The sequence below is a fragment of the Streptomyces longispororuber genome (assembly GCF_014656095.1).
GTDB lineage: Bacteria > Actinomycetota > Actinomycetes > Streptomycetales > Streptomycetaceae > Streptomyces > Streptomyces longispororuber.
Map to the genome: position 1 here is coordinate 1 of NZ_BNBT01000027.1, position 57,671 is coordinate 57,671.

At 70.9% G+C, this 57,671-nt stretch carries 38 protein-coding genes and 1 pseudogene (1 of these 39 running past the window's edge); 20 read left to right on the forward strand and 19 right to left on the reverse strand.

Going from position 1 to position 57,671, the window contains the following annotated elements; all coding sequences use genetic code 11:
• Positions 1-176: 176 nt before the first annotated feature.
• The gene (locus tag IE330_RS11830) at positions 177-665 is read left to right on the forward strand and encodes an ATP-binding protein (RefSeq protein ID WP_190135891.1); all 489 of its coding nucleotides are present in this window, start codon (positions 177-179) and stop codon (positions 663-665) included.
• Here the strand turns inward: IE330_RS11830 and argF are convergent.
• The 4 genes from argF to IE330_RS11850 all read right to left on the reverse strand — a co-directional run bounded on the left by argF (position 662) and on the right by IE330_RS11850 (position 7,306).
• Positions 662-1,687 carry an ornithine carbamoyltransferase gene (argF, locus tag IE330_RS11835; RefSeq protein ID WP_229925576.1) on the reverse strand — a complete coding sequence of 342 codons (1,026 nt, stop codon included), beginning with the start codon at positions 1,685-1,687 and terminating at the stop codon, positions 662-664. The genes IE330_RS11830 and argF overlap by 4 nt on opposite strands.
• A gap of 107 nt (positions 1,688-1,794) precedes the next feature.
• Positions 1,795-3,024, reverse strand: coding sequence for an arginine deiminase (locus tag IE330_RS11840; protein WP_190135892.1), 1,230 nt, complete (start codon positions 3,022-3,024; stop codon positions 1,795-1,797).
• Positions 3,025-3,167: 143 nt separating this feature from the next.
• The gene (locus IE330_RS11845; RefSeq protein WP_190135893.1) at positions 3,168-5,711 is read right to left on the reverse strand and encodes a polynucleotide kinase-phosphatase; all 2,544 of its coding nucleotides are present in this window, start codon (positions 5,709-5,711) and stop codon (positions 3,168-3,170) included.
• Positions 5,708-7,306 carry a 3' terminal RNA ribose 2'-O-methyltransferase Hen1 gene (locus tag IE330_RS11850; RefSeq protein ID WP_190135894.1) on the reverse strand — a complete coding sequence of 533 codons (1,599 nt, stop codon included), beginning with the start codon at positions 7,304-7,306 and terminating at the stop codon, positions 5,708-5,710. Before IE330_RS11850 ends, IE330_RS11845 begins: the two co-directional genes overlap by 4 nt.
• 577 nt (positions 7,307-7,883) lie before the next feature.
• Here IE330_RS11850 and IE330_RS11855 point away from each other — a divergent pair.
• Both IE330_RS11855 and IE330_RS11860 read left to right on the forward strand, forming a co-directional pair.
• Positions 7,884-9,419 carry a PqqD family protein gene (locus IE330_RS11855; protein WP_229925577.1) on the forward strand — a complete coding sequence of 512 codons (1,536 nt, stop codon included), beginning with the start codon at positions 7,884-7,886 and terminating at the stop codon, positions 9,417-9,419.
• 3 nt (positions 9,420-9,422) lie between these two features.
• Positions 9,423-10,829, forward strand: a complete 1,407-nt coding sequence (locus tag IE330_RS11860) for an ATP-grasp domain-containing protein (protein WP_190135895.1) — start codon at positions 9,423-9,425, stop codon at positions 10,827-10,829.
• Here IE330_RS11860 and IE330_RS11865 read toward each other — a convergent pair.
• Positions 10,790-11,752 (reverse strand): nitrilase-related carbon-nitrogen hydrolase, encoded by a 963-nt coding sequence (locus IE330_RS11865; RefSeq protein WP_229925578.1) that lies wholly within the window; start codon positions 11,750-11,752, stop codon positions 10,790-10,792. The two genes, IE330_RS11860 and IE330_RS11865, sit on opposite strands and share 40 nt — an antisense overlap.
• 75 nt (positions 11,753-11,827) lie before the next feature.
• Between IE330_RS11865 and IE330_RS11870 the strand changes: the two genes are divergently transcribed.
• A complete protein-coding gene (locus IE330_RS11870; protein ID WP_190135896.1) occupies positions 11,828-12,424 on the forward strand; it encodes a YbaK/EbsC family protein in 597 nt (198 codons plus the stop codon).
• Positions 12,425-12,463: 39 nt separating this feature from the next.
• Here IE330_RS11870 and IE330_RS11875 read toward each other — a convergent pair whose 3' ends face one another.
• Positions 12,464-13,387, reverse strand: coding sequence for an LLM class F420-dependent oxidoreductase (locus tag IE330_RS11875; protein WP_190135897.1), 924 nt, complete (start codon positions 13,385-13,387; stop codon positions 12,464-12,466).
• Positions 13,388-13,650: 263 nt separating this feature from the next.
• Here IE330_RS11875 and IE330_RS11880 point away from each other — a divergent pair, with 263 nt between their 5' ends.
• Positions 13,651-13,848 carry a hypothetical protein gene (locus IE330_RS11880; protein WP_190135898.1) on the forward strand — a complete coding sequence of 66 codons (198 nt, stop codon included), beginning with the start codon at positions 13,651-13,653 and terminating at the stop codon, positions 13,846-13,848.
• 420 nt (positions 13,849-14,268) lie between these two features.
• On the opposite strand, the gene IE330_RS11885 is transcribed toward IE330_RS11880, so the two are convergent.
• From IE330_RS11885 to IE330_RS11900, 4 genes are all read right to left on the reverse strand, one after another.
• Positions 14,269-14,757, reverse strand: a complete 489-nt coding sequence (locus tag IE330_RS11885) for a DUF6099 family protein (protein ID WP_190135899.1) — start codon at positions 14,755-14,757, stop codon at positions 14,269-14,271.
• Between the two features lie 571 nt (positions 14,758-15,328).
• The gene (locus IE330_RS11890; protein WP_190135900.1) at positions 15,329-15,652 is read right to left on the reverse strand and encodes a nucleotide pyrophosphohydrolase; all 324 of its coding nucleotides are present in this window, start codon (positions 15,650-15,652) and stop codon (positions 15,329-15,331) included.
• Positions 15,653-15,664: 12 nt separating this feature from the next.
• The gene (locus tag IE330_RS11895) at positions 15,665-16,864 is read right to left on the reverse strand and encodes an AAA family ATPase (protein WP_190135901.1); all 1,200 of its coding nucleotides are present in this window, start codon (positions 16,862-16,864) and stop codon (positions 15,665-15,667) included.
• Between the two features lie 201 nt (positions 16,865-17,065).
• Positions 17,066-17,446, reverse strand: coding sequence for a cell division protein SepF (locus tag IE330_RS11900; protein ID WP_030682464.1), 381 nt, complete (start codon positions 17,444-17,446; stop codon positions 17,066-17,068).
• Between the two features lie 592 nt (positions 17,447-18,038).
• Here IE330_RS11900 and IE330_RS40030 point away from each other — a divergent pair.
• From IE330_RS40030 to IE330_RS11940, 8 genes are all read left to right on the forward strand, one after another.
• Positions 18,039-19,079: a hypothetical protein gene (locus IE330_RS40030; protein ID WP_190135902.1), complete on the forward strand. Its 1,041-nt coding sequence runs from the start codon at positions 18,039-18,041 to the stop codon at positions 19,077-19,079.
• Positions 19,080-19,484: 405 nt separating this feature from the next.
• Positions 19,485-20,261 carry a sigma-70 family RNA polymerase sigma factor gene (locus tag IE330_RS11910; RefSeq protein ID WP_229925579.1) on the forward strand — a complete coding sequence of 259 codons (777 nt, stop codon included), beginning with the start codon at positions 19,485-19,487 and terminating at the stop codon, positions 20,259-20,261.
• Between the two features lie 290 nt (positions 20,262-20,551).
• Positions 20,552-21,832 (forward strand): sensor histidine kinase, encoded by a 1,281-nt coding sequence (locus tag IE330_RS11915; protein WP_190135903.1) that lies wholly within the window; start codon positions 20,552-20,554, stop codon positions 21,830-21,832.
• Positions 21,820-22,500 carry a response regulator gene (locus tag IE330_RS11920; RefSeq protein WP_190135904.1) on the forward strand — a complete coding sequence of 227 codons (681 nt, stop codon included), beginning with the start codon at positions 21,820-21,822 and terminating at the stop codon, positions 22,498-22,500. The genes IE330_RS11915 and IE330_RS11920 overlap by 13 nt, the downstream gene beginning before the upstream one ends.
• Before the next feature lie 721 nt (positions 22,501-23,221).
• Positions 23,222-23,596 carry a nuclear transport factor 2 family protein gene (locus IE330_RS11925; protein ID WP_190135905.1) on the forward strand — a complete coding sequence of 125 codons (375 nt, stop codon included), beginning with the start codon at positions 23,222-23,224 and terminating at the stop codon, positions 23,594-23,596.
• Positions 23,597-23,767: 171 nt separating this feature from the next.
• A complete protein-coding gene (locus tag IE330_RS11930; RefSeq protein ID WP_190135906.1) occupies positions 23,768-24,115 on the forward strand; it encodes a hypothetical protein in 348 nt (115 codons plus the stop codon).
• A 37-nt stretch (positions 24,116-24,152) separates the two neighbouring features.
• The gene (locus tag IE330_RS11935) at positions 24,153-24,431 is read left to right on the forward strand and encodes a DUF3253 domain-containing protein (protein WP_268257284.1); all 279 of its coding nucleotides are present in this window, start codon (positions 24,153-24,155) and stop codon (positions 24,429-24,431) included.
• Between the two features lie 137 nt (positions 24,432-24,568).
• Entirely contained in the window at positions 24,569-24,724 is a 156-nt protein-coding gene (locus IE330_RS11940) for a hypothetical protein (protein ID WP_190135934.1), read from the forward strand.
• Positions 24,725-25,049: 325 nt separating this feature from the next.
• Here the strand turns inward: IE330_RS11940 and IE330_RS11945 are convergent, their stop codons facing one another.
• From IE330_RS11945 to IE330_RS11970, 6 genes are all read right to left on the reverse strand, one after another.
• Positions 25,050-27,230, reverse strand: coding sequence for a protein kinase family protein (locus tag IE330_RS11945; RefSeq protein ID WP_229925580.1), 2,181 nt, complete (start codon positions 27,228-27,230; stop codon positions 25,050-25,052).
• A 2-nt stretch (positions 27,231-27,232) separates the two neighbouring features.
• Entirely contained in the window at positions 27,233-28,060 is an 828-nt protein-coding gene (locus IE330_RS11950) for a hypothetical protein (protein WP_229925581.1), read from the reverse strand.
• Between the two features lie 17 nt (positions 28,061-28,077).
• A complete protein-coding gene (locus IE330_RS11955; RefSeq protein WP_190135909.1) occupies positions 28,078-28,914 on the reverse strand; it encodes a vWA domain-containing protein in 837 nt (278 codons plus the stop codon).
• A gap of 201 nt (positions 28,915-29,115) precedes the next feature.
• Positions 29,116-32,805, reverse strand: a complete 3,690-nt coding sequence (locus tag IE330_RS11960) for a caspase, EACC1-associated type (RefSeq protein ID WP_268257285.1) — start codon at positions 32,803-32,805, stop codon at positions 29,116-29,118.
• Positions 32,802-33,200 carry an effector-associated constant component EACC1 gene (locus tag IE330_RS11965; protein WP_190135911.1) on the reverse strand — a complete coding sequence of 133 codons (399 nt, stop codon included), beginning with the start codon at positions 33,198-33,200 and terminating at the stop codon, positions 32,802-32,804. Before IE330_RS11965 ends, IE330_RS11960 begins: the two co-directional genes overlap by 4 nt.
• A 63-nt stretch (positions 33,201-33,263) precedes the next feature.
• The gene (locus IE330_RS11970; RefSeq protein ID WP_190135912.1) at positions 33,264-33,884 is read right to left on the reverse strand and encodes a restriction endonuclease; all 621 of its coding nucleotides are present in this window, start codon (positions 33,882-33,884) and stop codon (positions 33,264-33,266) included.
• A gap of 567 nt (positions 33,885-34,451) precedes the next feature.
• Between IE330_RS11970 and pglW the strand changes: the two genes are divergently transcribed.
• Together pglW and pglX are read left to right on the forward strand one after the other, a co-directional pair.
• Entirely contained in the window at positions 34,452-39,113 is a 4,662-nt protein-coding gene (gene pglW / locus IE330_RS11975) for a BREX system serine/threonine kinase PglW (RefSeq protein ID WP_190135913.1), read from the forward strand.
• Positions 39,114-39,196: 83 nt separating this feature from the next.
• Positions 39,197-42,859: a BREX-2 system adenine-specific DNA-methyltransferase PglX gene (pglX, locus tag IE330_RS11980; protein WP_190135914.1), complete on the forward strand. Its 3,663-nt coding sequence runs from the start codon at positions 39,197-39,199 to the stop codon at positions 42,857-42,859.
• Between the two features lie 46 nt (positions 42,860-42,905).
• Here the strand turns inward: pglX and IE330_RS11985 are convergent, their stop codons facing one another.
• Positions 42,906-43,094: a DUF397 domain-containing protein gene (locus IE330_RS11985; protein WP_190135915.1), complete on the reverse strand. Its 189-nt coding sequence runs from the start codon at positions 43,092-43,094 to the stop codon at positions 42,906-42,908.
• Positions 43,091-43,252 (reverse strand): annotated as a pseudogene (locus tag IE330_RS38835) (transcriptional regulator); the annotation flags it as partial. The gene IE330_RS11985 and the pseudogene IE330_RS38835, both read right to left, overlap by 4 nt.
• A gap of 97 nt (positions 43,253-43,349) precedes the next feature.
• On the opposite strand from IE330_RS38835, the gene IE330_RS11990 reads away from it, so the two are divergent.
• The 5 genes from IE330_RS11990 (at position 43,350) to IE330_RS12010 (ending at position 54,426) form a co-directional block, all read left to right on the forward strand.
• Positions 43,350-43,886, forward strand: coding sequence for an ATP-binding protein (locus IE330_RS11990; RefSeq protein ID WP_190135916.1), 537 nt, complete (start codon positions 43,350-43,352; stop codon positions 43,884-43,886).
• A gap of 71 nt (positions 43,887-43,957) precedes the next feature.
• The gene (gene pglY / locus IE330_RS11995) at positions 43,958-47,854 is read left to right on the forward strand and encodes a BREX-2 system ATPase PglY (protein WP_190135917.1); all 3,897 of its coding nucleotides are present in this window, start codon (positions 43,958-43,960) and stop codon (positions 47,852-47,854) included.
• Positions 47,854-50,793, forward strand: a complete 2,940-nt coding sequence (gene pglZ / locus IE330_RS12000; RefSeq protein WP_190135918.1) for a BREX-2 system phosphatase PglZ — start codon at positions 47,854-47,856, stop codon at positions 50,791-50,793. Before pglY ends, pglZ begins: the two co-directional genes overlap by 1 nt.
• Positions 50,794-50,863: 70 nt before the next feature.
• A complete protein-coding gene (gene brxD, locus IE330_RS12005; protein WP_190135919.1) occupies positions 50,864-52,225 on the forward strand; it encodes a BREX system ATP-binding protein BrxD in 1,362 nt (453 codons plus the stop codon).
• Between the two features lie 53 nt (positions 52,226-52,278).
• On the forward strand, positions 52,279-54,426 hold the full coding sequence (locus tag IE330_RS12010; RefSeq protein WP_190135920.1) for a DEAD/DEAH box helicase: 2,148 nt from the start codon (positions 52,279-52,281) through the stop codon (positions 54,424-54,426).
• 1,159 nt (positions 54,427-55,585) lie between these two features.
• On the opposite strand, the gene IE330_RS12015 is transcribed toward IE330_RS12010, so the two are convergent.
• Positions 55,586-57,671 carry the 3' portion of an AbiJ-related protein gene (locus tag IE330_RS12015; RefSeq protein ID WP_190135921.1) on the reverse strand. It continues 257 nt past the right edge of the window, so only the last 2,086 of its 2,343 coding nucleotides appear in the window; the start codon falls outside the window, past its right edge — the gene reads right to left on this strand; it ends in the stop codon at positions 55,586-55,588.

A 57,671-nucleotide genomic window follows, 5' to 3' on the forward strand; every position in this document is an offset into this window, starting at 1 on the left:
GGGCGCGGGCGCCGGGCGCGGGCGGCGGGATCGGGCGCCGGGCGCGGGCACCGAGTGCGCGCACCCCGAGGTCCCGGGCACGGCCCGACGAAGGGCCCTGTCGCCGTTCCGCTTAGGATTCGTACGGTTGAAAGCAGGACCGCCCCGGACCACCTGCTCGCCGAACGGACCCGCACGTGCCCGAACCGCACTCCCCCGCAAGCTGGCGCATCGCGCTGCCGCACACGGTGGCAGCCGTGCCGATCGCGCGCGCCCTGGTGCGGACCGCGCTCACCGACATCGGCTCCACGGCGGACACGGACACGGCCGAGCTGCTCACCGCCGAGCTGGTCGCCAACGCGGTGGAGCACGCGCCCGGGCACGCCCCGATAGAGCTGCTCATCGAGTTGCTGCCGACGCAGTGCCAGGTCGAGGTGCGGGACTCCAACCCGGCGCCGCCCGGCGACCTGACCGACCCGGAGCCGGGGGACGCGCCGGACCCGTGGCAGGAGCACGGCCGGGGGCTGCTGCTGATCCGCACGCTCAGCTCGGCGTGCGGGCACCGGCCCACGCCGACCGGCAAGGCGGTGTGGTTCCGCCTCTCGGCCCCGGCCCGGCCCGAAGGGCCCGCCGAGCCCGAGGGGCCCGAGGAACCCGCCGAACCCGAGGGGCCCGCGGAACCTTAGGTCCGGGCGGCCGCGAGGGTCGCGACCAGGACCGCCTTGATGGTGTGCAGCCGGTTCTCCGCCTCGTCGAAGACGACGGAGTGCTCCGACTCGAAGACCTCGTCGCTGACCTCGAGCCAGCTCCGCCCATGGCGCTCGCCGAGCGCCCGCCCCAGCGTCGTGTCCAGGTCGTGGAACGCGGGCAGGCAGTGCAGGAACTTCACGTCGGCGTTGCCGGTCGCGCGCAGCACCTCGGTCGTGACGGCGTACGGCGACAGGGCGCGGATGCGCTCGTCCCAGACCTCGGCGGGCTCCCCCATGGACAGCCAGACGTCGGTGGCGACGAAGTCGGCGCCCGCGACCCCCTCGGCGACCTCCTCGGTGAGCGTGAGCCGGGCACCGCTGGCCGCGGCGAGCTCCCGCGCCCGGGCGACCACGTGGTCGGCGGGCCAGTACTCCTTGGGCGCCACGATCCGGACATCCATGCCGAGCAGGGCGCCGGTCACGAGGTAGGAGTTGCCCATGTTGTAGCGGGCGTCGCCGAGGTAGGCGTAGGCGGTCTCCGCCAGGGGCCTGGCGCAGTGCTCGGTCATGGTCAGGACGTCGGCCAGCATCTGCGTGGGGTGCCAGGAGTCGGTCAGGCCGTTGTAGACGGGCACGCCGGCGTGGGCGGCGAGCGCCTCGGCCGTGCCGTGGGCGTCGCCCCGGTACTGGATCGCGTCGAACATCCGGCCGAGCACGCGGGCGGTGTCCTTCGCGGACTCCTTCTGCCCGATGTGCGTGGCCGCGGCGTCCATGTACATCGTGGTGGCGCCCTGGTCGGCGGCGGCCACCTCGAAGGCGCAGCGCGTGCGGGTCGAGGGCTTCTCGAAGACCAGGGCGATGTTCCTGCCGGTCAGCCGCCGCTGCTCGCGCCCCTCCCGCTTGGCGGCCTTGAGCTCCGCGGCGAGGGCGAGCAGACCTCGGAACTCCTCGGCGGTGAAGTCCACCTCCTTGAGGAAGTGGCGGCCGGTGAGGTCGGGGCTGATCGGGCCGTTCGCCATGGGGGCGCTCCTGGGGTGCGAATGCGTGATTCTGGAACTATATACGATCACCCACAAATCTATGCACCCCGTACCCCGGGAGGGCCCCGACAGCCCCCGCCCCCGCGTCAGCCCCCGACCGGGTCCCGCTCCACCGGGCAGCTCATGCAGCGCGGCCCGCCCCGGCCGCGCCCCAGCTCGCTGCCGGGGATCTCTATCACCTCGATGCCCTGCTTGCGCAGGTAGGTGTTGGTCGTCGCGTTCCGCTCGTACGCGACCACGACGCCCGGCTCGACCGCGAGGACGTTGCAGCCGTCGTCCCACTGCTCGCGCTCGGCGGCGTGCACGTCCTGGGTGGCGGTCAGGACGCGGACGCGGTCCAGGCCGAGCGCCGCGGCGATGGCCCGGTGCATGTGCTCCGGCGGGTGGTCGGTGACCTTCAGCTCCCGCTCGTCGACGCCGGGCTCGATCGTGTACGAGCGCAGCATGCCGAGGCCCGCGTACTGCGTGAACGTGTCCCCGTCGACCATCGTCATGACCGTGTCCAGGTGCATGAACGCGCGCCGCTTGGGCATGTCGAGCGCCACGATCGTGCGCGCCGAACCGGCGGCGAACAGCTTGTGCGCGAGCATCTCGACGGCCTGCGGCTTGGTGCGCTCGCTCATGCCGATGAGCACGGCGCCGTTGCCGATGACCAGGACGTCGCCGCCCTCGATGGTGGACGGGTAGTCGGCCTGCCCCTGGGACCAGACGTGCGAGACCTGGCCGTGGAAGAGCGGGTGGTGCTGGTAGATCGCCTCGAAGTGCACGGTCTCGCGCTGCCGGGCCGGCCAGCGCATCGCGTTGATGGACACGCCGTCGTAGATCCACGCGGAGGTGTCGCGCGTGAACAGGTGGTTGGGCAGCGGGCCGAGCAGGAAGTCGTCGAGCTCCATGCAGTGGAACCGCACCGACGTGGGCTCCGGGTGCCGCTCCAGGTACTCCCGCTTGGTCATGCCGCCGACCAGCGCCTCGGCGAGCTCGGCGGAGGGCAGCGCCTCGAACGCGGCGCGCAGGTGGTCGGTGGCGAGCGGCCCGTACTCCTTCTCGTCGAAGACGCGGTCCAGGACGAGCTTGCGCGCGGCCGGCACCTCCAGCGTCTCGGTGAGCAGGTCACCGAAGAGGTGGACCGTCACCCCCCGGTCGCGCAGCACGTCGGCGAAGCCGTCGTGCTCCTGTCTCGCCCGCCGCACCCACAGGACGTCGTCGAAGAGCAGCGCGTCCTTGTTGGTGGGCGTCAGCCGTTTCAGCTCCAGGTCCGGTCGGTGCAGTATGACGCGGCGCAGCCGCCCGGCCTCGGAGTCGACGTGGAATCCCATGCCCCCATCCTCACCTCTCGGGGGCCGCCTGACGCGTACAAGGCGCGCGGAATCACGTCGTACGGCGGCACGCGGGCGCCGCCGCCGGTGTCCCGCCGGGCAGGACGCCCGGCGGGACACCGGCGGCGCGGCCGTCCTGCGGGTCACAGACGCGGATCGACCGGTTCCGATTCCAGCGCGAGCACCGCGAACACCGCCTCGTGGACCCGCCACAGCGGCTCGCCGTCCGCCAGCCGGTCGAGGGCTTCGAGGCCGAGCGCGTACTCCCGGATCGCGAGCGAGCGCTTGTGGCCGAGGAAGCGCCCGCGCAGCTTCTCCAGGTTCTCCGGGCGCGTGTACTCCGGTCCGTAGATGATCCGCAGGTACTCCCGGCCGCGGCACTTGATGCCCGGCTGCACCAGGCGCCCCTTGCCGTCGCGGACCAGCGCGCCGACCGGCTTGACGACCATGCCCTCGCCGCCGCGCCCGGTCATCTCCAGCCACCAGTCGATGCCCGCGCGCACCGACTCCGCGTCGCCCGTGTCCACGTACAGGCGGCGCGTGGTGCGCAGCAGGCCCGAGCCGTCGTGCTCCACCATGCGGTCGATCAGGGCCAGTTGCTCGTCGTGCGGCAGCGCGGCGAGGCTGCGGCCCTGGACGGCGAGGAGCTGGAACGGCGCGAGGTGCACGCCGTCGAGCCCGTCCGTCGGCCAGCAGTAGCGGCGGTAGGCGTCGGTGAACGCGGCGGCGTCCGCGGCCCGTTCCCGCTGGGTGTCGAGCAGGTCGCCCACGTCGACGCCGCGCGCGGCGGCCGCCTCCAGGGCGTTCAGGGCGTCCGGGAAGACCGCGCCGGACGCGGCGCCCACGGCGGCGTACTGGGTGCGCAGCAGGCCGGTCGCCTTGAGGGACCACGGCATCAGCTCGGCGTCGAGGAGCAGCCAGTCGGTGTCCAGCTCCGCCCAGAGACCGGCGGCGGCGACGGCGTCCCGCAGCCGGTCGAGGACCTGCTCGGTGAGCACCGCGTCGTCCAGGAACGGGCGGCCGGTGCGGGTGTACAGCGAGCCCGTGGGGCCGTCCACGCCGAACCGCTCGCGGGCCGCGTCCGCGTCCTTGCAGACCAGGGCGACCGCGCGCGAGCCCATGTGCTTCTCCTCGCACACGACGCGCGCCACGCCGTCCTTCGCGTACTGCGCGAACGCCTCGGCGGGGTGCTCCAGGTAGCCGTCCCGGCCGGACGTGGCCGTGGGCGCCATCGTCGGCGGCAGGTACGGCACCAGGCGCGGGTCGGTGGCGAAGCGGCTCATGACCTCCAGGGCCGCCGCCGCGTTCTCCTCGCGCACGGTGACCCGCCCGGCGTGCCGGGTCTCCACCACCCGGCGGCCGTGCACGTCGCCGAGGTCGAGGGGCCGGCCGTCGTGGCCGCCGGGCGCGTCGGTGCGCAGCGGCTTCGCCGGTTCGTACCAGACCTTCTCGGCCGGTACGTCGACGAGTTCGCGCTCCGGCCAGCGCAGCGCGGTGAGCTTGCCGCCGAAGACGGCGCCGGTGTCCAGGCAGATGGTGTTGTTCAGCCAGGTCGCCGTGGGCACGGGCGTGTGGCCGTACACGACGGCCGCCCTGCCGCGGTACTCCTCGGCCCACGGGTAGCGCACGGGCAGCCCGAACTCGTCGGTCTCGCCGGTCGTGTCGCCGTACAGCGCGTGCGAGCGGACCCGGCCCGAGGTGCGGCCGTGGTACTTCTCCGGCAGCCCGGCGTGGCAGACGACGAGCTTGCCGCCGTCGAGGACGTAGTGGCTGACGAGGCCGTCGACGAACTCCCGCACCCGGGCGCGGAACTCCTCGCTCTCGCCCTCCAGTTGCTCGACGGTCTCGGCGAGGCCGTGCGTGTGCTGGACCTTGCGGCCCTTGAGGTGGCGGCCGAGCTTGTTCTCGTGGTTGCCGGGCACGCACAGGGCGGTGCCGTCCGCGACCATGGACATCACGCGGCGCAGCACGCCCGGGGTGTCGGGGCCGCGGTCGACGAGGTCGCCGACGAAGACGGCCGTCCGGCCCTCGGGGTGCGCCCCGTCGACGTACCCGAGCTTCGAGAGCAGCGTCTCCAGCTCGCGCGCGCAGCCGTGGACGTCGCCGATGATGTCGAAGGGGCCGGTGAGGTGGGTCAGGTCGTTGTAGCGCTTCTCGGTGACGACCGTGGCCGCCTCGACCTCCTCGACGCCCCTGAGGACGTGCACCTTGCGGAAGCCCTCGCGCTCCAGGTGGCGCAGGGAGCGCTTGAGCTCGCGTATGTGCCGCTGGACGACGCGGCGCGGCATGTCGGCCCGGTCGGTGCGGGCCGCGTTGCGCGCGGCGCACACCTCCTCGGGCACGTCGAGGACGATGGCGACGGGCAGCACGTCGTGCTTCCTGGCCAGCTCGACGAGTTGCCGGCGGCTGTCCTGCTGCACGCTGGTGGCGTCGACGACGGTGCGGCGGCCCGCCGCGAGCCGCTTGCCCGCGATGTAGTGCAGCACGTCGAAGGCGTCGCGGCTGGCGCTCTGGTCGTTCTCGTCGTCGGCGACCAGGCCGCGGCAGAAGTCCGAGGAGAGCACCTCGGTCGGCGCGAAGTGCCTGCGCGCGAACGTCGACTTGCCCGAGCCGGACGCGCCGATCAGGACGACGAGGGACAGGTCGGTGACGGGCAGGGCACGCGCCCTGGTCTCGGTCCCGGTCATGCGGCCTCCGCCCCCTCGTCGCTCGTGCTGCTCCCGCTGTGCCTGCTGTTCTCGTTCATGCCGTGGTCCGTGGGCGTGGTGGCCGTGCGCTGGGTGAACGCGGCCATCTGCGTGGGCGGCCCCACCTCGGGGTCGTCGGGTCCCACGGGCGCGTACGTGACGTCGTAGCCGTACCGGGCGGCGACGCCGTCGGCCCACCGGCGGAACTCGGCGCGCGTCCACTCGAAGCGGTGGTCGCTGTGGCGGGAGCGCCCGGCGGGCAGGGACTCCCAGCGGACGTTGTACTCGACGTTCGGCGTGGTCACGAGGACGGTACGGGGCCGGGCCGCGCCGAACACCGCGTACTCCAGGGCGGGCAGCCGCTCCGGGTCGACGTGCTCGACGACCTCGCAGAGCACCGCCGCGTCGTACCCCTTGAGCCGCTTGTCGGTGTACGCGAGGGAGCCCTGGAACAGCTCCACGCGCTCGGCCTGCCGCTCGCCCATGCGCTCCAGGCGCAGCCGCCGCGCGGCGACGGTGAGCGCGCGCATCGACACGTCCACGCCCACCACCTTGGTGAACCGGGTGTCCTTGAGCAGCTCCTGCACCAACTGGCCCTGGCCGCAGCCGAGGTCGAGCACCCGGGCGGCGTCGGCGGCGCGGAGCGCGGCGACGACGGCCTCGCGGCGCAGCACGGCGAGCGGGGCCGTCCGCTCGGCGGCACCGGTCGCGGCGGGGCCGGTACCGGCGGCCTCGGAACCGGCCTCGGTCTCGGCCTCGGTCTCGGGCCCGTCCGCCACCGCGTTGTCGATCTCCTCGACGTCCGTGTCGTCGGCGTCGGCGAGCCGGACCAGTTCGAGGCGCTCCATGGCCTGGCGCGTGAGCGACCAGCGGCGCGACAGGTAGCGGCTCGTGATCAGCTTCTGCTCCGGGTGCGCCGCGAGCCACCCGTCCCCGGCGCGCAGCAGCTTCTCGACCTCGTCGTCCGAGACCCAGTAGTGCTTGGCGTCGTCCAGGACCGGGAGCAGCACGTACAGGTGGCGCAGCGCCTCGCTCAGGGTGAGGGTGCCCTCCGGCGCCCGGAGGACCAGGCGTACGTAGCGCGAGGCGCCCCAGTCGGGGAAGCGCTCGTCCAGCGGCACCGGCTCGGCGGCGACCGTCCAGCCCAGCGGCGCGAACAGCGCGCGCACCAGGTCGGGGCCGCCGCGCGCGGGCAGCGCGGGCACCTCCACGCGCAGCGGCAGCGGCTCCCCGGCCCGCTCGGGCAGGGCCTTGCAGACGCCGCGCAGCGCGCTGGAGAACACGGCGCTGAGGGCGACGGCGAGCAGCGAGGAGGCCGCGTAGGGGCGGTCGTTCACGTACTGCGCGAGCGCCGCGTCCGGGGCGCCGCCGCCCTTGCCCTTGCCGCCCTTGGCCCGCCGTACCAGCGCCAAGGGGTCCACCTCCAGGAGCAGCGCCGCCGTGCAGCGCTCGGCGGACGCCTCCGGGTAGAAGACGTGGGCGCGCCCGTAGGAGGTGGAGAACGCCTGCGCCTTCCCTGGATGCTTGTGCAACAGGAAGCCGAGGTCGGTCGCGGGACGCTCCGGGGTGCCGGTCGTGCTGATCGTCAGGAACACGGTGGGTCTGCCTTGGTGTATGCCTCGAAAGCTGCGGATGGTGGACGGTTCGTGCCGGGTGCGCGCGCGTCGCCCGGTCCGCGGGAGCCGGACGCCGACGGCTGTCGGCGGCTGTCGGCGGCCTGCGGTGGCGGGACGGGACACGGCGACGGGACGGACACGCTGCGGGGAGTGCGGCTCCGGGCCCTCCCTCGCCCCTCGCCCGCACGCGTGCGCGCCGCCCGCGACCGGTTCGCCGGCGCGGGGCGCTCCCCCCTGGCGTGCCCGCACAAACGTACATCGAAGCGGGTGAGCGCACTCAGGCATTTCGGCCCCCGTCCGCCGACCGCCGGACGGGGCGGCACTCCTCGCCGTCGAGCGGGCCGCACCCGAGTCGCATCACCCGTTCGGCGTAACGCGGACGCACGGCCGCCCTTCCGTCACGACACCGTCGAACACATGTTTCGAATTCGTGGCCCGGCAAGGCCGCCGGGCGGCGGAGCCTCCCTCCGCATGCACCGTGAGGCGCGCCTGCCGAGACTGAGGAAGGCCGCGTCGAGAGGTCGTACGACGCGTCATCTCACGGACGGAGGACCCCGTGAAGCCCTCAGCCAGCGTGACATCACCGGCGGCCGGCACGGGGGTGGCGACCCTACGGGCCCGGGCCCTGGACGGACTCCTCGCCCACCTCACGCCGCACGACCGCGAAGCGATCCGCGGCTCCGCGCACGAACTGCACCGCCTGCTGCGCGACCCGGACGCCCGCGACGACGGGACGGTCCTGGTCGCCTACGGGGGCGGGAAGGACAGCAGTTACACGGTGGCGTTCGTCCGCGGCATGCAACTGCTCATCGACCAGTGGCACGGCAGGACGTTCGTCCTGCGGGCGGCCACCAACTGGCACGCGGGCATGCCGCGGGCCGTGATGGAGAACATCGACCGGGTCTACACCGCGCTGGGCATGCCCGCGGACCCCGCGTGCGAGCTGCTGCTCGTCGAGGGCGGCGACGTGCGGGCCTTCGACGTCGACGTCCCGCGCTCGCCGGAGGTGACGGCGCGCAACCGCGCCGACATCCTGATGACCGGCCACCGCACCCGCGCCGACGCCCGGCCCACCTTCTGCAACGCCTGCAACCTGAGCATGGCCAACGCCTTCGGGGTCGCCGCCTCGTACGGCCGGGGCGCCGACGTCATCATCACCGGCGACTCGGCCGAGGAGCAGCGGGCCTACACGGCGTGGATCAACCAGCTCGCCCGCAAGGTGCCCCGCCGCGCCCGGCCGCGGGCACCGGGCGGGTTCGGCCAGGTGCTCGGCGCGCTCGACGACGTGGCGCGCGCCTACTTCGAGGACATCCACGGGCCGGACGGGGCCGGGGACACCGGCCACGGCGTGCGCTGCGACGTCCCCGCCCACCTGCGGTTCTTCTCCATCTACGGAGGCACGGCGTACGACGCGGGCAGCCACTGGGACCTGCTCACGCGCCACCTCGGCTTCGTCTTCGACGACCTCGCCTTCAGCTTCACCGAGTCCGACTGCGCCAACCCGGCGCTGATGGCTCATCTGCGGGGCCTGAAGGCCCAGTTCCTCTTCCACCGCGACTACCGCGAGGGCCTGGACGAGTACGCGGCCTTCGCGCTGCGCCTGATGCGGCGCAAGGAGTTCCCGCAGCCGCTGATCGACACGATGGCGGCGCGGTACGCGGACCCGGAGGCGCACGAGGGTCTGCGCCGGCGCGTCAACGCCTTCGCACAGGAGGCCTACGGGCTCGGGGAGCGGCAACTGGTGTGCATGGTCCACTCGCCGTTCACCGCGGCCGGCGCCGGTCTGCGCCCCTACCTGGGGAGCCAGGCGCCCCGTCTCGCCGGCCAGGAGGCGGCCGTCCGCGCCCTGCTCTCCGGCGGGGCCGGGGACGCCGGGGACACGGGCACCGTCGCGGGCGGCGATGCCGGGCTGGCGGCCGACCTGGAGGAGCTGAGCGGCCTGGGGCTCGGGCAGTTGCGGACCCTGTACGGCAGCGAGCTCAACCCCGCTCTCGTGCAGAGCATCCTGCGCGGGGACCCCCACAAGGAGCGGATCCGCACCCGGCACGCCCCCGACGGGCCGGAAGTCGGCGAGACCCTCTCCGGGCGGTGAGCCGTGGCGCACGCCCGCGGCGCGTTCGTGCAGATCGGAGCCACGCGCGACGGCCTGGACCCGTATCTGCGCTGTGCGCGTGCGCGGGGCATGACCGCCGTCCTCGTGGAGACGCCCGCCTATCTGCGGTGGCGCCGCCACCTGCGCCGCCGCCCCTTCGACCTGGAGCTGCCGGTGCCGGAGCCCGAGGACTGCGGGCAGGTCGGCGACGCCTTGCGCGCCGCCGGGGTCACGCCCGCCCTGGTGCTCGCGGGGTTCGACCGGTACGTGGTGAGCGCCTTCCGCCTCGCGGCCGCCGCGCGCGTCGCGCCCTGGCCGCGCGCCGGACGGCACTTCGTCCCCCCGGACAAGGCGGCGCAGCGCACGGCGCTGCGCCGGCACGCCCCCGCGGTGCTGCAGCCCCGGTACGCGCGGGTGGACCCGGGCACCGTCGGCACCGGCACCACGGCGGGGGACGGCCGCGGCCCCGAGCGGCACGGCCCCCTCTTCGCGCTCGCGTTCCCGCAGGTCGTCAAGCCGGTCGACGGCGCGGGCGGGCTCGGCGTCTTCCTCGTACGGGACGAGGCGGAACGCGCGCGGGCCCTGCGGGACGCCGCCGCGTCCGCCAACTACGGCGGCGCGGCCTTCAGCGGCCTCCTCGTCGAGGAACACGTCTCCGGTACGGAGTACTCTGTGCAGTGCCTGGCCCACGACGGCCGGGCCCACCTGCTGACCTTCTGCGAGAAGCTCGTCCTGCCCGAGCCGAACGGAGAGCTCCGGGGGTTCCGGGAGGCGGGCCACCTCGCGGCACCGGGCCGGTCCGCCCCGCAGGCGCTCACGGCGCTGGCGCAGGCCTGCGTGACGGCCACCGGCTACGCCGAGGGCCCGTTCCACATCGACGTGATCCAGAACGGCGAGGGCCCGCACTTCATCGAGATGGGCTTCCGCCTCTCGGGGTTCGGGCTGGTGGCCCTCGTCTCCCGCGTCTGCGGTCTGGACTGGGCGGAGCACGCCTTCGCCGCGCACCTGGAGCGCGAGGTCCCGGACGGCCCTCCTCAAGAGGCGCGGGACGAGCCGCAGGAGGAGCTGCGGGGTGGGCCCCCGGAGGAGACGCGCGGCGAGCCGCCGTACGGGTCCCGCCCGGACGGCCGGCGCCACCGCGCGGCCGGTCAGCTCCTGGCCACCGACCCGCACCAGTTGGCCCGTGCGCGGGCGCTCGCCGCCGGACAGGGGCGCGTACGCGTGGAGGCCAGCCCTCCGGTGCCCGGGCCCGACGACTTCACCGAGCGGGAGCTCGCCTGCCTGGCCTCGGACCGGCAGCGCCACGCCGCCGTCCTCGGCCGCGTCACGGTCGAGCACGAGGACCCGGCGTGGGTGCGCGAGCGGCTCCTCTACTGCGCCGGGGCCGGACCGGGGGGCGGGTCCCCGTGATCGCTCGAAACGACGCCCTCCTTGGCGCGCTCGTCGACGTGCAGCGCGAAGATGTCCGGCCGGGCGTAGTGCCCCGTCACGTCGAGGTCGAAGCGCGCCCGGGCGAGTTCGCCGAGGTCGAGGTCGGCCGTGAGGACGCCTTCCCCGTCCCGCAACGGCCCGGCCAGCACCTCCCCGAGCGGCGAGACGATGACGCTGCCCCCGCCGATCAGCACGGTGCTCCCCTCGTCCCCCTGCACCGGGTGGACGTCCGCCGGCAGCTCCGCGCGCGTCAGGTACTGGCAGGCGCTGAGCACGAAGCACCGGCCCTCCAGGGCCACGTGCCGCATGGTCGCCTGCCAGCTCTCCCGGTCGTCCACGGTGGGCGCGCACCACAGGTCGACGTTCTTGGTGTACATCGCGGTGCGGAACAGCGGCATGTAGTTCTCCCAGCAGATGGCCGAGCCCAGGCGGGCGCGCCCGATCTCCACCACCGGCATCGAGGAGCCGTCGCCCAGGCCCCAGATCAGCCGCTCCGCGCCGGTCGGCATCAGCTTGCGGTGCTTGCCGAGGAGTCCGCCCGGCCCGAAGAACAGCGCCACGCAGTACAGCGTGCGGCCGCTGCGCTCCACCGCCCCGACCACGGCGTGGCACCCCAGCTCCCGGGTGAGCGCGCCCAGCGCCTCGGTGGCGGGGCCGGGCACGTCGATCGCCGCGTCCCAGTAGCGGCGGAACTCCTCGCGGCCGGGCGCCGACCGCGAGCCCACGGTCACCCCGAAGTCCAGGCCCTTGGGGTAGCCGCCGATGAACGCCTCCGGCAGGACGACGACCTCGGCGCCGTCCCGCGCGGCCGCAGTGATGAGCCGCTGCGCCTTGGCCAGCGCCTCACCCGTGTCGAACAGCGGGGACCCGGCCTGGACGACGGCTACCTGCATCCGATTCATGACGCAAACATACGGAATCGGCACAGCGGGGTGGCGCGATATCGGCGCACACCGCCGCACGGAAGGGCGAGCACCATGAAGACCACCGCGAAGAACACCACTACGGGGACGACCACCACGGGGACGACCACGGGGACCACCACGGGGACGACCGCAGGGGCCACCACGGGGACCACGAGGAACACCGTGAGGACGGACGGCTATGGGCGGCTGATCGAGTTGCTCGACCGGGCCGGGGCCCGGTACCGGGTCATCGACCATCCGCCGGAAGGCCGGACGGACGCCGCCAGCGCCCTGCGCGGCCACCGGCTGGACGCGGCCGCGAAGTGCATGGTGGTGCGGGTGGGGCTGGGCAGCCGCTCCCGCCAGTACCTCCTCACGGTCGTCCCCGGCGACCGCCAGATCGACATGGAGCAGATACGGCGGCTCTACCGGGGCACCGACGCGGCGCTCGCCTCCCGGGAGAAGGCCGAGGACCTCACGGGCTGCCGGTGCGGCTCCATCGTGCCGTTCAGCTTCGACCCGACGCTCCCGCTCTACACCGACCCCGCGCTGCTGCGCCATCCGGAGATCTACTTCAACGCGGCGTGCCTCGACCACTCGGTGGCCCTGTCGACCCAGGACTACCTCGACATCGCCCGGCCGCACCTGCTGCCGCTGACCCGCGGCTGAGCCGACAGCCCCCCGCGGAGGGCTGTCGGTCCGCTCCGCTCAGGAGAGCTGGGACTGCACCCGCGCGGAGATCAGCTCCAGGTGATCGAGGTCGTCCAGGTCCAGGCACTGGAGGTAGATCCGGCTCGCGCCGGTCTCGGCGTACCGGCCGATCTTGTCGACGACCTCGGCCGGGGAGCCGGCCAGGCCGTTGGCCTTGAGCTCGTCCACCTGGCGGCCGATGGCCGCGGCGCGCCGGGCGACCTCCGCGTCGTCCTTGCCGACGCACGCCACCAGGGCGTTGGAGTACACCAGGTCACCGGCGCTCCGCCCGGCCTGCTCGGCGGCCTCGCGGACGCGCTTGAACTGGCGCTCGCTGTCCTCGACGGAGGCGAAGGGGATGTTGAACTCGTCGGCGTAGCGCGCGGCGAGGCGCGGGGTGCGCTTCGCGCCGTGGCCGCCGATGAGGACCGGCACCTTGGTCTGCGCGGGCTTGGGCAGCGCGGGCGAGTCCGTCAGGTGGTAGTACGTCCCGTCGTAGCTGAACCGCTCGCCGACGGGCGTGGCCCACAGCCCCGTCACGATCGCGAGCTGCTCCTCCAGGCGGCCGAACTTCTCCTTCGGGAACGGGATGCCGTACGCCTTGTGCTCGTCCTCGAACCAGCCCGCGCCCAGGCCCAGTTCGACCCGGCCGCCGGACATCTGGTCGACCTGTGCCACCTGGATGGCGAGGACGCCCGGCAGCCGGAAGGTGCCCGCCGTCATCAGCGTGCCGAGCCGGATCCGCCTGGTCTCGCGGGCGAGTCCGGCGAGGGTGATCCAGGCGTCCGTCGGCCCGGGCAGGCCGTCGGCCGAGCCCATGCTCAGGTAGTGGTCCGAACGGAAGAAGGCGTCGAAGCCCAGATCCTCGGTGGCCTTGGCGACGGCGAGGAGGGTGTCGTAGGTGGCCCCCTGCTGGGGCTCCGTGAAGATGCGCAGGTCCATGGCCCCATCCTGCACGCTCGAACGCCCGTCAACCTCACCGGTCCCGCCGGTCCCGCCGCGCACCGGTCGGGTGAAAATCCGTCAACCCGACGGCGGCGCGGGCCCGGCGCAGTGACTGCGCCGAGCCGGTGATCGTTGGCTCGGGCGGAGCCGGGCCGCCCGGCACCCGCGCCGGCGGCCGCCGCCGACGCGTCCCGCCGCACCAACTGCCTCGCCCGGCCGGAATGCTCACGTCCGGCGAGGCGCGGGCCGAGGAGGCCGTGATGTCCCAGGAAGCCGTGCCCGAGCAGGCGCACGACCCGCTCACGCCGGAGGAGTCCCTGCCCGGGCCGCGGGGTGCGTCCAAGGGTCTGCTGCAGCAGATGGAGGAGCTGATGGCCGCGCTGAACGCGGACCTGTCCCGGCTGGACGCCGACCTCCAGCGCCCGCCCACGGACGCCCCCGGCCCCCACCCCCACTGACCCCGCTCCGCGGCCGGGCCGCCCCTTAGCCTGCGGCCCGTCGCGCAGTTCCCCGCGCCCCTACGGGGCACGCTCCCGCCGACCGCCTCGCACATACCGGTAGTACATGGTTGCTCGCGCAGTTCCCCGCGCCCCTTCGGGGCGCACCCCCGCCAGCTACCTCACACCTGCCGGTAGTACGTGGTTGCTCGCGCAGTTCCCCGCGCCCCTTCGGGGCACGTTCCCGGCAGCTTCCTCGTGCCTGCTGGTTGTCCCGCGCCTCTACGGAGCGCCCCGTAAGGGGCGCGGGGAACTGCGCGACCAGCCGGCGAGCACCCGCAGAACCAGACGGCGAGCGACCGACCGCAAAGGGGCGCACCCCCGGGGCATGACCCGGGAGCACGTGGAGGAGACACGGGGGACACGGGGGCCGAGCCCCCGTCACCCGCCGAGGACGGTGCCGCCACACCTGTCACAGGCGCCCTCGCCAGAACGGGCGGCAAGCTTGCGCAGCATCTCCACCACCCGGTCCCGCGACTCGTCAGCCGCGTCGATCGACTCCATGCACTGCCAGTACAGCCCCTCGTCATCGGCACTCATCGCCACCGAGACGAGGGCGATCCCGGCCTCGGCGAGCAGGGCACCGAGACCCAGCAGCGTGTCGTGGGCGTCGCCGATCCCCGTCAGACCAGCCGCCCGTATGTCCTCCGCCTCGGAGCGCGGCGGGTCCAGGAGACCGCAGCCCCGGCCGCTCAGCTCGCTGAGGCCGAGCGCCTCCCCTCGTAACTCCGGCGGGCCCGCGACGGCGAGGCGATGACCTATCGCCTGGGCCAGAGCCTGGGACTGCCACACCTCCGCCACGATGACCGCGGGCTCCTGACTCCGCGCCAAGGCGCATCTTGTCGCCTCGATGAGCCGCATCGCATCCATGCGCCGTCCCCATTCATCCCGCGCCCACCCGCGGCACGTGCACCCGAACTCCCTTGTTCACTACCCACAGTGAGCCCCTTCGGTGCGAAAAGCCAGAGGAAGCCTGAAATCTGTGGACAAAAATCTGAGTGTGGACAATGCATTCACTACGGAGAGTGACAAGAGGGTGGGTATGCCGGGGTTTCGGACCGCTCAACGCGCGGTGACTGCGGCGGACTTACGGGGTGGATGGGCTCCACGACCCCGCGCGGCGACCGGCGGCCGCGACCCCGGGGCGTACGCGGGGCGTCCCCGGAACCACGTACTCCGGGACCCGGCGGACACACGCAGGGCGCCGCCCGGCAGCGCGGCGACGACAGCGACGCGGGGACGGCGGCACGGCAACGGCAACGGGCGGACGGCAGGCGACAAACGACAGCCAGCAGACGACGGACGGCAGCAGACGACAGACGGCAGACGGCAGACGGCAGGTAGCGGACGGCAGCAGACGGCAAACGACAGGCAAAAGACGGCAGACGACAGGCAAAAGACGGCAGCAGCCAGCAGGCAGGCAAAACCGCGGCCCCGCCCGTCAGGGCGCGGGAAAGCGCTCCTCGTTCCGGTCGATCTTCGCCGCGAGTGCCGTGAGCGGATCGATGCCGAGCACCTCGCAGAACTGAAGGAGGTACGCGAGCACGTCGGCGACCTCGTCCGCGACCCGGTGGGCCGATTCGGCGTCCTCCATGACGCGGGCCGACTCCTCCGGGGTCAGCCACTGGAAGATCTCCACGAGTTCGGAGGCCTCCACGCTGAGCGCGGCGGCGAGGTTCTTGGGCGTGTGGTAGGGCTCCCAGTTGCGCGCGGCGGCGAACTCGGCCAGCCTGCGCTGCAGTCCCGCGATGTCGTGATCGGTCACGGCCCCAGTCAACTACACCCCGGCCTGCTGCATGCCGCCGCACCCCGCGCGCCCGAGGTCCACCACGGTGACGCCGTCGGCCGTCGCCGCCCAGCTCGCGTCGGCGACGGCGCCGATCAGCCGGATGTGGCCGCGCCCGCACGCGCGGGCCGCGAGGTCCGCGAGGGCCCGCTTCTGCCGCTGGTCCAGGCAGCGGTCGAAGCCGTCGGCGAGGACGGTCAGGCTCTGGTACGCCTCCGGGACCTCCGCCACCGGGTCGACCTCCAGGACGCGGGGTCCGGTGAGCAGCACCAGGGCGAGCGCCAGGTAGCGCAGTTCGCCGTCGCCGAGGCGGCCCACGCAGGTCCGCACCCCGTCCCCGCGGTCGAGCACGGCCCGCAGCGCGCCCCGCGCCGTCGGCTCGGCCAGCACGTCGGCGACCGGCCCGGCGCAGCCGGCGCGCAGCGCGGCGACGAGCTGGGCGTGGCGGTGGCCGCACTCGGAGCGGGTGCGCCGCAGCACCTGGGCGAGGTTGTCGCAGCCGCTCAGCAGCCGGCTCTCGGCGACGGGCCCGGCGGGCACGGGCTCGCGCATCCGGCCGGGGCGCGGGTCGCAGGAGAACACCGAGCGCAGCGCGACGACGACCTGTTCGGCGGCGGCGAGCACGAGCCGCTGCCCGTCGGTCTTGCCCGCGACCCGCAGCGGCAGCAGCGCGGTGCCGAGCCGGTCGTCGGGCAGCGGCGCCCGGGTGACCGGCGCGGCGCCGGCCGTGTGCCAGGAGGCCTGGACGGCGCGGCGCCCGGGGTCCCGCAGCGCGGTCTCCAGGAGGGTGAGACCGTCGCGGGTCAGCCGCTCCCCCGCGATGCGCAGCTCCGGCTCGGCCTGGACGGCGACGTCGAGGCGGACGGGGCCCGCGGGGCCGTCGACGGTGCAGCCGATACGGAAGCCGCGGCGGGCCTGGCCGTCGGCGCGGGCGCGCTCGGGCACGCAGCGCGCGGGCTGCGGGAACACGTCGACGAGCTCCGCGCCCGCGCCGAGCAGCGCGAGGGCCTCGTACGCGCGCAGTGCACTCGTCTTGCCGCTGCCGCTCGGCCCCGCGAACAGGGTGAGCGGGCCGAGCGGGAACGCGGCGGCCCGGTGCCCGGCGAAGGCGGAGAGCCGTAGCTCGGTGACGCGCGGCTTGTCCCGGCCTGTCGGATCCTGCGCGAACGTCCGGCGGGAGTGCACAGTCATGCACGGGAAGTTAAGCCGCGGTGGCGCAGGCGAACCGTTTTGCCCCGCCACCCTTCGCCCGATCGGGCGATCACCGTACAATATGCCTCGTGAGCTGGGCAGTTGGGCTAGCCGCACCGGGAGCGCCCCGGGCCGCCGGACCCCCGCCCGAACCCTTGCGCGGATCCCCGTCGGGGCCGGACCGCTCGGCCCGGTTCCCGCTCAGACGGTGGCGGCCTCCACCAGGCCCTGCACCTCGGTGTCGGGCGGCGACAGCAGGAAGACGTTCTTCTCGACGCGGTGCATGCCGCAGCCCAGGCCGAAGACGACGCCGCTGCTGAAGTCGAGGACCCGCTTGGCGGTCTCGGTCTCGGCGCCGCTGAGGTCGAGCAGTACGGGGATCTGCGCCATCAGGTTCTCGGCGACCTCGCGGGCGTCGGAGAAGACGTTGACGCGCGTGACGACGAAGCGCCGCCGGGTCTCGGTCTCGGCGTCGGGCAGCGAGCGGTGGCCCGGCCACGACGGCCATTCGTTGCGACCGCGCAGCGGCACGACCTGCGCGAGCCCTTCCCACTGCTCGTCGGTGGCTTCGTTGCTGGTCACAGAGCAACCCCGTCCTGGCTCGTCCTCAACGTCCGTACCAGGCAATTCTTACGTCACCTCACCCGGTTGGCCCAATTGCGACACGAGGGTGACGACGCGCGCGACGGCGCTGCCGCCCCCGCGTCCCACCCCGCGCCACGCGTCTCACGACCCCGCTCCCCTCTCCCGTGTGCCCCCGCGTGCGGGAACCCTCCGCCCCCAGCCCGGGGCCGTCCCCACCCTCGTGCCCGGCACCGCGCGCGGGAACTCCCCCTTCTTGTCGGCGCGGGGCGCCCGTCGCCCGCCGCACGCGCCGCCGTCCGAACCCGGGAGCGCGGAGTGGAACACGAGGGCGCGAACGTCGAGTCGATGCGGACGGTCGTCCTCCGCGCCGGTCCCCGCGGGCAGGCGCATCACCCTGTTGGGACCGCGCGCGACCCCGGTGCGGCGCTGCCGCGCGGTGGAGGGCCGGTCAGGAGTCGGACGTACGGCGGTGCCGGTTCCCGGGCCCGCGCGTGACCCGCGCCACATGACGGGTCGGGGGCGGAGCGGCGGCCGAACAGGGCGGACCCCTCCGTCGGCGGCGGCAGGCGGATGCAAAGATGAGGCCGCCATGACTGGGGGCCGAAGCTGTCGCGCGGTACGGGCTGCGGTGTTCGCGGCCGCCTGTGTGCTGCTCGCGGCCACCGGCCACGCCCTGATGTCGGCGGCCCCGCTGCCCTGGTGGGCGCTGCCGTCGGCGGGCGCGGCGACGTTCGCGGGGGCCTGGTTCCTCGCCGGGCGTGAGCGCGGCGTCCTGGTGGTCACCTCCGCGTCCGTGGTGGCGCAGGGCGCCCTGCACGCGTGGTTCTCACTCGCGCAGACCGTGGCCCGGCCCCCGGCGGCGGGCGGCACATCCGTGGCCCGCCAGTGGGCACGCCATCTGCTCTGCGGGGCGGGCGGCACGGCGGAGATGTCCGAGGCGGACGCGCTCCGCGTCGTGACCGACGCGGGGTTGGGCGGCCGTCTGCACGAGGCGGTCGGGCAGGCCGGGCACGCCGGGCACGCGATGGGCCTGCGGGACGCTGTGCCCTCGGGCCATGGTGGGCACGACATGTCGCACCTGTCCTCCGCCGGAGGCGGCGGCGCCCCGAACGGCACGATGTCCGGCGCGGCCGGTGCCGTCGATACCGTCGATGCGGCCGGTGCCGTCGACGCCGTGTCCGGCGCGGCAGACGGGATGCAGGGGCTGCACGGCGGGCACGTCATGGGCGGCCTGCACGACCTGCACGGCACACCCGGCACGCACGGCGGCGACCTCATGGGTGACCTGCACGGCGGGCACCTCATGACCGGCCTGCACGACCTGCACGCCGGACACGCCGAGCACGACATGGGAGGCATGTCGCCGCTCGGCATGCTCGCCGCGCACCTGCTGGCCGCGCTGCTGTGCGGCCTGTGGCTCGCGTACGGCGAGCGCGCCGCCTTCCGCATCGGCCGCGCCGTGGCGGGCTGGCTCGCCGCGCCGCTGCGCCTCGTACTGCCGCGGCCCCTGCCCCCGCACCGGCCGCAGCCGCGCCCGCGCCGTGACCACGGCGCGCGGCGGCTGCGGCGGCTCCTCCTCGTCCACGCCCTCACCACACGGGGTCCGCCACCCGGGCTCGCTGTCGGCTGACAGGACCGCCGACGGTCCCCTCGACGGGACCGCCGACGGAGGCACCCGCGGAACCGCCCACAGGTCCGCTGCCAGGGCCACCACGAACGGCCCTCGCCCACGGCCATCACCAACGGCCCTCACCAGGACCACCGTCGCGATGACTGACGTGCTCACTGTCGGCTGACAGCCGGTTTCCCGGCCCGCCACGACGACGCCCGGCGGCGCAACCCGTGCCGCCCGCCCGGCCCGGCGCACCCCGCGCCGCGCCGCTCCTCGTCGTACGCGCGACCGGGCAGCGGCCCGTGCCGCCCCGCCAGGGGCCCGCAGGGCCGTACGTCACCCGTCACCGGCGGCGCCCGCGCGCACCGCGCGCTCCGGGCGCAACCGGAACCGAACTCCGGCTTCCGTGAAGGACATCAGGCGATGACTCCTGCTCCGACGACTCCACCTGCCCGAAAACTCCCGCAAGGCCACCGCCCCTGCCGGTCGGCGGACCCGGACGGCCCGCGTCCGGCCCCGGCCCCGGACGCGTCCCGGACGACCACGCGCGCGGACACCCGCACCACCCGGGCCACCTCCGTCACCCCCGTCAACCCCGTCAGCCCCGTCGGCCCGGTCACTCCCGTCGGCCCCGTCAGCCGAAGCACCCGGCGCACCGACACCGCCGACGAACCCGTCACGCGGCTCGCGCTCGCCGCGCGCGACGGGGACCCCGAGGCCGTCGACCGGTTCGTACGGGCGCTGCACCGCGACGTACTGCGCTACGTCGCGCACCTGAGCGCCGACCCGCAGGCCGCCGACGACCTGGCGCAGGACACGTTCCTGCGGGCGCTCGGCAGCCTGCACCGGTTCGAGGGGCGGTCGTCGGCGCGGACCTGGCTGCTGTCCATCGCGCGCCGCACGGTCGTGGACAGCCTGCGCCACGCAGCGGCCCGGCCGCGGCTCTCGGACCGCGACGACTGGCAGGCCGCCGCGGAGCAGGCACAGCCGCGCGGCCTGCCCGGGTTCGAGGACGGCATCGCGCTGGCCGAACTCCTCGCCGCGATCCCGGCGGAGCGACGCCAGGCGTTCGTCCTCACCCAGGTCCTGCAGCAGCCGTACGCGGAGGCGGCCGCGGCCATCGGCTGCCCCGTCGGCACGGTCCGCTCCCGCGTGGCACGCGCCCGGGCCACGCTGATCGAGGCCTTGGCCGCGGCGTAGGCGCGTACGCCCGGGGGCGGCGTCGTGGCGCGCCGCCCCCGGGGCGCCCTGTCGCGCGCGGCGGGCGCCCTGCCCGCGCGGGCGGCTCCCCGCTAGGCTTCGCCGAGATCATGGAGTACGACATTCCGCGGGAGGCGGCGCCGATGCGGGGGCACCCGCCGGACGGAGCGGACGGGCCGACCGAGCCGGACGGCCCAGACGGGCCAGACGGGCCAGACGGGCCGAGCCGAGCACGCGAGCCGCACGTCCAGGGCGGCGGTGGCCATGAAAGGGAAGCCGCGTCCGCGCCCGTGCCCGTAGCCGTGTGGGACGCGATGCGGCACCTGCCGCCGCACCGGTTCCTGTTCTCCTCGTGGCCGTTGCGCTGCTGGGCGTACCTGTGCGGCGGCGTCCCGCTCGGTTTCGCGGTGCTCCTGGCGATGGCGGCGCTCCTCGTCGGCGGGCTCGTGCTGTCCGTCGTCGGCGTCGGCCTCGCCCTGCTGGTGGGGGCCGCGCTCGCCGGGCTCCCGCTCGGGCGCCTGGAGCGGCGCCGCCTGCGGCTCGTCGAGCCGCAGCCGCTGCCGGACCCGCACCGGCCCGTGTCGGACGCCGGGCTCCGGGCCTGGCTGCGGACCCGGTGCGGGGAGCGGGCGACGTGGCGGGAGCTCGGCTACGCGTGGCTGCTCGCGCTGGTGTCTCCCGCCGTGGGGCTCGGCGTGGCGCTGCTCCTGCTCTTCGCGGGCCTGCTGGTCGTGTCGCCCGTCCTCGTGTGGGCGCTCGCCCCGGACACGGTGATGATCATCCCGGGCGAGGCGGTGCCCCACCCCCTCGCGGCCCTGCCGTTCACCGCCGTGGGCGCCCTGGCACTCGCCCTGGCCGCCTACGCGGCGGGCCTGCTCACCGGCGTACACGTACGGACGGCGCACTTCCTGCTGGCGCCCCGCGACGAGCCGCTGACGCGGCACGTCCGCGAACTCACCCGCTCGCGCGCCCGCCTGGCCGACGCCTTCGAGGCCGAGCGGCGCCGCATCGAACGCGACCTGCACGACGGGGCGCAGCAGCAGTTGGTCGCGCTCACCATGACCCTGGGCTTCGCCGAGATGGAGCTCGGGGACGGCAACCCCGCGGTGGCCGAGCTCCTCGCCCGCGGCCGCGGTGAGGCGCGGCGCGCGCTGGAGCAACTGCGCGACCTGGTCCGCGGCATCCACCCGCAGGTCCTCACCGACCACGGCCTGGCGGCCGCCGTCACGGAGGTCGCGCTGCGCCACCCCGTGCCCGTCGCCGTCGACATCGACCTGCCGCACCGGCTGCCGGACGCCGTGGAGACCACCGCGTACTTCACGGTGACCGAGGCCCTGGCCAACGCGGCGAAGCACAGCGGTGCCGGCCGGGTGACGGTGACCGGCAGGCTCCGGAACGGACGCCTTACGCTGAGGATCACCGACGACGGCCGCGGCGGCGCCGACCCGGCGCGCGGCACCGGCCTGACGGGCCTGGCGGACCGGCTGGCGATCCTGGACGGACGGCTGACGGTCGCGAGCCCCGTCGGCGGCCCGACCGAACTGACAGTGGAGGTTCCGTGCTCCGCGTAGTCCTCGCCGAGGACGCCGTACTGCTGCGCGCCGGGCTCGTGGAGCTCCTCACGCGCGGCGGCCACGAGGTGGCCGCGGCGGTGGGCGACGCCCCCGCCCTGAAGCGCGCGGTGGAGTCCGAGGTTCCGGACATCGTGGTCACCGACGTCCGCATGCCGCCCGGCTTCCGCGACGAGGGGCTCAAGGCGGCCCTCGAACTCCGCGCCGACCACGCCGACTTGCCGGTCCTGGTCCTCTCCCAGTACGTCGCCACGGCGTACGCGACCCAGCTCCTGTCCGGCGGCGGCACGAGCCTGACCGGCCTCGGCTACCTCCTCAAGGACCGGGTGGGCGAGGTGGCGGACTTCCTCGACGCACTGCGCCGGGTGGCCGCCGGCGAGACGGTCGTCGACCCGGAGGTCGTCCGCGTCCTCCTGGCCCGCCGCACCCGGCCCCTGGCCCGCCTCACGCCCCGCGAACACGAGGTCCTGGCCCTGATGGCCCAGGGCCTCACCAACCAGGCCGTCGCCCACCGCCTCACGGTCACCGAGGCCTCGGTGGTGAAGCACGCGAGCAACATCTTCGCCAAGCTCGACCTGGACCCCGCCGAGGGCAACCGCAGGGTCCTCGCGGTCCTGGCCCACCTCCGCGACAGCGCCACGGAGGAACCGCCGCCGCCCTCGCCCTGAGGCCCGCCCCTCGCACCCACCGCGGCGAATCCGGCCATGCCCACCCCGCCCCGAGCGCCTCACGGGACGACCCGCGCCCCTCCCAACTGCGGGAACCCACGGCTCCGCGCCCCGGCCACAAGCGCCCGTTCCAGCCATACGGCAGCAGGCGATTGATCGCTTCACAACTCAACGGCTAGCGTCCTCGTGGGCACGCGGTCCGAGGACACACCTACTCCGCGCGGGCCTTCCGCGCCGTGAAGTTCCTGGGTACCGGGGGGGTACTCGATGATCCTCATGCTGCACCGCCCGGCCGGTCCGGCACCTGCCGCGCCCGCCGTCCCGAAGCCCGGCACCCGCTCCGGCTCCTGTGCCCGCACCGCACTCAGCGCCAGGACGGAAGCGACTCCGATCAGCACGGCCACGTCCCCGGCGACGCCTGCGCCCGGTCGAGACAGGCGGGCGCCCGGCACACCTCGTACGACCGGTACGGCCCACACGGCACGCCGACCCCACGCGTCCCCTACGTCCCACACGGCTCGCCGTACCGCGACGACCTGCGCGCCCGACGACACGGACCGGACCACCGAACGCCCACCGCGCTCCGCCTGACCACACACCACACCACACCCGCACCACATCGCACCGCACCGCACTCCATCTCGCCGCGCGTGCGCGGAACCACCGCGCAGAACGGTACAGAACAGTGCAGACAGCGCAGAACAAGCACAGAGAGGGCGACATGACTTCACCGACCACAGTCATACGGTCCGCCGGGAACCTGGTGACCGAGCTCTTCACCATCATCGACGCGGCACGCTGGGACGACCTAGGCCTCGTCTTCGCCGAGGACTGCGTCTACGACCGCCCCGGCTACGACCCGCTGCGGGGCCTGGCGGAGATCGAACACTTCTACCGGGTCGAGCGTGTGGTCGCCACCGGCCACCACCAAGTACGGCACGTGGTGAGCGACTTGGAGACGGCCGCGTGCTGGGGCCGGTTCACCGGCACGAGCCGCACCGGCGCGCCCCTCGACGAACAGTTCTCGGACGCGTACACCGTCCGCGACGGCAAAATCATCAGCCGCCGCACCTACTTCTACCGCCCGGCGATCTGACACCACCACCTCCCGCGCCACCGCCACAAGAGCCGCCCCTGCCACCGGAACACTCCGGCAGCGGGGGCGCCCCGGGGGACTCTGCACACGAACGCGGGTGGACCACCCATATGAACATGGGCGTCCCGCTCCATCGAGGAGCGGAGCGACATCCAGCAGCCCGCTCCGGACGTGATCTACGAGAAAACGTTCGTCAACCGGACCGACCCACGACCGGTCACATGGACCGCCGGGTCGAGTTCTCGGTCTCGAACACGCTCAGTTGGTCGCTCCAGGATCGGAATCCTGTTCCAGGTCGACCTGCGGCAGCAGGGCGAACCGCAGCAGCTCGCCGACGGCCTGGGCACGCCCACCACCGCGGCGGTCAGGACCGTCAGCGGCGCCTTCGCCCCCCACGGCGTCCCCCTGGACGGCACCACCGGCACGGTCTACGCCACCACCTGGGAGGGCCAACTCTGGCGCTTCTCCCTGCACGCCCTCCAGAGCCGCGAGCTGATCGAGATCAAGACGGGAGCATAAGGCGCACTCTCGGGCGAACGGTGCCACACTCGACAACGTGCCAGAACCGGACCCCCACCTCACCCACCACCTGGAGCAGGTCATCATGAACCTGCTGGACCGGCGCGCGGCCACCGCGTCGATCTGCCCGTCTGAGGCCGCGCGCGAGGCCTACGAAGGCGACGACGAAGGCTGGCGCGCCCTGATGGAACCCACCCGCCGAGCAGCCTGGCGCCTGGCAGCAGCCGGCAAGGTACAGGTAACCCGATCCGGCCACCCCGTCACCGACCCCGCCACCCCCGGCCCGATCCGCATCCGCCGCGCGAACCCGTCGTAACGCGCCGGCTCCGGACGACAGCCCCATCCGCGCCGGGCACCGCACTGCGGTCGGCACCTGAGGGGCAGCATCCCGCAGAGACGGGAACCAGTCGGTCAGCGTCCCTCAGGAGGTTTGAGCACTGCCACCCACTCCCTATGCTGCGCCTCCCTCTGGCGCTGCGCGGTGTCCGCTACACGCCTGCGTCGCATGATCTGCTGCGCCGCAACCTGACCGTGTACAGAGTCGCTGGCCTCGTCCTGCTGTTTGTCGACGGCAAGCTGATCGACTTCCTCTTTTCGGTCCGGGCCTGAGGTGCAGCAGCGCCAGGGCAGTGTCAGGAGAAGCCCGTAGAGCTTGTCCGAGGGAGTCGCACAAGATTCGATGGGAAGCATGAACAGCGCGTGGCTCCTGCTCGACCGGCCACCTCATCAGGCGTGGCCATGTCACACTCCCCGCTCTCCGGGCGCGTTGGCCACTCCACGCTGACGCCCGACCGCCGCACCGCTGTTCCGGGGCACCGTTACCGTACCGGTCCGGTGCCCCTTTCACGTTCCCCTACACCTATCCCTGGCCCTTCGGCCGTATGGAGCACCAGGCCGACCGTGGATGCGACATCGTGCATTTCGGGGGCGCGGTTCAGCGACCGGTGTAGAGGAATCGCAGGTATCGCACGAGAGACAGCCTGCGCCGGTGAGCCTCAGCTGTCTCGGCAGCAGAGCTCAGTGCCGCATGGCGCGCACTGTTCTGCTGGAGCGTAACCGCGCGCCGGCTGAACTCCTTCCGCTGTCGGCGGGCCCGCTCGTCGGCCAGGGCGTTCTCCTGGGTAAGCCGCGCCTGGCCGTCCTCCAACTCCTGCTGAGCCTTCGTCCGTGCGGCTTCAGCTGCCGCGTCCACGGAGCGCAGCTCAGTGGTGAGGCGGGTGCGCCGGACCTCGATGCCCTGGTCGATCGACTGTCGTTCCTGTGCGGTGAGCGCGGTGGGCTGATCGGCTTCGGCAGCGGCGACCAGTTGCCTGCGCCAGACATCGAGTGCGATGGCCTTGGCCTCACCGATGCCCTGGACATCGATGCGGCGGCCGTTGCTGAGTACCAGTTCGGCACCGACGCTGTTGTATTGCGCATTTTGCACGGTACGGTATCCGGTGAAGTCGGCTGCGGTACGGACCCCCGCTGCCGCAAGCCGCGCGGCCAGTTTCGGTCCGATGCCGTACGGCGGATTCCGGGCGATCAGCTGTCCTCCGAGACGGTCCCGCACATAGGCGGACTGCCGAGCGGCAAGCGCCGTTCGTAACGCTTTCCCTCGCTCCGCCGAAAGCCCGGCGATCTTCTTGTCCAGCTCCTGCCGCTTACGGATCCTGCGCTTCTCGATCTGCTGGAGCTCTGCCTGATAGCTCGCGGTGAGTTTGCTCTGTGCTCGCGGATGGTCCGCGGTGCGCTTCGTCTCTGCGGCGTCGAACTTCGCCCGGTCCTTGCGTAGCTTCCCCTCGGCCTTGAGCGGGTCGTCGAGCTGGCCCAGTTCCGCCGTGAGTTCGGAGAGAACGGCCCGTGCCTGAGTCCACTCCGTGCGGCGGGCCCGCCCGAACACCGAGAACGCGACGGCGGCGAGCACCGGCACTGCCGGACCGAACGGGGCCGTCGAGAGGCTCACGAAAAGTGCCAGTACGGTCACCGCCAACATCAGGGGCCAGACGACGGCTACGGCGACATCCAGTGGCGTCCTGACCTGAAATCTGTCTGGTGGGGCGACCGAGGGCGCGGGCTGTGGGGGCGACGCCGCAGAGGTAATGTGTCCTGCCATCCAGTCGGGTAGGCCGCCCGCCCCCGGGGCGGTGGCCCCACTGTGAGCAGTGGTGTCCGTGATCACCGTTGCGGCTGGGCGCTGCCTGGGCACGGCCAGGGTGAGTGGTGGCAGCATGTCCAGGGGCTGGCAGGCCAGGGTCCGCACCTGGTCGGCGAGTCCGCTCACCATACGGTCGGGATGAGTGAGCAACGTCTGCAATCGTGCGGACTCGGCCGGGCTCGTAAAATCTTCCTCGGTGAGCAGGAGGAATTCACCGCTGGGTTCATGCAACCGGGACCACAGAGCCGGTTCCGAGGCGATCGCCTTCAACGAGAGGAAGATGACCCAGGTGGAGAACCGGTCAAGATCTACTCCGAAGTCGTCGTTACCCCGCAGGGGCGACTGATAGTTCCGGTGCCCTCGCTCGGTCCCTCCGAGGCCGGCCAGTGCCGGGACATACATGCCGTCGTAGTCGACCAGTCGCAAGGTGTCGTCGCTCGCCACGAGCAGGTTGCCGTGCTGCAGATCGCCATGGGCGATCTGGTGGTCCGCCAGGTCTCGGGTCAGTTCCTCGAACCGGTCAGCCAGGCGATCCACGGCGATCCGATCCGCATGGTTGTCATCGAGCCAGGACGACAGGGTGACGGCCTCGGCCCACTCCATCTTGAGTACCGGGTAGCGTTCCCGCCCGACGCTGATGGCGTCGGGAAGGTATTCGAAACCGAGGTTCCACGGCTGAGAGAGCTCCGCCGGGTCGAGCAGGGCGAGACGGGAGCTGATGGCCTCGTACCGGCGTTCCTGCTCCGGGACGTGACGGGTGAAGCACTTGACCGCGTACCGTCGGCCCGATGTTGGTGAGGTCAGGGAGAAGACACTGGCGAAGGCGCCGGAGATGGGGCGCGGCAGACCGAGTCCGGTCAGCTCGGGCCGAGCGCCCTTGAGTTCTGGATGATGGAAGCACAACTGGGTGTGCTGCAGAGCTTCCGCATACTCGGCACCGCTGGGGAACCGGCGCTGTGAACCGGTGGCCGGGCCCATGTTCACCGTCCCTCGAAATCGATCCGCACGAACGCCACGTCGTCATTGCGCAACTGCTGACTGTCCCGCAGCCCGTTCAGCCAGTTGTTAAAGTCGTCCAGGTCGTCGGGCCCGGCGTATTCGAGGAGCTGGCCGACGGCGTCAGCCTGGTCCGGAGCCGACATGAGCCAAGCGGCCAGAGCGTCCGTCATCAGGAGCAGGCGGTCTCCCGGCCGACAGTTCCCTCCGGTGAACCTCGTACGGTCGGCAAGGAGCACGGCGTCACGGTTCCGGCTGCTGAAGAGATCGGGAGTGGTGCCGAATTCCTCGACGGCCGACACAGGGAACGTCTGTATCAACTGGTTGTCGCGTAGGTGGAACAGGCAGCTGTCCCCGAGGGCAGCGGCACGCCACCGCCAGGACGGTGCCGTTTTACCGTTGTGGGCACCGCTCTCCGGGTCGACGCGCAGCGTGAGCAGCGTCGCGTAGGCGCCCTCCTCAAGCTTGGTGTGCTCGTACCACTTCAGTGGACGCCCGTCTGCCTGGCGAGCCATTGTGTAGTCGGCCAGCCAGGGCCCCCACCGGGCCACCACGGCCTCTGCGAACTGCTCGAAGGAAGTTCCGCCTGCCAGTACGTCCGGCCACGCCATGGCGTGTTCGGCCGCGGTGCGGGACAGCAGCCTGGCCCAGTCCTTGGCCAGTGCGCTTTCCGTGGCTCCGTCGCAGATGCCTGCCGCGAATGGCTCCCGCAGCATGTGATCGTGCGGATGCCCGGGAAGCACGGCGACGGCGTCCTCGCATTCCGCTGCCGTGCTTCCCTTCTTGGGAGCCACCAGATGCGTGACGTACACGCAGGAAGTGGAGGTCGTCACCGCAGTTCGGTGGCCCGAGTTCCGATGTCGAGGAACTGGATGACCGTGGTGATGTCTGCGTTGTAGACGAACCCGCGAGTGGTCTCGCTGACTCGCTGCCCCTGCGAGGCCGCGTACGACCGCATGTGGCTCGGCAACGGGCTGGACATGCCGAACAGGGTCCGGGCGTAACTGTCAGGGAGGGTGTCGGCCGAGTCGGGGAACGCGGTCGGTGTACCGCCCGCCGCGGACACATGCAGATTGAACAGCAGTGCCGCTCCATCCGCTGTGGCGTGGGAGGTGACGGCCTCGGCGGCAGCGGTGGGGTCGCCGTCGGTCGACTCGCCATCCGTCAGGTTGATGACGATGGGCGGGAAACCGGCCGGATACTGCTCGGTCCAGCCGGCGACGAGTCCCTCCGCGTACTGCAACGCACGGTTCATCGGGGTCCCCCCGTGGGCTCTCGGATCCATCCATAGAGGGAAGTTGACGGCGGTCTCCACCAGTCCACCGGCACCGTCGGGAACCTTCTTGCTTCGCTCGTCGATGCGGGCCGGGTTGTCCGCCACCTCGCTCAGGGGAACGAGGTCCCGTCCTTCGAGCGGCCCCGCGAGCGCCGAGCCCACGGTGGCTCCGTAGCCGATGACCGCGACGTGGAAGTAGTCGCGTACACCCTCTTCTTTCGCGCATTTGACGGAAAGTTCGGTGAGCAGGCGGTTGATGGCGTCGGCAACGACATCTGCCTTCTGCTGCGGTACTTCACCACCAATGGGATCGCTCATGGAGGTCGACTGGTCGACGAGGAAGATGATGCTCGTCGGATTGGAGCGGCTGATCTCTGCTGTGTACGGCACGGTGAACTCCTGGCGAATTGCGGGGAAACCGGTCGTCGGAGAAGCTCGTACGCATGCCGACGCGGGGGCTCCCGGCGTGCGGGCCGGGACACCGAGATTCCCCGGTCCGATGATAGGGACAGGCTTCGGCTGTCGCAGTCATATCGCTCTTCGCGCTCATCCCGATGCGTTCTTCAGCGCTGCCCGCCCCTCCCTGCACATTCAGTTGTCGAGCCGGCCCACCACCCGTTCCGTCCGCCCGTCCCATACCTGCCAGGCAGGGATCCGCACGCCGTTGGGCAGCAGGGCTGTTCGACCGAGGGCGAGTCTCAGGTGACGTGCGGCCTCTGTGCCGGTGGATGCACCGTGGTCGAGACGGATCCGAGCGCACTTTGAACTGCGGCGGACGTCGAAGTCGTAGGGGTAGCCGTCCACCACGGCATTCCGGTCGATCAGGACTCCCGGGATCGCGTCCGTCAGCAGGTACTGCAACCGGTCGCCGACGTCTTCGTCGGAATGTTCCGGGTGAACACCGTTTGCAGGGAGGCCATCCTTGGCCTCTGCCGCGTCGAGGAGTGCGTGCGGCATGCCGGGCCGGACCGCCCAGAAGTCGCGGTCGCCGAACACGATGAGATGCGAACGGGCCCGTGTGATGGCCACGTTCCAGAGGTTGACCTCGCGGGAAAGCCAGTTGACCGCGCTCGGACGCATCCGGTCGGACGCGACGAGGGACAGCAGGATCACATCCTGCTGTCCTCCCTGGAAGGTGTGCACCGTCCCGACCCTGACCCGTGGTTCGTGCCGCCAGCGATCGGCGATGAGGTCCTTCTGGGCCCGGAAGGGAGTGACGACGCCTACGGTCGAACCGTGCGGAAGCCGCTTGAGCAGACGCTCCACCGAGAGATGTACGCGGTCGGCTTCGTCCTGGTTCAGCCACGACCCGTTGTGGCCCCTGCGCGCCGTCCCCTTCACGTCGAGCCACTGCACGGCGTCGACTCCGTTGATGCGCCGCAGCGACCGGGGGTCGGTGAGGACGGTCAGTCGGCCGCCGTAGCAGTGGCGGTTCGCGATGCCGACGATGTCCGGGTGGCAGCGGAAGTGCTCGTCGAGCAGCAGTGTCTCACCTGCCGCATGGGCAGCCGCATGGAAGGCGGAGTAGCGGCGGTGCTCAAGCCGGTGCTCGTCGAGCCAGCTCGCCCGCAGTCCTGCTTCCCGGTGCGCCTCTGCTTCCTGGCGTGGCTGCAATGTGGTGATGTGCTGCAGCTGCATGGGGTCGCCGATCACCAGGGCGCGCCGGGCTCGGAAGAGCAGCGGCAGCACATCCGGTGCGGAGCACTGGCTGGCTTCGTCCACGATGGCCAGGTCGAAGAGGGCGGCCCGGTCCCGGAACCGCCGTGCGGAACGCGTGGTGACGGCCCAGCCCGAGACCTGCGGCAGGAGGCGGTCCAGGGTCGACCACTGCCTCGGTGAATGCGCCCGCACGGCCTCGATGCGCTCGTGGATGGCGGCACGGGCAGTCATCGCCTGCTCCGCCACCGATGACTGCAGCAGTGTTGTCGCGGCCTCACGGACCCGCTGGTCGGCATCCTGAAGCGTGGCGTGGAGCTGGGCGTCGTCGGGCGCCGCTTCAGCCGCGGTGCGCATTCGCCGCCAGTCGGCTTCCGCTTCGGCGAACATCAGCAGTTCGGCGAAGTCCTTACGGTCCGCGACCTGGACCGGCACAGGGTCGAGCCTGCGCACGCACCGGCCGCGCAGCCATCCCCCGAAGATTCCGAGACGGGCCGCCGTACGGGCCCGGCGCAGCCACCGTCCCAGGGAGGCGTCGTCGCCCAGCGCGGTGGCGAGTGTCCTGGGGTCCTGGTGGTGCTTCTCCGCGTAGGCGGAACGCAGTCGGCCGAGGTCGGCGAGGTCCCTCTCCCGGCGCGCGATCTCTGCGAGCCTGTGCCGCAGCGACTCCTGTGTGCGGAGATGGTTCCGCAGTTCGCCCCGGTGCGTCTGGGAGGACTGCCGGGGCCGGACGCTGCGGGTGAGTTCCTCCAAGGTGCGCACCTCCTTGTCGACGACCGACTGCGCGCCTGTCCGCACGAGAAGCCCGGGGGCGAGTTGCTCGCACCGCTGCCAGACCTCGTCCACCGCCTTGTTGTTGGTGGAGGCGACGAGCACGGTCTGTCCGGCTGCCCTGGCGGTGGCGACCGTGTTGACGATGAGCTGGCTCTTGCCTGTGCCGGGTGGTCCGGTGGCGACCGTGAGCCTGCGGACCATGGCGGCCCGGATAACGGCTTCCTGTCCTTCGTTGAGTTCCAGTGGCGCGACGATCTGTACGTCCTGTTCGGCGCTCGGCTCTTTTTCGCCCTGCGCAGTGAACGCTCCGAGTGCCGTTTCCGGGAACTGTCTGATGCTCCGCTGCAGCGTCGTGTAGTCCTTCATCAGCTGTGCTGTGGCCGCGCTGTCCGACCGGGTCGCGTGGACGACCGCCACGTTGCGGACGCCCTCGTGTGCCGCGCGCAGCGAGCTGCCGTCGCCAAGGGCCCCAGGATCGAGATGTTCGGTGTCGGGCAGCCCGAGTTCCTGCAGCAGGCTGCGCAGGTCGCGGATCATGTCCTCGCGGAATCCCGGCCGCCAGTTGGGCTGGTAGACGGCGAGCAGTTCCCGTCCTTCGTCCTTGCCCAACCGGTTCAGGACGAGTTCGGGGTGGAGGACGATCGGTCCGGACGGCGTGACGACGCTGCGTCCCTGTGGTCCGCGTTCGACGTCGATCCGGCGCATGGCGAGCGGTGCGCACACCTGGCGCGTGCCGTCGTACAGCACGGCGACGGGGTACCCGTACCAGAGGTCGGCGCCGTCCTTCTGCGCCTGCTCGGCGAGGTCCACTACGCGTTGTGGTGCCTGCACACTGGATTCCGTGCCGGAGAGAAGAACTTCCTCCCCGGCCGGCCAGACCGTTCGCGGCGGGTCGCTGCCCGCCAGCGGCAGCAGTTCACCGGTGCGGCCCTCTGCCTCCAGGCATTGCTGGTAGTAGGCCAGCAGCCGGGTCCATTCGGCCTCGGTGAAGGCCGAGTCGTCGTGTGCCGCCTCGGTGGGCTCTACGGGCGCCGGCGACTTGTCTCCCGCGGTGTCGGTCACTGCGGTGAGCCCGGCGGGCAGCGGCTTGAGCGCGGGAATCTGGCGGCCGGTGGCGGCGCGGGCGAGATAGATGTCGCCGGTCACGGACAGGGTCGACTGGGTCGGCGTCTGCCGACGGCCGTCCGGTGCCTTCTGCAGGTCCCGGCTGATGTGACGGAACAGGTCGTTCGCGGAGATCTGCCCGTCGCCGTCCAGGTCCGCTCGTCCCGAATGCAGGCCGTCGACGATCGCCCGGGTGAACTGCGAAGGCTGGTCGGCATCCGTGGTAAACGCCTTCTCCCAGTGCTGGGAGGCGGTGATGACGTGTACTCCTCCGGCTTCGACCACCGGCATGGCGGCTGTCGCGGGTGCCCCTTTGCTGCGAAAGCCCTGCACCGCGCTACCGCTGAAACAGCAGTCGAGCAGCAGCACCTTGCGGCGGGCCGCGCACTTCTCCAACTGGTCGATGATGAAGCCTGCTTCGAGGGCTGTCTGATGCTCCCGCCCGGCCTCGGTGTCCGTGGTGACGAAGTACAGCTGACCGTCCTCGCGGTCGTACGCCCCGTGGCCACTGAAGTAGACCACCACCAGTTCATCCGGTTCCCGCGCACTCAGGAATCCCTCGATGGCCTGCTTGACCGCCGCTTTCGGCGAGTCCTCGACCCGGGAGCACTTCTCGTACCCTCCGACGGCGGGCATCTCAAGGACCTGGCCCAGGAAGTGGATGTCCGCGCGCACCGAAGGCAGGGCGGGGTAGCCCACGTCCTGGTGGGTGGCGGTGCCCACGAGCAGAGCATGCTTTCGGCTCACCGCCCGGCTCCGGGGCCGGCGCCCGAACTGCTGTTACTGCCACCATCCCGCAGCTCCCTGATCTCACGCCCGGAGACGCCACCCTGGAACTCTGTGACCGTGCCGTCCGGGTGTAGGACGCGTACCTTGCGGCTCTTACGGACGGCGACCCACGCCTTGATGGCGGTCCCGGCCAGCGTGAAAGATCCTCCCGTGAGAACAAGCACGACCTCCGGGGTCAGCAGCGCCGGCCCCTTCGAGCCCTCCGCGTCGTGTGCTGCTTCCGGTGGGGCGAAGCGCACCTCGGTGTCGTCCAACCGGCGCAGAACTTCGCGGAGTTCTCGCGCCTCCAGTTCCGCGTGATGCGGGTCCGCCCCGGACACCTGAATCCGCACGGACTCGGTCTGGCCGGTCATACTCCCCCTCAGGTGGCAAACTCATCGGCATACATAGCTAGTTGTTGGTTTTGCTGAGTGATGTCACCCCAGCGACCTTCTTGCACGCCAGGATCCGGGGCTCCGCCTCCCGCTCCGTGCCCGCGCATCGGGGATCCGGAGAATCCGGTACAACGGCTCCCCCAGGACGGCCCACCGCTCCAGCGCGTCCCGGTCAACCAGATGGATCCCGTAGCGCGGGCCACTGGCTCTCGCGGCCGTCGTGAACCCTCCGGTGGTGACGATCACAGCGAATTCGGCACCGTGGTCGTGGCGGTAGGTTCCGTTGACCCGCTGGACGTCCTGGTCTCCGACCCTTCGGTCCGGTCGCAGCCGCTTGCACTGCACGACCACCCGCCGTCGGGACCCGTCGACAACCAGTACGTCGGCTCCCTTGTCCCCCGCTCGGCCGACATGCTGCGCGGCCAGACCGTCCCTGCGCAGCAGGGAACAGATCGCCAGTTCGAACGCCGTAGGGTCCAGGGAATCGAGATGTGCCAGCGAATAGCGCACGGGCCCTGCGGCAAGCACAGAGCGGCCGGCCCGCGCCATCAAGGCCGATCGCCCCGGCTTCAACGCCAGCCCGACAGCAGCGGAAGCCAGCCCGAACCCGGTCCACACCGGCCACTGCTGGGCCACCTGCCACAGCCCGACGAACCCTGCCATGCTTCCGAGCCCCCACGCCCACCAGGGAATCGCGGCCCACCCTCCCTGGCTGCGGCTGCGCCGCATCAGCTGGCCGCCCCGAAGAGCATCCACACTCCGAAGGCCAGACCGAACAGCGCGAGTCCCGCCAGGTCGGTGACCGTGACAAGGGTGAAGCCGTGATCCTGGCAACGGGCGAACAAGCCTCTGCGTCTGCGGCGGCACGGACGGTGGTACCGCGTCGGTCCACCGCAACGGGACACCAGGACACATCCGCCTATGCCGAGTAATCCCACGACAAGCAGCACTGAACCCCCCGATCCCCCACGCAATCCTTCATATGTATCGGAGAATCGTGCTTTCCGACCAGTACATCTTCAGACGAACCGCAGGGCGCGCGTTCCGGTCACTCACCCATGCCGTCAGCCCCCTGGCCTGCCGTTGTATGGCCGCTGTCACTTCTGAACCGCTCGGTGTCGGTGCCACCGTCTAGGATTTCTTCCGGGATTTCAGCCGGGCTGCCTGGGCCGCACCAGCAAGAATGCGACCGGCACGCACGGACATGAGCTGATACGGGGCGGGAGCCACATGGAGGATGGCCGGTGGACGACGGTCACCGAGTCCGAGTTCGAGCACGAGCGCCGCGGTCTTGAGGCCATCCGCAGGCTCCTGCCGAACGAGGAGCCTTGGCGTGCCTGGTCGAACTTCACCTTCACGGCGAACAGCGGGCACGTCCGCGAGATCGATCTCATGGTCACCGCGCCGGCCGGTGTGTTCCTGATCGAGCTGAAGGACTGGCACGGGTCGGTGAGCGGCGGCGGGAACAGCTGGGTGCAGACGACCCCCGGCGGTTCCCAGCGCCGGCACGGCAATCCGCTGCATCTGACCAATCAGAAGGCCAAGGAGCTGGCGGGCCTGATCGGGAACGTCGTGGGGCGTGGCCCCGGGCAGCCGAGGATCTGGGTGGGTGAGGCGGTCTGTTTCACCGACGACAAGTTCCGGGTGAATCTGACGGGCGCCGACCTGAATGGCGTCTTCAAGATCAGGCAGCTGGTCGAGATGCTCGCTGTTCCGCCGCAGGGTGCCCGGGTCCCGATGACCGCCGGGATCTCGCGCCAGGTCGACGCGGCCCTCAAGCAGCTCGGCATCGCGTCCGTCCGCCGTCAGCACGAGGTGGGGTCGTACCTGCTGGAGACGAAGTCATTCGACTCCGGTCCGACCTGGGCCGACTACCTGGGGCGTCACACCCAACTGCACGATCTGGCCCGGGTACGGGTCTTCCTCAGCGAGCGGGGCGCTTCGGATACCGAGCGCGCCTCGGTGGAGAAGGCCGCCGCGCGTGAGGCCACGGTGCTCAGCCGGTTCCGGCACCCGGGCGCCGTCCAGCTGAAGAGCTACCTGCCGTCGGGACATCCCGCAGGCCCGACGATCCTCTTCGACTACCACCCGGAGACCCTCAGGCTCGACGACTACCTGGTGGAGCACGGGGAGCGCCTCGACCTGCCCGGCCGTCTCGCGCTGGTCCGCCAGCTCGCCGAGACGCTCCGTTCCGCGCACTCCAACCGGCTCCATCACCGCACGCTGTCGGCGCACGCGGTGCACGTGATCCCGCGCAACCGCGGTCCGCGCGGGCGCGAACTGGGCGAGGAGCAGCGCTGGCTGAGCCCCCGGCTGCAGATCGCGGACTGGCAGATCGCCTCCGGGCACAGCGCCAGCCAGGGCAAGCCGCTGACGCTGGCCACCTCTCATGTGTCCGGTCTGCACGTCTCCCAGCAGGCCGACCCGTATCTGGCGCCCGAGCTGCGGATCCCGAAGGCGGACCCGGTCCGGCTCGATGTGTACGGGCTCGGCGTTCTCACGTATCTCCTGGTCACCGGGCAGGCGCCGGGTGCGACCCAGAGTGAGGTCCTGTCCCGCCTGGAGGCGGGTGAGACGCTCGCCCCGAGTGCACTGGTGGACGGCCTCAATCCCGACATCGACGACCTGGTGGAGGCGTCCACCGCGTACGAGCCGAGCCGCCGTCTTTCCACAGTCGACGACTTCCTGGAGATGCTGGAATTCGTCGAGGAGGCTTTCGCCGACAAGGACACCGCGGGTGGAGAGTCGGCTGTCGGCGCTTCCCCGGCCTCGCAGGCCGGTGGAGAACAGACCGAGCCGGAGAAGGACCCGCTGGAAGCGGTGGCCGGTGATGTGTTCGCCGGGCGCTGGGAGATCGTGCGCCGTCTCGGTACGGGCTCGACGTCGCGGGCGTTCCTGGTCCGTGACCTGGCCGGTGAGCCCCGTCGCAGCGGCAGCCTGCCGGTAGCGGTGCTCAAGGTCGCGCTCAGCGAGGCGAAGCACGTGGTGCTCGACCGGGAGGCCGATGTCCTGGGTCGGATCCACCGGGATTCCAGCATCATCGCGCTGTACGAGCGGGAGCCGCTGACCCTCGCGGGCCGCAGGGTGCTCGCCCTGGAGTATGTAGGTGACAGCCGCGCGCTGGACACGGAGGGCACGGGCAAGGCCGCACGCAGACGCGAGGACACCGTCGCCCGTCAGCTGCGGGACTACGGCCGCCTCCGTATGGACCAGCTGGAGACATACGGAAAGTACCTGTTCGGCGCGGTGGAGCACCTGGAGGCGGAGGGCATCTGGCACAGGGACCTGAAGCCGGACAACATCGCGATCCGGATCCGTCCCAACGGCACCCGCCAGCTCGTCCTGATCGACTTCTCGCTGGCTGGATACCCCGCGAAGGAGATCGAGGCGGGCACCGAGGGCTATCTCGACCCCTTCGTCGGAATCATCACGCGCGGTTCGTACGACGGCCACGCCGAGCGGTACGCGCTGGCTGTCACGCTGCACGAGATGGCGTCCCGCGAGCTGCCCCGCTGGGGCGACGGCTCGGTCACGCCCCGGCAGACCGATCCGAAGGAGTGGCCGTACCCGCAGCTGGCTGCCGACGCCTTCGACGACCCCGTACGGGACGGCCTGGTGGCCTTCTTCCGCAAGGCCCTGGCCCGGGACGTGAAGGACCGCTTCCCGGACCTGAAGCCGATGGAGCGCGCCTGGAACGCGATCTTCCTGGACGCTCAGCGGACGACCGCGCCGAGCTCCGGGCACGGCAACAAGGTGGTGGCGGTAGAAAGCGCTGCGCCGCAGATCGGCCAAAGCGACGACGAGACCTCAGCGGAGGAGATCCGCGACGAGCAGGCGGAACGGGCCGACCGCTCCACACCGCTGTCGGTGGCGGGCCTAACGCTTGCGGCGCAGTCCCAACTGTTCGACCTGGGCCTGAACACCGTGGGCGACGTCCTCAACTACTCGGTCCGGAAGTTCCTGACGGCGCCGGGCATGGGCGCCCGGACCCGCACGGAGATCCAGAACCGGCAGAAGCAGTGGAATCTGCGACTCGGCAAAACACCGGCGCCGATGAGCAAGGAGGCGCTCAAGGCCGCCCGCGAGGAGGCCACCGAGCTGGAGCAGGCGGTCGCCGAATCGGTCGCGGCGGACGGCGGCGACACCGGCCTGGAGGTGCTGCGCGGGCTGAGTCTGGACGCCCTCGCGTCCCGCCTGGTGCCGCGTCCGTCGGGCGGCAACGCCCGCTCCAACGCGAAGGAGCGCGAGGCTGTCCGGCTGCTGCTCCGGCTTCCCGACGAGAACGGTGACCTGCCCGAGGGGCTGCCCTGGGTCCGGCAGACGGACGTCGCCAAGGCCCTTGGCCTCACGGTGGGACGCATCCCGCAGATCGTGAAGAAAGCGCGCGAGCGCTGGTACAACGATCTCGCGCTGAAGCTGCTGAGCGAACAGGTGATCGAGCTGGTCGCCGAGCGCGGCCGGGTCGTGCCGGTGCTCGAACTCGCCGATGCGCTGCTCGCCCAGCGAGGCAGCAAGGTGGTGAAGCGTCGGGACCGGCGTGCGCTGGCGCTGTCGCTGCTGCGTGCGGTGGTGGAGCGAGAGCAGTTCCGGGAGCAGTACGAAGAGACGCCGCCGCGGTTCCGTTACTTCCATGCCCGGCTGCCCAAGGGCGCCGACCCGGTGCTCGGACTGATCGTCATCGACGTCCGCGACGGAGAGGACAGTGACGACGGGGCGGACACCCCGACCCTGCCGGCCCTCCGGGAGTACGCGCTCAAGCTGGGCGCGCAGGCGGACGAACTGGCGAACCTCGAGTCCCTGCCGACGGCGAGCACGGTCCTCACCAAGCTCGCCGCGATCCGGCAGCCGCCGGGGGCCCTCGGCTGGGACGAGCGGCGGACGGCCGAGATCGCGGTCGCGGCTTCCCCGGGGGCCGCGCTCACGCCCCGCCTGGAGATCTATCCACGCGATCTGGACCTCGTACGCGCACTGCGGATCACCCAGGCCGGTGTGGTCGCCGTGCAGCCGGGTGTCGAGGAGGAGCGCCAGCCGGGGCTCACCATCGACGCTCTGCACAAGCGGGTCGCGACCCGCTTCCCCGACCTGGGCGACGATCCTCTCGTCCCGCGCGAACTGCCGGTCGGCAGCGAGCTGGTGCGGCTGTTGAAGCAGGCCGGCTTCGAGCTGAAGCTGGCGACCCGCTACGACAAGACCCTCCGGCTCATCCCGGACCGACCCGCCGGGGAGTTCACCAGCGGGATGACATCCGCGAGTTGGGGTGTCGCGGCCTCGGCGGCGCGGCGGTCAGCGCCGACGCAATACGACGCGGACGCGGCGGTCGCGGCGGCGGTGAAGGCCGAGCAGCGGCTCGTGCACTCGGCGGGACAGGACGGTTTCCGGGTCCTGACCGTGCCGCACCAGGGCGCGGAGACGGTGGTACGACGGCTGTCCGGCCCGCCCTACGGGGCGACAGTCGTATCGCTGACCGGGCTATTCCTGGCCGAACTGCGCGGCGTGATCGCCGAGGCGACCAAGCCGACCTGGGAGACTGTCCTCAAGGCGGACGCCGCCGAGGCGGGCACGCGGCCCCACCAGCAGTTGCGGGTCCGTACGGACAAGGCGTGGGGACGCGTCGAGCCACTCCTCCGCGAGCGTCTGGCTCAGGCCAGCGGTCCGCTGCTCCTCACCGACACGGCGGCACTCGCCCGCTACGACGCGTTCGACCTCCTGGGCCGCCTCGCGGAGGAATCCCGGCAGGGCGGCAGCCCGCTGTGGCTGCTCGTCGCCCAATCCGACCCGGCCCGCGCGCCGAGGCTGGCCGGGCAGAGTGTTCCGTACCAGGCTGGGTTCGATGAGTGGATCGTCGTGCCGGACGCGTGGGTGGCGCGAAAACATCTCGCGCAGGACGTCTGACACCTGCGGTACGGCGGCGGATCGTCGCCTCTTCCGTCCTCCTTCTCGTCTCGCTTTTTTAGTCACAACTTCGGGAGCAGTCCGTGATCGACCGCAAGAGCCTCCTCAGTGACCTGCAGAAGCAGGTCAAGGCGGCAGAGACTGACCTGGACGCGCAGGTCAAGGCCGTTCCCGAGGTCGGGGCACGGCTGCGCGGCGAGTACGACCAGGCGAAGAAGCTGGGGCGCACGGCGGCCACGTGGAACAGCTGGCTCGGAGAGCGGGTCACGCAGGTCGCGGTGGCGTGGGTGCTCGGCACGGTGTTCGTCCGGTTCAGCGAGGACAATCGGCTGATCGCGGAGCCGTACATTACGGCGCCTGATGTGGCGGGGCGAGAGGTGGCCCAGGCGCGGTACGAGGAGTACATGGCGAAGGACGCCGATCCGACGTACCGCGGGTGGCTGGAGACGGCGTTCGCAGAGCTGGGGGCGGGGCAGGCGGGGCGGCTGCTGTTCGACCGGGACCACAATCCGCTGTACCAGATTCCGCTGTCGCATGACGGGGCGGGCGCGCTGTTGGCGTTCTGGCGGGAGCAGAAGTCGGTGGAGGCGGAAGACGGCTCTGGCAGCACGTCGGTGCTGGTCCACGACTTCACCGACCCGCTGAGCGAGGACGGCACGGAGGGCTGGGACACCCGGTTCCTGGGCGACCTGTACCAAGACCTGAGCGAGGCGGCGCGAAAGACGTACGCGTTGCTCCAAACCCCGGAGTTCGTGGAGGAGTTCATCCTCGACCGGACGATGACGCCTGCGGTGCGGGAGTTCGGCTTCGAAGAGCTGAAGATGATCGACCCGACGTGTGGGTCAGGGCACTTTGTGCTGGGTGCCTTCCGGCGGCTGGTGCGGCTGCGGGCCGAGGAGCGGCCGGAGGTCGGTCCGTACGAGCGGGTGCGGGCGGCGCTGGAGTCAGTGCACGGGGTGGACCTGAACCCGTTCGCGGTGGCGGTAGCGCGGTTCCGGTTGCTTGTGGCGGCGATGGCGGCGAGTGGGCTGCGGACGTTTGGGGCGGCGCGGGAGTACGAGTGGCCGATCCAGCTAGCGGTGGGCGACTCCCTTATCAAGGACCGGCAGTTGGAGCTGCAGCTGGGACTTGGGGAGGAGGGGGCTGCGGGTGACCCACTGGCGGAGTTCTCGTATGCGACGGAGGACGTGCACGAGTATCCGGGGATTTTGCAGCAGGGACGGTATCACGTGGTGGTGGGGAATCCGCCTTACATCACAGTCAAGGACAAGAAGCTCAACCAACTTTATCGGGAGCTATACGACGCGTGTGCGGGAACGTACGCGCTGTCGGTGCCGTTCGCTCAGAGGTTCTTCGAGCTGGCCAAGCGGGGCGGGGGCGATGAGGCCGGGTACGGCATGGTCGGCCAGATCACGGCGAACTCCTTCATGAAGCGGGAGTTCGGGACGAAGCTGATCGAGGAGTACTTCGCGCAAAAAGTTGAGCTCACCGAGGTAATTGACACATCCGGGGCATATATCCCGGGGCACGGGACACCCACGGTGATCCTTGTGGGGCGCCCGAGAGAGGGAGCTAAGCGGCAGGCAACTATTCGGGCAGTACGGAGCGCTCAGGGGGAGCCGTCTGTGCCGATGAAAGCCGAAGATGGATTGGTGTGGCGGGCGATCGCTACGCAGATCGATGTGCCGATGAGCTCTAGCAGGTGGGTTTCGGTCGATGATCTTACTCGAGCGGGAATCTTTGATAAGCGACCCTGGATCCTAACGGCTGGGGGGCAGGAGCTGATCGATCAGCTCGATAATGCAGCCCACACCAGGCTAGAATTGGTTTCCGATGAAATCGGCGCAGGTGCGGTTACGCGCGAAGATGACGCATATATGGTTGGTTCAGGAACCTTGCGACGCGCAGGAATTACAGAGACTCACCGGCGCGAGCTCGTCGAAGGTAGCGATGTGCGTGACTACCTGATTGATGGAGCCGAGCTCTCACTGTGGCCGTACGACGAAAAGACCTTGGAGCCAAACGCCCCCGAGGCTGTGAGTCGATTCCTCTGGCCTACCCGCCGGAACCTCATCGCTCGCATCGCCTTCGGAAAGTCTCACCTCGATCGCGGCCTTCGCTGGTACGAGTACTCGATGTTCTTCTCCAAGCGCTACTCCACGCCACTATCAATCGCATTCGCCGAGGTGGCTACACATAATCATTTCGCATTGGATTGCGGCGGTAGGGTATTCAAGCAGACTGCCCCGGTGGTCAAGCTGAAGAAGGCAGTAACGCATGGACAGCATGTTCAGCTACTTGGACTACTCAATAGCTCCACGGCAGGATTTTGGCTCAAGATGGTAAGTCATGGCAAGGGAACCGAGGGGCATCAATCTGGCATCAAGACTGAGCTCTGGGAACAGTTTTATCAATTCAACGGAACCAACGTCGGAAAATTTCCAATCCCCGTTCGCTACCCCACCACGCTCCCCGCCGAGCTTGGTGCCCTCGCCGAGCAGCTCTCAGTGGCAACCCCTGCCGCCCTCATCACCTCAACGGCCGTCACCGCTCCCTCCTTGCGCGAAGCTGAGGCCCGCTACACCTCCACACGCGCCCGCATGATCGCCCTCCAGGAGGAACTGGACTGGCAGGTCTACTCCCTGTACAACCTCCACTCCGAGGACCTCCGCCTCCCCGACCCCGACGCCGTCCCCGAACTCGCCCTCGGTGAGCGCGCCTTCGAGATCGTGCTCGCTCGTCGGGTCAAGGCCGGTGAGGCCAGTGACGAGTGGTTCAAGCGGCACGGGTCCACCCCCATCACCGAGATCCCCTCCCACTGGCCCGACGACTACCGCGCCCTCGTGCAGAAGCGCATCGACGTCATCGAGTCGAACCGCGCCATCGGCATGATCGAGCGCCCCGAGTACAAGCGCCGCTGGGCCACCGAGGGCTGGGGCTCCATGCGTCAGAAGGCGCTGAAGTCTTGGCTGCTCGACCGGATCGAGGACCGCTCGTACTGGTTCGACGCGAACGGCAACCCCACCATCACCACCCTCGCCCGCCTCACCGAAGCCCTCTCTGCCGACGAGGATTTCGCCTCCGTCGCCGACCTCTACGCGCCCCGCCAGGACCTCGCCAAGACCGTCCGCGACCTGCTCTCCGAGGAGCACGTCCCCTTCGTCTCGGCCCTCCGGTATAAGCCCGCCGCGCTCAAGAAGCGGGCCGACTGGGAGCACGTCTGGGATCTCCAGCGCGAGGAGGACGCCGCGCCGGACGAGCCCGCGAAGCGGAAGATCCGGGAGCGGACACCCGTTCCGCCGAAGTACACGTCGGCCGACTTCCTCAAGCCCAGCTACTGGCGCGCCCGCGGCAAGCTCGACGTGCCCAAGGAGCGGTTCGTCTCGTACGGCACGGTGAACGCGCAGTCGCCCGAGCTGTACGGGTGGGCCGGCTGGGACCACCTGGAGCAGGCGCTCGCACTCGCCTCGTACATCCAGACCGCTGGTCTCGGCAGCGAGGAGATCGTGCCGTTCCTGGCCGGATTGCTGGAGCTCCAGCCCTGGCTGGACCAGTGGTACGGCGAGTACGACGCCGAGTTCGGCGCCTCCCCCGCCGCCGAAGTTCTCGCCTTCCGGCAGCAGAAGCAGGGCGAACTCGGCCTGACCGACGACACGCTGCGCGCCTGGCGCCCCGCCCCCGCCACCCGCGCGAAGAAGGCTGCCGCCCCGAAGAAGAAGGCAGCGGCCTCCGCAGAGTCCGACTGAGCAGCGCGTCTGTGAGGCGGCTGATCCGCCGCCTCACAGACGACAGTCAGGAACCCGACACGTGCGCGGTGAAAGCCGCCCAGGCGCCGAAGGCAACGGCGAACGAGTCGCGGCCGAGATCCTTGGAGTCCCGGACGCGGACCGCTTCGGCGTCCAGCGCGGCCTCGATGCAGTTGTCGCCGTCGCCACCGCTGTAGCTGCTCTTGAACCAGCTCAGGTCTTCCGTGGTGCTCATAGCGCTCCTCGCATCTGTTCCAGCAAGCTCACCGTAGCCCGGCAATCCAGGGCCTGGGAACGCAGCTTGCCATAGCGCTGGAGCAGGATGCTGACTTCGCTCGAAGCGGTGATCAGGGCACTCGACCGGTGTCCCTCGACGTAGCCGAACCACTGGTTGAGTCACCCACCCAGTCCATAGCGTGAACCAGTACAGATGGATCTGTATGGGGGCCGTTCCTGTAGGCACGGCGGGCGCCGCCGGAAGGCTGGGATCATGACGACATCACAGGTGGAACCACCCCTGGCCATCCACGAGTCCAGGCACTCCTTTCCCGCCACCCGCCTCGGCGCGAGCCTTGCCCGCCGGGCCGCCGTGGCCCGGCTCGACGACTGGGGAATCCCGCCCGGCAGCCCGCTCTCCGACACCGCCGCTCTCCTCGTCGCCGAGCTCGCGGCCAACGCGGCCCGCCACGGCCGCGTGCCGGGTCGGAACTTCGAGCTACGCCTCCTCCACAAGCAGGCACGTGCGACCGCGGTCGTACGCATGGAGGTGTCCGACACCCACCCGCGGCGACCCGCCCCCGCGACGGTCTCCATGGCCGACCCGGACGCCGAGGGCGGCCGCGGACTCGCCCTCGTGGCAGCCGTCGCCGACGACTGGGGTGTCGAGGACCGCACCGGCCCCGGCAAGACCGTACGGGCGCAGGCCCGGCCGGCCGACACCCCGGACCCGGCCGAGCCGCGGCAGGAGGAATGGGAGAGCCGGACAGAATCTGGCCCTCCTGGTGTCAGTGCCGCCCACTACGATTAATCGGGCAGCGCAGCTCGTGATCGAGCTGAAGGAGCTGAAGGACCGGCCGGGCGAGGAGCAGCACAAACACCATGGCGTTCATGAGCAGGAACACCCCCCGTCCAGAGGACCGCCCCCTCCTCCGCGAGCTGATCCACATCCCGGAGCGTGTGTCGACGTCCGACTTCGTGCTGAAGCTCGGTGAAGCTGTCACGCCCGAGGGCGCCGAGGCCGCCCTGCGGGACTACGTCGTGACCGATCGCCTGCGCGGCAACTTCGACGAGGCACTGGACCTGATCAAGTCGGCGCTCGACAGCCACTCCTCCAAGGCCGCCTACCTGCACGGTTCGTTCGGTTCCGGTAAGTCGCACTTCATGGCGGTGCTCTACGCCCTGCTCTCCGGCCACCAGGCCGCCCGCACCAAGAGGGGCCTCGACCCCGTCCGCGCCCGCCACCCCTGGCTGGACGCGGGGGACCGCAAATTCCTTCTCGTCCCGTACCACATGCTCGGCGCCAAGTCCCTTGAGCAGCGCATCCTCGGCAAGTACGTGGAGCACGTACGCAAGGTGCACCCCGGCTGCGATCTGCCGCAGGTCTATTTGACCGACGGCCTCTTCGAGGACTTCGCCGCCCATCGCCGTGGCAGCGGCGACGACCGTGTGATCGCGCAGCTCGCCGAGGCGGACAGCGGTGAGGGCGACGAGTGGGGCGAGGCATTCGCCTGGACCACCGAACTGCTCGACCAGGCCGTCGCCGCGCAGGAGGAGCACGAGAACACCAAGGGATTCGACCTGGACAACCCGACCACCCCGCAGGAGCTGCGGGCCCGGCTCGTCCAGGACCTGACCAAGACCCTCTTCCCGTCCTTCGCCCGCAACTCCTCGGAGAACGCCGACGGTTTCGTCTCCCTGGACAAGGGCCTCGGCATCATCGCCGCGCACGCCAAGTCCCTCGGCTACGACGGCCTCGTCCTCTTCATGGACGAGCTGATCCTGTGGCTGGCCACCCTCATCCACGACCAGAAGGCGCTCGGCCGCGAGGCAGGCAAGGTCACCAACTTCGTGGAGGGCGCCGACGAGCGCCGCGCCATCCCTGTCGTCTCCTTCATCGCCCGCCAGCGTGACCTTCGCGAGCTGGTCGGCGAGGAGATGTCCGGCGCCGCCGAGGCCGCCGTGCAGGACACGCTGAAGCTCAACGGAGGCCGGTACGACTCGATCGTCCTCGAGGACCGCAACCTGCCGACGATCGCACGGGTCCGTCTGCTGAACCCCGTCGACGACGAGGCCGAGGCGAAGGTCGCGGCAGCCTTCGACGAGGCCAAGAAGCTCGGCCCGGACGTCTGGCAGACCCTGCTCGGCCACAAGGACTCCACCACCGGCGCGGACGAGGACGCCTTCCGGCGCACCTACCCCTTCCCGCCGGCCTTCATGGACACCCTGGTGCACATCTCCGGGGCGCTGCAGCGCTCCCGCACCGGCCTCAAGCTGATGAGCCAGCTCCTGGTCGACCACCGGGACGACTGGCGGCTCGGCCAGCTCGTACCGCTCGGCGATCTGTACCCGGCGATCGTCGGCGGCGGCGACAAGGCGTTCAGCGGCGAGACCAGCGTCCACTTCGAGGCGGCGGACAAGCTGTACCGCGAGAAACTGCGCCCGTACCTCCTGAAGACCAACCAGGTCACCGAGGACGACGTGGAGACGTATCGACGCCGCCCGGAAACGATCGACGACCCGCAGCTGAAGGCCCGTTGCCGGGACTTCACCGGTGACAGCCGACTGGTCCAGACGCTGCTCCTCTCCGCGCTCGCACCGAGCGTCCCCGCTCTGTCCGACCTGACCCTGGCCCGGCTCAACGCGCTCAACCACGGGTCCATCACCACCCGCATCGCCGGCACCGAGATCGGCCGCCTGGAGCAGAAGGCGAAGGAATGGGCGGCGACCTTCCCCGAGATCAAGGTCGCCGGCACCGGTCCCGGCGCGGTCGTCCGCCTCGAACTGACCGGTGTCGACCTCGACGCGGTACTCGCCAACGCCCAGGTGCACAACAACCTGGGCAACCGCCGCACCAAGATGCGCACCCTGCTCAAGGAGGCGCTCGGCGTCACCGACGGGACCGGCGGGTTCGACCCGTACGACACCCTCGACCTGGTGTGGAAGGGCACCGAGCGGCAGGTCGAGGTGGTCTTCGGGAACGTCGCAGACGTCGACTCGCTGTCGGATGCCGCGCTGCGGCCCAGCCAGGAGGGCGCCTGGCGGCTCGTCATCGACTTCCCTTACGACGAGGGCGAGTTCGGGCCGATGGATGACCTCCAGCGGCTGCGTACGCTGCGGGAGAAGACGGGCGGCGACTCGCGCACCCTGGCCTGGCTGCCCACTCATCTGACCGATGCCACCCGCGGCGACTTCGAGCGTCTCGTCGTCATCGACAAGGCACTGTCCGACGAGGCCCGCTTCGACTCTGAGTTCGCGCGCAGTCTCAACGCCGACGACAAGGCCCGTGCCAAGGGCATGCTGCAGTCGCAGCGGGAGGTCCTCACCGAGCGGGTCCTGGGCGCGCTGAAGCAGGCGTACGGACTCGCGCAGAAGCAGGAAGGCGTCGTCGACCTCGGCTTCACCAACCACCTGGAGGCCCAGCAGCAGGTGGCGAACCTGCAGCTGCCGATCGGCGCGCAGATGGACGATGCCGCACGTCAGCTGGCCGGGAAGCTGCTCGCCCACCAGTTCCCCGCCCACCCAGACCTGGATCCGGAGGGCACCGGGAAGCCGCTGCGAGCCGCCGAGATCAAAACCGTCTTCGAGTACGTGCGCAAGGCCGCCGAGGACCGTGACGGGCAGGTGGAGGTCGAGGCGAAGGACCGCAAGGTCATGGCACGGATCGCAGGCGGCCTCAAGCTCGGTGTGATGCAGGAGGCGTACTACCGGCAGTCCACCGCCTGGCTCGACCACTTCAACGCCCAGGCCCGCCGGGACGGGGTCGCCGAGCCGACCCTGGTCAAGCTCTCCGACTGGACCGACCAGCCCGACCCGCGCGGCCTGCCCGAGCCGCTGCGTCGGCTGCTCGCCGCCGCGTACGCGGAAATGTCCGACCGCGTGTGGGTGCGCGGCGGAGTCGCGGTCGAACCCGCACCGCTGCCGAGCGACCTGAAGCGTGACTACGCACTGCGGGAGCAGCCACTGCCCACCGAGGCGGACTGGGCGGAGGCGCGCAAGCGATACGAGACGGTGTTCGGCACGCCCGCGCCGCAGCTGCGGCGCGGGCGGATCGTGAACCAGTTCGCGGGGCAGATCCGCAAGGCCGCGAACGCGTTCGCGCCCGATGCGGGACGACTCGTCACGGAGCTGGAGCAGCACCGAAGGTTCCTGCACCTGGACGACGCCTCGCCCCGCCTCGTGCTCGCTCGGCGGGCCCAGGAGCTGGTGGACGCGGTGCGAGCGGAGAACCTCGGTGCCAAGGCTGTAGTGGACTGCCTGGCCGACTTCGATCTCGGCGGGTTCAACGCGCACCGTTACGGAATGTCGCTGACCAGTGCCGGAGTCGTGGCCGATGCGCTGCAGAACACCAGCTGGGGTGAACAGCTGGAGCTGGCCGACACACTCGGCCGGGACGGTGCGGCAATCCTGGAGCGGGTGCGCGACGCCGCGGCCGGCGATCCCGGCGACTACCCCGACCTGCCAGCCGTACTGAAGAAGGGCAGCCGGGACGTGATGGCACTGCTGCGGTCCCGGCAGAGTCCGCCGCCGGCCCCGCAGCGGCCCGTCGCTTCGGCACCCAGCTCCGACACAGTGCCCTTGGACGGAGGCTCCGCCCATCCGCAGGTGCTGCGGACGCCGCCGCCCGCGCCACGTGATCCGGCCCTCCCGGTGGCCCGCTCCGGTGGCGGCCGGACGACGGCCGCCCGGGCGGCCGCGGAGCTACAGGCCGAGATCGCGGCACTCGCCGCGGCACACCCCGACGCCACCGTCGAGGTCACCTGGAAGGTCGTCGACTGATGTCCGGCACAACCACCACCGCGCCCGCCGCCGGGCCGGGACCCTCCGCCGCAGGTCCCGCCCGCCTTTCGGTGAGCACGGTCCGCCAGTTCGTCGCCGCGCGCAGCAAGCTCTGCGACGGCGCGGTCCGCGTCATGCTGCTCCGGGCCGCCCCGCAATGGGACGGGGCTGCCGTGCAGCCGACGGTGGGCGGGACGCAGGTGCGGGTGGCTGTCGCGCCGTCCGTCCTCGCGGTGCACGAGCAGATCCTGGACCACTTGGAGGCGCGGGTACCGCCGGAGCCGCGCGTCCTCGTTGTCCTCACCGACCGGGAGAACACCGAGCTCGATCCCGGTCTGCTCGCCCGCGTCTACGGTCGCCGCGTCAGGTCCGTCGACAACTGGGAGGTGGTGCAGGAGGCATTCGGCGCGAGCGGCCTCGACACCCGCCTGCGCGGCGAGACCTGGGCGGCCGAGGCGCTCCTGGACGCGGCGGGTACTCGAGGCTGGCGCTCGATCGGCAGGGGCGTGCTCTCCCGCGACGAGGCCCTCACCCGGCTGACCCGTCGTCGGCTCCGCCTCGACGACGACAGCGGCGACACACCCTCGGTACGCGTCCTGCCAGGTGAAGCGGACCGGGTCGACCCCGTCGCCCTGTTCCGGTGGACCCTCACCCCCGGTGGCCCGGACCTCCTGCGCGAGCTGCGCGGACCGGAGAAGGCCGGCCTCGCCCGCTTCCTCGCCGCACCCGAGCAGGGCGGCTCCACGGGCAGGGTGATCACCGCTCTGGTCGATGCCGACCACGGCCCCGACGCAGCTGCGTACGCGGTGGTCTGCGCCGCCCTGTGGGGACACGCGGAGCCAGACCACGACCTGTACCGCGCACGCGGCCGGGCCGAACGGTGGCTCGGCGAGCAGCCGCCCGCCCAGGGCGACGAACTCGACCGTCTCCTGGCCTCCTTCGCCCGCAGCGGTGAGGCGTACGTACGCGATCTCATAAACCGGGGTGAGCACCGTCTCGCCGACCCGGTCCTGACTCGGGCCGCACAGCTGGTCGCCCAGTTCGGGGCGCAGGCAGCCGCCACCGCCAGTCCGCTCCTGCCCGCCGGACTCGACGCCCGATTCACCGCCGCCGGTCACGCACTGACCGGCGGCTCCACCGAGGTGGTCACGGACTCCGTCACCGCGCTCCGCGCGCACGCGCTTGCCACCGGCGACGGTGAGACCCGGGCCCGGATCGAGCGGGTCCGGATGGCCGTGCGACTGCGGCGATGGCTGGCCGGGAACCCCTCGGAAGAGATCGAGTCGGTGACCGACGGGACGGACCGCCAGATCCGCGAACTCGGCTGGGCCGACCGCGCCCTGGAACACCTGGAGGCGGGCGGAGACCCCGACCCCGTACTCGCCGCCGCGTACAACCGGATCGGCGACCAGGTACGGCGGACCCGCCGCGCGCTCGACCACGCCTTCAGCGAACGGCTCGCAGTGTGGACGGCGGACGGCAGCTCCCCCGGTTCCCTGCTCACCGCCGAGTCCCTCCTGACGCGTGTCGTCGCACCGGTCGTCGCCGAGCCGGGCCGCCGGGTCCTGCTGTTGCTCCTGGACGGGATGAGCGCGGCCATAGCGGCCGAGCTGGGGCAGGAATTGCGCCAGCAGTGGGCCGAGTTCGACCCACTTTCCGGGGCTCACGGCGCACCGGTGCGCCGTGCCGTGGCAGCGGCGCTGCCCACACTCACCGCCGTCTCGCGCACCTCGCTCCTCACCGGAACCCTGATGAAGGGCGACCAGAACGATGAGAAGCGGCTCTTCCCTCAGCACTCCTGCTGGCGGGGCGCCCCGGCGGCCGTCTTCCACAAGGACGACCTGCGCGGCCCCGACACCGGCTCGCTCTTCTCCACCGCCCTGGGCGAGGCCCTCGCCGACGAGCGCATGCATGTCGCTGTCGTCCTCAACACCGTCGACGACCGGCTGGCCAAGGAACAGAAGCTCGGGGACGGAGCCTGGCAGGCCAACGAAGTCAGCGGTTTCGAACCGCTGTTGCGGGCCGCACGCACGAATGGCATGACCGTACTCCTGACCTCCGACCACGGCCATGTCGTCGAACGGCGGAGCAGCAGGCTCGACGCACCCGCCGGCACCATCGGTTCAGCCCGTCACCGCAGCCCCGGCGGTCCGGTCACCCCCTCCGAGATCGCACTGGCCGGGCCGCGGGTGGTTTGGCCGGAGCCCGGCTCGCGTATCGTCGCTCTGCGCGACCACGACGCCCGGTACACCGCCCTTAAGGCGGGTTACCACGGCGGTGCGACCCTCTCCGAATTCACCATCCCGCTGCTCGCCCTGCTGCCCTTCGGTGCCGAACCACCGAAAGGGTGGCGGGAGCTGGGCGATCCGGCTCCGCTGTGGTGGTCGGACGAGACGGGCATCGAGGCGGAATCCGGTGCCGAGGCCGTCACCTCGTCCGGCACCGCCACCCCCGCCGCCACGCCGTCGCGTCCGGGCGCCAAGCAGTCCAAGAAGACCGCCCCGCCCCTGGCAGAGGGCATCATCAGTCTCTTCGGTGAGGAGGAACTTACCCCTCCCGCGTCCCAGAAGCCTGCCGCCCCCGCACCGAAACCCGAAGCCCCCGCCACCCAGGCTCAGCCACCTGCCGTCGCGCTCGTGGAACGTCTCGTGGCCACCGAGCTGTACGCGGCGCAGCTGGACCTGCTCGCCCGGAAGCCTCGGGACCCGTCCGTCCTCCCCAAGGCGCTGGTCGCCCTCGTCGAATCGGGCACACTGCCCATGACCGCCCTGGCCGAACGCGTGGGCCAGCCCGCCATCCGCGCCCCCGGCTTCGCCGCGACCCTGGCCCAGCTGCTCAACTACGACGGCGCCCAGATCCTGGAGATCCTCCCCGACAACCGCACCCTGCGCCTGCACCGGGCTCAGCTGATCGAACAGTTCGGACTACGCACCCCGTGAGCACGACGACCGGGATCCGGCTGCCGGCACTCCGGCCGTCCAGCTACCTCCCTGATGGGAGACTGTCCGGGTGAACTCGTTCGGATCCTCAACCCCTCGTGCCGGTGCACCCGTCGGCGCCGTTCGCCGCCGCGCCGTCGTGGACGCGTTGCGGCGCGGCGCCGTCCCCGAGAGCGGCCTCGACCTGCTCGCCACCGGCCTGGGCCGCTTCGAGCAGGCGGTCGACGAGGAACTGGACACCGTCGCCGCCGGCGGCTCGGTGTTCAAGGCGGTACGCGGTGAGTACGGCTCCGGCAAGACTTTCTTCGCCCGCTGGCTCGGCGAGCGCGCCAAGCGGCGCACCTTCGCCGTGGCCGAGGTACAGGTGTCGGAGACCGAGACCCCGCTGCACAAGCTGGAGACGGTCTACCGGCGGCTCACCGAACGCCTGACCACCGCGAGCTTCCCGCCCAGCGCCCTGCGGCCCGTCGCCGATGCCTGGTTCTACGCCCTTGAGGAGGATGCGCTCGCCGACGGCGCGGCCGAGAGCGAACTGCCGCAGGCCGTGGAACGGCTGCTCACCGCCCGCCTGGCCGAGGTGTCCCGCCAGGCCCCCGCCTTCGCCACCGCCCTGCGCGGGTACAAGCAGTCCCTGGACGCCGGCGACGAGGCGACCGCCGCCGCGGTGATGGCCTGGCTCGGCGGCCAGCCGCACGTCGCCGCTGCCGCCCGGCGCAGCGCGGGCGTCCGCGGCGACCTCGACCACTTCGGCGCCTTCGGCTTCCTCCAAGGCCTGCTGACCATGCTCAAGGACGCGGGCCACGCCGGGCTCGTCCTCGTCCTGGACGAAGTGGAGACACTGCAGCGGGTCCGCTCCGACGCCCGTGACAAGGCCCTCAACGCCCTGCGTCAGCTCATCGACGAGGTTCACTCCGGCCGCTTCCCCGGCCTCTACCTGGTCATCACCGGCACACCCGCCTTCTACGACGGACAGCAGGGCGTCCAGCGTCTCGCCCCGCTCGCCCAGCGCCTGGCCACCGACTTCACCACCGACCCGCGCTTCGACAATCCGCGTGCGGTGCAGATCCGGCTCCCCGGTTTCACCGAGGAGTCCTTGACCGGTCTGGGCGCCACCATCCGCAACCTGTACGCGGACGGCGTCTCCTCCCCCGACTCCGCCGAGCGGATCAAGCGACTCGCCGACGACGCGTACCTTGCGGACCTGGCAAGGGCCGTGGGCGGGGCCCTGGGAGGGAAAGTCGGAGTGGCACCGCGCCTGTACCTGAAGAAGCTGGTCGGGGACGTACTCGACCGGATCTATCAGTTCGACGACTTCGATCCGCGTACGCACTACAAATTGACCCTCAGCAGCGGCGATCTCACTGCCACCGAACGCAACCTCGCCGCGCCCCCGGCTGCCGCGTCGGCCGACGACCTCGATCTCGACCTCTGATCTGTCGCCTTCCCCTCCCGTTTCCGGAAGACCAAGCGCAGGGAGCAACCCACGTGCAGGACCACCCGCCCGGCCCCGATCCGCTCGAACGCCTCGATCCGGTCGTCCTGCACCACATCGTCAACACGCTCGGATGGCCTGATCTACGCCCGCTACAGAAGGCCGCCGTGGAACCGCTGATGAACGGCGAGGACGCGATCCTGCTCGCGCCGACCGCAGGCGGGAAGACGGAAGCCGCCACCTTCCCTGTCCTGTCCGCCATGCGGGAACAGCACTGGACGGGCACCTCCGTCCTCTACCTGGCCCCGCTCAAAGCCCTCCTCAACAACCTCGTCCAACGCGTCGACACCTACGCCCAGTGGCTCGGTCGCCGCGCCGCGCTCTGGCACGGCGACACCCAGGAGTCGGTACGCCGCCGTATCCGCACCGATTCGCCCGACTTCCTGCTCACCACACCCGAGTCGCTCGAAGCGATGCTGATCAGTGTCAAGACCGACCACACGCACATGCTCGGCCGGGTCCGTGCCGTGATCATCGACGAGGTGCATGCCTTCGCCGGCGACGACCGGGGCTGGCATCTGCTTGCCGTACTCGAACGGCTGGAGCGGCTGGCCGACCACCGGATCCAGCGGATCGGACTCTCCGCCACCGTTGGCAACCCGGACGCACTGCTCACGTGGTTGCAGGGAGCGTGCCCCGCCGAACGCCTGGGTCGGGTCGTCGCGCCCGGCATCACCCTGCCGAACACGGCCGGAGACACCGCGCTACCGAGGCCCGCGGGAGACGTCGAACTCGACTACGTCGGTTCACTCGCCAACGCCGCCAAGGTAATCTCCGCTCTGCACCGCGGCGAGAAGCGTCTGGTCTTCTGCGACTCCCGCAAGCAGGTCGAGGAACTCGGTGCGGCGCTCCGGGCCCGCGACGTCACCGTGTTCCTCTCGCACGCCTCACTTTCCACCGATGAACGGACCCGCTCAGAGCAGGCGTTCGCCGAGGCGCGCGACTGCGTCATCGTGTCCACCTCCACCCTGGAGCTCGGCATCGACGTCGGCGACCTCGACCGAGTCATCCAGATCGACTCCCCCAGCAGCGTCGCCTCGTTCCTGCAACGGATCGGCCGCACCGGCCGCCGCGCCGACACCTCCCGCAACTGTCTCTTCCTCGCCACCCGCCCTGAGTCGCTGCTGCAGGCCGCCGGGCTGCTCACCCTCTGGGCCCGGGGCTGGGTCGAGCCCGTCACCCCGCCACCGTCGCCCCGCCACCTCGTCGCCCAGCAGCTGCTCGCGCTCACCCTGCAGGAACATCGCATCGGCGACCGGCTCTGGCCAGACCAGTGGAACGGCCTCGCGCCCTTCGACCGATCAGCCTCCCCGCTCCTGAAGCACCTGATCGACGACGGCTTCCTGGACAGCGACGACGGCATGCTCTTCATCGGCTCCGAGGCCGAGAAACACTTTGGCCGCCGCCACTTCATGGAACTCACCGCTTCTTTCACCGCGCCGCCCGAGTTCACTGTCCTCGCCGGGCGCACCGAGATCGGGACCACCGACCCCACCGTGCTCACCGAGGAACGCCCCGGCCCGCGCCGTCTCCTGCTTGCCGGGCGCAGCTGGCAGGTCACGTTCATCGACTGGGCCCGCCGCCGTGCCTTCGTCGAACCCGTCGAGGACGGCGGTGTGGCCAAGTGGCAGGGCGGCGAGGCGCGGGGGCTGTCGTTCACCCTCACCCGCGCCATGCGTGACGTCCTCCTCGGCACCGACCCCGACGTCCGGCTCACCCGCCGCGCCACCGCTGCCCTCGCCGAGCTGCGCACCGATCGCGCCCCCCACGAGGTCCACCCGGCCGGTACTCTCGTGGTCCGCGACGCCGATGCCACACGCTGGTGGACCTGGGCCGGCTACCGCGCCAATGCGACCCTCGCCGCCTCCCTCGGCAACCTTGCCGATCCCGTCCAGCGGCCCTCCGACACCCACCTCCGACTGCGCCAGGACCTCTCCCCCGCCGACTGGAGATCCGCCCGCGCCGAACTCCCGAGCGCCCTCACCCTGCCCACCGTCGACCCGCGCGCTGTCCGCGGCCTGAAGTTTTCGGCCGCCCTCCCGCCGCGCGTGGCTACCGCCACACTGGCCGAACGTCTCGCGGACTTCGCCGGGGCACTGACCACGGCGCGAGAGCCGGTACGGCTCGAATGGGGGATGTGAACTCAGCTCCTGGCAACCTGAGCCCGCTACCGCTCCAGGTCTCTTCGCCTCTCCTCCAGGCATCGCTGCCACGTCCGCCAGGCCTCGGCCGGTGGGTCCGGGTGGTCCGTTTCACATGGGCGAGTTCGAGCATGGGGGCCAGCTGCTCCCCCCGGACGCTGGCGGGCAGCAGGTCGTCGCATGCGTCCCCGTCGTCGTAGGGACGGAGGATCGAGTTCACCATCTGTAGCACGGGGGGCCGACACCCGCTGAAAGCCACCCGTGCCCACGTACAACCACATATGAAAACCCGTCAGAACGAGCGTCGTTCCAGCATCAGGGCTTCCAGGACGACCCGTCCGCGGAGCAGGCATTAATCAGATACTGCGCCTGAAAAGCGTAGGCCGGAGCCCATTGGAGCCAAGCGATAGCGCCCCAAAGTGTTCCGTCCAGGGAAAGACAATCTCGGCCCACCTCAGAAAATCGCAGGTCAGCCCCCCTTCGTGACCGGCTTAAGCACCGCCACACACTCCACATGCTGCGTCATAGCGAAACATGTGGAACGGAAACACGTGAAAGAACCTGCAGGTCAGTAACCTCCGCGAGGAAATAGGGGCGAATCGACCGTATGCATGGTGTGCGCTGTGGGCGTTACGTGCGCAAGCCTGACGCACGCTGCCCGGGCGCTCAGTGCCCTGCATTAGCCTCCCTTACAGCGACACACGCCTCAAGAGGTCTGTGCCCGGCCGGTTGGTACGTCGCCGCTCGGCGGACCTGTACTGCGGCAGGGGCCTGACGAAATACCCGCCCCTGCTCGTCGACATGCCCTTTGATGATCCACGATCGAACAACCGATGGAGTCGCGCCGCATGACTCCGCGTCCATGCGCCAACCCGTCTCCTCCGGGGACGAGCTGCCGCAGTCGTCGACGTCACGCGTCTGTGAGAGTGCGCGCGAGGTGTCCAGGAGGTGCTTGGAGGTGGCGGTGTTGAGGTTGATGGGGGTGCGCTACTCGAACTTGCCGGGCACACCGCAGTAGGCGGACGCGTCCAGCCGGTGCGGCGGACAGCCTCGACAACGTTGTGCGCTCCGGTCTCCCGGAGCGGGCCACGCGGTGGATCCGCCAGGGCCAACGTGTGACCGACCCGCATGCCCGGCTGCTGACCGTTTCCCCAGCGCTTTATGGCAGTTCGGGCGAAACGGTACGAGCTTCGTCGTCTGCGTGCGCCCGATCCGCGCTGGCCGTCTCCCTGAGCGCGGCCCGGATCCTGTGGTCGACGAACGCGTCGTCGATGAGATGAGTGAAATGTCGGGCGCAGTCTGGATGCTGGCGCAGCATAGATGCGACCGAGCTGGCATTGTCACCGGTCAAGGTGCGTAGCCACGCCGCAATCTCCCTTTGCGGTCCCCACTGGTCCCAGTCGGCGTCCCACTCGAAGGCTCCGTTGCAGCACTCTTCGAGAAGGGCGAGCGCACCCGTTGCTGCCGCTCGTTGCGCGATGCCGATGAGCCCCATGATGGCGGCGTCGACTTCTCCCCGCTCGGGAGACCTGTGGGTGCCCAGAAGTGCGGCCATGGCCCGAACGACGTCGATGGCGTGCTGAGTGTTGGCCAACAGGACTGGCAGTAGATGCTGCAGCGGCAGTTTGACCAGCAGGTCGCAGTAGAGTGCCGCGTCGTCGGTATGCCTCGCGGCCAGGGAGACCAGTTCGTGCGCAGCGGCAGCAGAGCCCGCTTCCAGATCACGCTGCAGGGTCGTTGCCGTCACGAGAGCGGGCTGCGCCGGAGGGCGCGTTTCCTGGTGAACGAGCTGGCGCAGCGCCTGAACCGTGCGAGGCCGGCGACCGGGATCGCTCTGGGTCGCGTGCCGCACGATGCTTCTCCAGGGCCCGGCTTTGGGCAGAAGAGGCACGTTGATGGCAGGCATCTCCCCAGTCACGACCCAGCCGATCAGCTGTCCGATGCTGTACACATCGGCGGCGTCCGTGGCGCTGTGTGCGTCGACCGAGAGTTCCGGTGCAGCGAAGCCGTCCGAGCCGAAGCGGACGCCGACGCGGGTGCGTTGCGGGTCAGTTGTCTGACCGCGCGGGCGGCGGGCGATGCCCCAGTCCGCCAGCACCCAACGTCCTTCGTATTTCAACACGTTGGCAGGCTTGATATCGCGATGGATCCACCCGGCCTGATGGGCTGCGGACAATACCGAACACAAAGCATCAACCAATTCCGCCAGTTCGGACGTCTCGGCCAGCTGACCTCTCGCCTGCTCGGCGGTCAAGGGGGCGTAGGGCATGACAAACCAGGAGTGGTGCGCGTCTGCATCCAAGATCGGCATGGCGTGGGGGTGTCCGTCGAGCCAGCGGCCCAGAGTAATCTCGCGCCGCATGCGAGCGCGCTTGCGTTCTGGAGGGTTTCGGTCACGAAGCTTCTTGAGTACGACTGTTGCGCCCGTCTGCTTGTGTATCGCGCGAAAGACGTCTGCTTGACCGCCGTCAGCGAACGGCAGCCGTTCGCACGAGTAGTCCTTGCGCTCCCCTCGGGCCAGCTGTCGCACCCGCGATGTGTCCCCAGTCGCCACCACCGAAGCGGCCTGAGTCAACCGCGCAGGAGTGTGTCGTGTTCCGGGCTTCGGGTCTGGATCTGCAGGAACAGCAGTGTCTCCAACCGTCTGCTGGGACGTCACGGTGTCTGCTCGGCGGCGGGCCCGATAGACCGGGCTTCCGCTGATAACTGCTATGGGTTCCAGTTGGTATCCATCAGGCGCCAGGACCCCGTTGAGCGCGGCCAAGAGTCTCGCAACCTCCTCCTCGTCCGTGCGCACCGCAGGGTGCAGGGTCTCGCTGAGGAATCGGAGCAGTGTCTCGTCCTGGCCGCGGCGCAGACCGAACCGGTCGTCACTGAAGATCCAGTCGTTGTCCCAATCTTCGTTGGCATACCGGTGCTTCGAGATGTCCTCGCGTGCCGTCGCGAATCGCGAGTCATGACTCGGCAAGGCATCCAGGTCATAAAGTCGTTCCAGGAATGGGAGGTCGCCCAGCCCTCCGGTCCAGTCCGCCGTGTTGAGAACGTCGACGATGCGACGCCTGGTCACCTCGGTGAGCGTGTCTCTGCCATTGTCCGCGTGGAACGAGCTGCGGTTGAGGGCTGTGGGTGTCCAGGTGCCTGGTATCTCGGTGATCCGGCCGCGCTCGTTGATCTGCAGGCCGTCGCGCTGTAGCGCCTCTGACAGATCCTCCAGCCAGGACCCACCCCACGCCTCTCTCTGCCCG

Coding starts and splice junctions, on each gene's coding strand:
- IE330_RS11870 (WP_190135896.1), top strand. CDS start 11,828: ATGAAGACCACCGCGAAGAACACCACTACGGGGACGACCACCACGGGG.
- IE330_RS11865 (WP_229925578.1), bottom strand. CDS start 11,752: ATGAATCGGATGCAGGTAGCCGTCGTCCAGGCCGGGTCCCCGCTGTTC.
- IE330_RS11970 (WP_190135912.1), bottom strand. CDS start 33,884: ATGGCAGGGTTCGTCGGGCTGTGGCAGGTGGCCCAGCAGTGGCCGGTG.
- IE330_RS11965 (WP_190135911.1), bottom strand. CDS start 33,200: ATGACCGGCCAGACCGAGTCCGTGCGGATTCAGGTGTCCGGGGCGGAC.
- IE330_RS11945 (WP_229925580.1), bottom strand. CDS start 27,230: ATGGGCCCGGCCACCGGTTCACAGCGCCGGTTCCCCAGCGGTGCCGAG.
- IE330_RS11940 (WP_190135934.1), top strand. CDS start 24,569: ATGCTGCGCCTCCCTCTGGCGCTGCGCGGTGTCCGCTACACGCCTGCG.
- pglW (WP_190135913.1), top strand. CDS start 34,452: ATGGAGGATGGCCGGTGGACGACGGTCACCGAGTCCGAGTTCGAGCAC.
- IE330_RS11990 (WP_190135916.1), top strand. CDS start 43,350: ATGACGACATCACAGGTGGAACCACCCCTGGCCATCCACGAGTCCAGG.
- IE330_RS11985 (WP_190135915.1), bottom strand. CDS start 43,094: ATGAGCACCACGGAAGACCTGAGCTGGTTCAAGAGCAGCTACAGCGGT.
- pglY (WP_190135917.1), top strand. CDS start 43,958: ATGGCGTTCATGAGCAGGAACACCCCCCGTCCAGAGGACCGCCCCCTC.
- pglZ (WP_190135918.1), top strand. CDS start 47,854: ATGTCCGGCACAACCACCACCGCGCCCGCCGCCGGGCCGGGACCCTCC.
- IE330_RS11875 (WP_190135897.1), bottom strand. CDS start 13,387: ATGGACCTGCGCATCTTCACGGAGCCCCAGCAGGGGGCCACCTACGAC.
- IE330_RS40030 (WP_190135902.1), top strand. CDS start 18,039: ATGACTGGGGGCCGAAGCTGTCGCGCGGTACGGGCTGCGGTGTTCGCG.
- IE330_RS11910 (WP_229925579.1), top strand. CDS start 19,485: ATGACTCCTGCTCCGACGACTCCACCTGCCCGAAAACTCCCGCAAGGC.
- argF (WP_229925576.1), bottom strand. CDS start 1,687: ATGGCGAACGGCCCGATCAGCCCCGACCTCACCGGCCGCCACTTCCTC.
- IE330_RS11925 (WP_190135905.1), top strand. CDS start 23,222: ATGACTTCACCGACCACAGTCATACGGTCCGCCGGGAACCTGGTGACC.
- IE330_RS11845 (WP_190135893.1), bottom strand. CDS start 5,711: ATGACCGGGACCGAGACCAGGGCGCGTGCCCTGCCCGTCACCGACCTG.
- IE330_RS11885 (WP_190135899.1), bottom strand. CDS start 14,757: ATGGATGCGATGCGGCTCATCGAGGCGACAAGATGCGCCTTGGCGCGG.
- IE330_RS11840 (WP_190135892.1), bottom strand. CDS start 3,024: ATGGGATTCCACGTCGACTCCGAGGCCGGGCGGCTGCGCCGCGTCATA.
- IE330_RS11880 (WP_190135898.1), top strand. CDS start 13,651: ATGTCCCAGGAAGCCGTGCCCGAGCAGGCGCACGACCCGCTCACGCCG.
- IE330_RS11895 (WP_190135901.1), bottom strand. CDS start 16,864: ATGACTGTGCACTCCCGCCGGACGTTCGCGCAGGATCCGACAGGCCGG.